We start from the raw sequence: 56,379 nt of genomic DNA, 5'->3' as shown, positions 1-56,379 counted from the left end.
GATACACGAGGAGCGGCTGTCGTGTCCAACAACAACACCATTCAGGACCGGTATGCGACGCGTCTCGCAGAGGACCTGGACAACAACGCCAACGAGCAGGAAAAGGTCCGCGTGCAGTTGGCGGACCTCCAGAACCGGCTCGCGCAGCTCGAACAAGAGCGGGCATGGCTGACCCAGCTTCAGGAATCCGTGGCCGGTGCGCAAAGCGCGGCTACGCCCGAGCAATCGGCAAGTGAAGCGCCTTCTGGCAACAGGGCCGACGAGCCGAAGGTGACGTCTTCGGCCCAGCCAGTACCCCGTCCCCGCGGGCGGAAGAAGTCGGCCGGTGAGCCGGCCCGCAAGGCCGGGAAGAAGACCATGGCTTCCAAGGACGGCCGGAAGCCCAAGCCCGCTACCTCACGATCCAGCACCGAGCCGACACTGCGCAGCCTGGTCATCGGCACACTGGCCGCGAGCAGCGAACCGCGCATGGTCAGCGACTTCGTCGATGCCCTGGCCAAGCAGCACCCCGATCGCACCACGCCGAGCGCGCCCGTGGTGCGCAACGCCTTGGAGTCGCTGGTAGCCAAGGGCCTCGCCGAACGTACCCGCCAGCAAGGCAGCGTCTTCTACACCCCCATCACCCCTTCGGACGGCGACACCAGCAATGCGGCGGAAGCAGCAGAGTCCGTCCCGGCAACGGTCTGACCTCAAGCGCCTGTGGCAGGAAGCGGCAGGTCTCCTGCCACAGGCGTAGGCGCGACCATTCCGGAACAGCTGTCGAGGAGCAGTGCACCCGGTCCCGAGGCCGTCCACATCGCCATAGAGCCCTCGATACCTGGTCCGTCAGCGGGTGTCGTTTGTGGCCCAGGATCCGGCGCGAGAAGGCATCCGCGTACGATGCGACATAGACCGTCCCGGCCCAGGTAGCCGCGTAGGTGAAGTCCGCAACTCCCACAACCGGTTCAGCCGCTCGGCGTCGAAGGGACGATCGACCAGGTCACCTGCCCGGCACGCATCGTTGCCCGGGCCGGGGGTCCGTATCCGTCGTCCGCGGAGCAGTCATGGGTTCAGGATGGCTGGTCAGCCACTGCTGAAGTTCGCGGTGCCGAAATTGGTAGGCAGGGCCGGCGTAGCGCAGCAGTCCCGCTTCAGACGCCCAGTCCAAGAACACCACCAGCCGAAACGGCAAGTGCCCTGTGGAACACAGCAAGAACGCCGTGTAACGACGCATCAGGAGACTCCCCACCCCCACCCCCGGCAACATCGTCAGCCCGATCACGGGGCCGCCTACCAGTCCTGCCAAGAGTCCGAACATCAACCCAAACAGCAGCCCGAACATCAGCCCGAGCGCTAGTCCGACCACCAGTTTCAGCACCAGGTCGTCTCGCAGGAGCGCCCACGGGCGCGCCTCCTTGGCCGGCGGTGCTACCGACCCCATGAACAACACATGGCTCAGCGCGAACACGAACCCGCCCAACAGCCCAAGCATCAGCCCGCGCGCCAGCCCGAACATCAGCCCGCCCCCCACCCCGAAAACCACCGCGCCAAGCAACGCGCCAAACAACGCGGTCGCCAAGACAGAGCCTGGGATGGCAGGTCTGGAGAACCCCAGCCGACCCGGTGACGTGTCACCCTCTCTCGCAAGATACGTCACAGCTAGGACGGCCGGCGGGAAGATCACTTCTACAGGTGCGGAACGGAAAAAGGTCGCCCAGGCCAGGAAGGCAACAAGGACCATTGCGCTGGCGGTAAGTGTGACTTCGACAATCCGGACGCGGGTGCGGCCGGCCAGCGGCCATAGCTCGTGCAGAACTAGGTCGGTTCGCACGCTGATCAGAACAGACGTACCGGTGAACCTTGCTGTGTGGGTGAGGGAGCGGGTGAGGTGGTGCAGCCATCGGTGGACCTGTTCGGGGCGGTAAGTCCGTTGCCAACCGAGCCTCGTACGGGGGTGGCGGTGGAGGCGGGTGGTCGCGGGGATGAAGCGGGCCAGCAAGTGCTGGTCGAGGTCTTGAGCGGTGGCGTGGGTGGTGAGTTCGTCGGGGTTGCCGTCGTCGTGGTAAACCGTGGCGGTCAGGCACAGCCGCCAGGGCGTGGACAGCAGCGTCGCCAGTTCGCCGCCGGGATGCGCATTCAAGTGATCGATCAGGGGCTGCCAGCGGGTCCGATCCTGGGCGCGAGTGGTCAGGTACCTCACAGCGTGGGCAGGACTGACAGGGGCGAGGGTGACCTGGACCGAGTCGCGCAGGGGCCCACGGGCGGTCAGGGCCTGCAGATGGGCGGTGCGGCAGGTCAGCACCAACGGCCCAGGCTCGCCCCGCACCCGGTAGCCGTCCAGCTTCTCCAGTACCGCCCGGGCACGAGGCGCGTCTGGGTCAGGGTTCCCGTCGAACAGGGTCGGGTCCATCTCGTCCAAGCCGTCCAGCACTGGCAGAACCATGCCGTGCTCCACCAGAGCCGCCGCCTGCGCCTTCGGCCAGCCGTAAGCCTCGATCAGGCGCTGGGTCAGGAAGGCTTCCAGAGGCGTGGTGCTGTCCCACAGTGAGACCGGGACCCGGACCGGGACCGGATCGGTGTCGGTGCGGTCCTTGAGCAACGCGAGGATCAGGGCGAGGGCGAAGACGGTCTTGCCGGCTCCGGCCGGCCCGGTGACCACCAAGCGTTGGGGCTGGACCTGACGCCAGTACGCGGCCACATCTGGCGTTCCTCCCGCCGGATGCGAGGGCGGAAGCACCAGTGATGAGGCAGGGGTAGGGGTGGACAGGAGACGGCCGTGCAAGGGTGCGGTGGCAGCGCGGCCGGGGACCGCCTGGAGGGTGTAGGCGAGGTCGATGGGAACAGTGTCGTCGCCCAGCAGCTGGTTGTAGATCCGGCCCTCACCTGAGACGACCAAGGCAGCAAGGGTAGCGGCCCATGTACGGACGAGGTCGGCGGTGTTGCCCTCCGACGGCTTGCGTAGGGCCAGGACAGCAACCAAGAGACCTGCGATGCCGAGGGGTGGTCCCCAGAGGCTGGCAGCGTCCTGCGGTTCAAAGTCCCCCCGAGACAACTGCCGCCAGGTAATGAGCACAAGCACCACCACCACGGCTCCGCCAACCCAGCCCACTGCCTGCCACACCCGCCGATGCCGACGGCCCTCGACCCTCATGCCTCCGATGATGGCCCGCCCCGCATCGCTCCGCACTCTCTTCCCGTACCTCCGCTCGCAGTGCCCAAGTCGGGCGCGCCCCCCGGCCCCGAGTGCGGCACCGAGAAGGTCCCGCTCCTCACCATCGCCTCCTGGGAATGGGTGGGCGGCAGCGAGACCCGGATCGCCGAGGAGGAACGGACGAACCCGGCCCCGCCTCCCCTGGGCGCCCAGGACGGCAACTTCACCTTGATCGACGTCATCGGCGACTACAGCCTCCAACTCCACGTCTGTCCGGCATCCCGGACCATCCGCACATCGAACTGCTCCCGTGAGCCCTGCGGAGGTCCTCCGCGCCGACGCATACGCCACTATCGGTGCCGCTATCGAGTCTCCAGTCAGCAGCCTTGGCCAACGATCAGATGATCCAAACGGCGGGCCCTAGGTGTGGCTCATTCGATCAGTGTTCTCAGCCTGCCAGCCAACTCCGCCCTCGACCGCGTCCGTAGTTTGCGGTAGACGCGTGTCAAATGCGCTTCCACGGTCTTCTGGGAGATAAACAAGCAGGCGGCCACCTCGGCATTGCTGAGACCACGGGCCACTGCGCGCGCGACCTGGAGTTCTTGACCTGTCAGGAGGCCTAACGCTTCGCTGGCCTGCCCTTCCGGCAGGTCCGGGCCGCGGTAACCGGCAGCCCTCAACTCCGCGCGGGTACGAGCTGCCCAGGGCTGCGCGCCCAGTGAGACGAACTTGGAAAGCGCCTCCAACAGCGGCTCCCTCGCTCGCACGGCCACGCGTTGCCTGCGGAGCGCCTCACCTCGACATAGGAGCGTGCGTGCCTCCTCGTAGGGGAGCCCTCGACGGGAGTGTGCCGCATGGGCGAGGAACCACCACTGGTCGACCTCTTTGGCGGACTGAGCGGCGAGCATCCTGCAGCGGGCATGCGCTGCCTGCATCCACGCCAGCCTGGTGGATTCCGCCGCTGCCTCCAGTCGCTCCAATAGGTAGGGAGCATCCACGGAGCCCGCACGTACATGCGCCTCGGCCAAGTCCGGAAGGTGTGGGGCGATCATGGGGTTACCGATCCCGGCGCGTTTTTCGTGCGCACTGGCCTGACTTAAGTGGTCGATCGCGCTGGCAAGTTCACCACTGGCTAGGCAGTCCAAGCCGAGCGCGGCGGCGAAGTGGGCCTCCAATGCCCACATGCCAGCCTCTCCTGCCAGTTGTCGCGCCTGCTCGATCCGCTGCGCGCAAGCGGCCCGGGAACCTCTCAGAGCGTCCAGCCTGGCGAGCGCACTCAAGGCGAACGCGGCAATGCCAGGCATCCCAAATTCGCGGGCCCAGCGCAGTGCCTCAAGTGCGTCCGCCGAGGCCACCGCCCACCGCCCCTCCCATATGTCCAGTTCGCTGTGGAGGGCAAGGGCATACGGCAGCACGGACAGCGATCCTGCTGTTCGCGCCGCTGCGATCACCGACTGCAGCAATCGCCGACCTTTCAGGGGACGGTCCAACCAGATGTATCCCTGGGAGACCAGGCAGAGCGACAGGCCGTCGCGCAGTGGATCGGACGCTTCGACCACGTCCTGATATTGCTCGAGTGCTCGCGCGCCTTCGATGACATGGCCGCGCAGCGCCAACACTGGGCCGAGGAGACTAGCCGTGGCGTCAACACGGCCGTCGTAGCCACTGGTTAGCCAGCTCTCAAGCGCTTCCAGCCCCTTCTCGGCGTTTCCGCTCATCACCATGGGCAGGATCGCTTCGCGCATCATGGTCTCCGCCACATCGGGCAGTTCTCGCCGGACAAGCGTCGCTGAACGGGTCAGGACGCTGAAGGCGAGCTCTGGGCGGCCGATCCATGTATAAGCGCGCCCAAGGGCGAGCTGCGCTGCTGTCTTGGTCCCGGTGTCGCCGGGGAGGTCGAGGGCGTCCCTGGCGAGCCGGCTTGCCCAGGCAGGATCTCCCGAGAGCAGAGCTGCTTCAGCACCTCTTGTCAGCCGAGTCGTCCGTGTGGCTTCAGCCTCACCGCGCTGCGCGGCCGCTTGCCACGCGCACGCGGCACTGTGATAGGCCCCCCTGCGGGATGCGTCCTCGGCTGTCTCGGCCAGGAGCTGGGCCAATTCCTCGTCCTGGCTTACTGCACCCGCCTCCCTGTACCAGACGGCTCGCGAGATCGTGGAGACGTCTGCAAGTCGGACAAGTGCTCGTTGCCGCCGGCCCGGTTCCATGGCGTGCAGCACAACGGTGCGGATCAGGGGATGCCGGAACGTGAAGGTGTTCCCTTCGGGCGCCGCGGTCACCAGAGCCTGCCTCACCGCTGGCTCCCACGCCTCCCAGTTCACGCCTGCGGACGCCAATGCCTGAAGCGTGTCAGCCCCCGAAGAGCGGTCCAACGCCAGCATGGCCAGGGCCCACTGGGTATCGGCCGGTAGGCGACGCAGTACGGCAGCCCATGTGACCTGGAGGTGTTCACCAGGTGAGAGTCCTTCCGAGAAGGATTGCGTTGACGCGTCCGCCGCTCGTGCCCCGGCTTCCACTACCGCTAGGGGGTTGCCGTCACACCACCGGACCAATGCGGTTAGGTCCCCTGGCGCTAGTTCTATCCCCCTCTGAGCCAGGAGTGTGCCGCATTCCTCACGTCCCAGGCCGTGCAGATCCAGGACTGCGCTGCCGCCACCTGTGGTTGCGGCCGGTTCTCGGGTGGCGGACAGCAAGGCGACCGGCTCATGCCCTAGGCGGCGGGACAGGAAGCGCAGCACCTGTGTCGACGCAGGGTCTGCCCAGTGGAGATCGTCGACGACGAGCACCACTGGTTGGCCAGCGGAGGCTTCCGTGACCATGGCCAACGTTGCCGAGCACACCGACAGCGGGGTGGGGACTGCCCCTTTGCCGCCCTCCAGAGCTGCCTCAAGAACCTCTTGCTGGAACACTGTCAGTGCTTTCGCGTGTTGACGCAAGGGCCTGAGGAGATCAGCCAGCAGGACGAACGGCATATCCATTTCGGTCTCGGCGCCGGCTGCGCGAAGTACCCGAATCCCCCGCCGGATGGCGAGGAAACAGGCTTGATCCAGCAGAACTGTCTTGCCGATCCCGGGGTCCCCGTGCAGAAACAGCGCTCCCCCGCGCCGCTGCCCCGCCAGAGCGTCGATGACCTTCTTCAGGGCGGTTGTCTCTGTGTCCCGGCCGATCGGTGGCTGGCCGCGGTCTCGGTCTCGGGGAGAGCCACGCCTGGTCGCGCCCGACGATCGCATGACTCCCCCGGTTCTCCTCGGACCGAACCGTGCACGACGTAGCCGCGTTGCTGCTAGCGCGGCAACCAGACAAGAAGGAAGATTTTCGCAGATTACCTGCCTCAGAGGAAGGCGGCGACGATCTTCCACACGGTCCCGACCTCGGTGACGAAGGCCTGGACCTTCTTGCCGACAGCCTGGATGTTCTTCTCGTCGAACGGCTTCGGGTCCCACCACTGGATGATGCTCAGACGCCCCTGGTTCAGCAGCGCGGGGTCGATCTTGTTGTTCCAGTGTTCCACTCGTTTGCTTGCCGCCCCGAAGGGGACCATGGTGCCATCGACGCCGTACTGGTGCTTCTCGGCGTTGATGTTCGTCGGCCAGAGGATTTTGTCCTGGCTGTCCAGGATGACGGGCACCGCGGAGCCATGGAAGCCGTAGAGCTCCGCCGTACTCCAGATGGTGGTGGTGCCGGTAATCAGGCCGTCGGGCGACACCGAGGCAGTGGTGTTCATCCACCGCCCCTCGGCTAGGCGCCTGTTGCCGGTCTCGGCCTTCGTGGGGGACCAGTCCTGGACGGTGCCGGCGGCCCACAACGCGTGCGGGCCAGCGTAGACGACGAGGTTGCCGTCGTCCTGGAGCACGACGTGCGCTCCGGAGTTACCGTCGGTGTCGGAGGCCCACTGGGGCTTGCCCTGGTTGTCGTAGCCGACGAAGTTTCCGTCGGTCTGCATCTTGACGATCGTGACCTTGCCCGGGGTACGCCCGCTCCCGTTGGGCCATTTCAGACTCATCGTGGCCCACAAGGGCTTCCCCGTGTCCACCCGGTACAGAACGAGGTTGCCGTCCTCCTGCAGGACCAGCCGGACCCTGCCGTTGTCGGACCGCAGTTCGCCCCCAGCCGGCAGTTCCCCACCCGCGCTCAGTGTCGACGTCATGAAAGGCCCCCTCAGGGTGCGTGTCGGAAGTAACTGTGTGCACCTTCCTCCACGCCCCAGCAGCCAGGCATCGGGAGAACCCCTGCAACCTGACCGCCGAGGGTGCCCGCCACTGCCCGCTCGACCCTAACTTCAGCATCACCAAGCGCCTCTGTCAGCCCGCGCCTTTGGTGGCCGTCCAATGCCCCCTACACACCTGGGTCGTCCCGCCAGTTTCGCCCGGCGTGTCCGTGCAGGTCACTCCAGCCAGCCTGGCTTTCCGCTGGGAATCCGGGGGTCACCCCCGGGAAAGTACAGTCCCCGCTCTGCGCAAGAGGCACCCATCCGGACCGTGACCCCCACACGGCCTTAACCCGCCGGGTCCACCGTCAACCGTGGACCCGGCGGACACCACTCCTAACCGGAAACCCCCAACCTCTACCGCCAGAGTCGCTGCCGGCGCTCCCCAGCAACTGACGGGACCGCCTCCGTGCTGGAACTAGATTCAGCCCGAACTGCACGCCGCTCCCGCCCCTGGGCGCCGAAGTCCTCCCGCGGAAGCCACCGACCTCACAGCCATCGGACCAGGTCCGGCTGGGACTTCAGCCTGCAACAGCGCGGCCAGATCGCCGGTTGACCAGGCGTATGACGCCAGAGAATTTCCGTCGGGATGGTCGTGAACCCATTCCAGGCCGCCGAGGTCGAGGTGGGTACGCGCGCGGGTGACGGGACGTAGGCGAGGCGTGCATCGACATCGTCGATGCGGCCAGGCAGGGGGTTTCCGTGCCCGTCGGTCTCGTCGCCGTCCTTGGGTGGGTGGAAGTCGTCGGCGATCTCGATCTGGAACCATTCGCGGCCTAGCTCCTCCAGCTCCGCCAGTAGCGCGGCATCCCTCCCTGCTCGAACCGCTCCCGAACCACCAAGGCACTTGCTCGAGCACCTCACAGCAGCCGAAATCTTCGGCTCGGGCTCCTCTGACCGCGCGTACCGCAGAGCTTCCGTGTACCTCTCGCCCGTACCGGCCTGGCGACGACGGGCCATGTGTCGAAGCATCGGGGTTCAGGCAGTCCACCCCGGCGCCGCATAGGCCGACCCGTGCCAGACCCAGCGGGCAGCGATTCCGAAGTGGCAACACAGACGTATCAAGCCTGCTTTCGAAGCCCGCCTAGCACCACGGCGCGGACGCTGTGCCGTTGGTCCTTGCTGAGACGGTCCATAAGTTTTGTGATTGCCGGTTGGACGTCGGGCCCTGAGTGAGTGGTCACTGCTTCGGCCAGGGTGCGGCGCACTCGGAAGCTCGGGTCTGCGGCCAGACGCGCCAAGGTGTCGGCGAAGCGTTGAGGGTGCTGCATACACAGCACTGCGCTGAGCTGTCGGGCAGAGATATGGCTGTGGTCGGCCAGAGCACGGGGATCGATGTCCGCTGTGGCTTCGCGTGGGAGGCGGTTGAGTGCCAGGGCTGCTTCCTGGACGTCTATGGCCTCGTCGCTGCGCAGGAGTTCAACTGCCTGGTCTTTGACCCATTCCTGCTCGTCGGCTGTTGTCGCTGAGGCAGCGGCAAGGCGTAGGCCATGGCCGCGCAGCGATGCGGATCCCAGGTTGATCTTTAGTGTGCTGAGCGGGTGGGGTTGGCCCGTGAACTCGTCGTCGAGTCGGCTTCCGTCGAGCTCGCCCAGGGCGAAGGGCTGACTCGCACGGAAGGTGGTGCACTTGGCCTCTGGTTCCTGGTCGACGACGAGATTGTGGGCGCCGATCAAAGCGTCCTGCCGGTTGGACGCCAGCTCTCGTCTATCACTTGCCACTGTAAGAAGCTTTTCCAGGCAGGCGTGCCGTTCATCGGAGGCGAGGTGACAGACCATGGCCGAATCAGGAACCATCGCGCTGTCCAGGGACATAGATTTGGGATCCGGCTCGGGCCGGGCCAGGAGGCGGTCGCGTGCCGTCCTGGCTCGCTCCTGCACATCGGGATGGTCAGGGTTGACTGCAGCCTGGATCACGTTGGACAGGTAGTGTCCCTGCCTTGCCAGCTCGTCGGCCCGTGTGCGCAGGGTATTCTGCTCGTCACCGCTCAGCGGGCTGCAGGGGACGGTGCCGGCAGCCACCCTGTCACTCTGCGGCCAAGCACCCAGCAGACGCAGCGTCTGGTCCCTGACGAGAACGTTCAGAGCCTTGTCGGTGTGGACGTCGGCAAGATCGAACAACCTGGTCAGGGCGCGCATGGCGAGCTCGGGGTGTGCTATGGCGATGGCTACGCAGGCAGCCGCGTGCTCGTCGTCGGTGTGGCGGTACTGATTGGGTTCGCGGGGGACGTCCGGGCCGAGCAGGTCCAGCAGGGCTGTGGCCTGCTCATGTGTGCTGCGCGAGGCAAGCGCGCAGGCGCTCTTCGCAGCCTGAATGGCCAGGGACCTCGTAGGTGAATCGACGAGTTCGCCGACCCTGCCGCGTACGGCTAGGTCCAGCATCTCGTCGAACAGCTCGCGTGCTGCCGCATCCTCGCCCAGGTCGGACTGTGCCGCAATCAGGACCGCACGTGAGCGCAGGGTCCACCACGGCTGGCGCGCGCCGGGCACCAGGGGAAGCAGCGCATCTCCCATGTTCTTGGCGAGCTGTTCGAGCTTCTCGGTACTTCCGGCACGCTGGTAGTAGGTCGCCGCCAAATCGGGTTCGTTGTTGTCGCGGTAGAGGTCGCCGAGGAACGTCACGGCTTCGTTCTCGTCCGCCCAGCTCCCGGTAACCACGCTGTCGGTCAGCCAGCGGCGGGCCGCCAGGACCGCCTCGGTGGGCTTGTCCCGGACCAGTGCGGACATCGCTTGTGCTCTCGGGTCCCGGATGCGGTCCAGCAAGCGGCCGGAGCCTGTCGTGCGCAGCGCCTGCGCGAGGCGGTGTTCGTCGTCGATCTCTATCGTCCACGGTCCGTACTGCGCGTTGGCCGCGCGGATGGCGTAGAGCCAGTCGGCGGCATCTTCGGCAAGTCCCGCGTGGATGCCGTCCTGGACGGCGTCCCTCCAGTTCTCCAGGGCTTCCTCCGCCCGGCCTTCGAGGGCGCAGCGTCGTGCCTCGCGCGCGCTGACGAGCGCTGCGTGCCGACCCTTCATCCGGTGCCGTCTGGCCTCGCGGAGCAGGTCCTGCCGTGGTGCGCTGTCGTATTCGGCTCGCAACAGGCGCAGGCGCACCAGGATGTCCTGCATCTGCTCCGTTACCGGCTGTTCTTTGGCCTGTGCGAGGGCGACCTTGATGAGGCCGTCGAGTTCCACGAGCGTGTGGGGCTCGGTCGCGAGCCGGTACTCGGCGAGCATGAGCACCAAAAGCGGCCGATAGTCAGGGGCATCTGCTGCGCCCACCTTTTCCAGGGCGGGTGCCAGGTGGCTCATGACCAGAGGGTGGGCGATGTCCTGGGCAGCCGCGTTAAGGAGGGCTGCGTGACGTGCCGTGGCCGACGCCTGTGGTGTGCGGGAGCCGGCCGCGTCGCGAGCGAACTGTTCGAGCTGGTGGGCCAGGATCCTTGCCTGGTCGCTGTCTCCGTGGTGCAGTGCGGCTGCCGCGAGTTCGGCCGCCAAGTCGGCTGCCTCGTCGAACAAACCGCCCTCTTGGAGAGCCTCGAGCTGTTTCTTCCGCAAGACAGTGGCATGCCCGCGGAACCCGGCATCGTGCAGCCGGTTCGCCAGAGCGCCGTAGAGTGTGGCTGATTCGGCCGGTGCCTCGGCCCTCCTGTTGTCCGCGGTACGCAGCATCGGTGCCACGTCGTCGGTGTTGAGAGGCCCGACGAGGATCCTCTCGGCCTGCTCCTGCCGGTCGGGCGGCGGTGCCGGCACTCCTGGCAGCGGGGCGCCCGTGCAGAAGTCGGCCGCTGTCTCGCGCGTCCAGAACTGGGCGACGATGTCGCCGCAGTAGCGCAGGTGCTGGTTGATCTGCTCGGACCCCCACAGATCCACGTCGAGATCAGGATATTGGAGCTGGAGCGCGGCCAGCTCGTCGGCCAGTTGCGTGGCCTCAGTGGAGGCAGAGGTCGCCACGATCAGGCGGCCGGCGTCGAAGGGACGCCGGCCGACCGCGAACTTCGCGACCGCCTTGCGCAAGTCCCCGGCGGTGAACGCTGCGTAGTCCTTGCACTGGACGACGGTGAAGTCACCCGTCGACTCCCGACCGGCCAGGTCGATGCCGTGCTGTGCTTGCCCCTGAACCCCGTAGCGCCGAAAGCGGATGTCCCGCAGGCCCAGAACACGGCGTGACAGGGCGAGCATCAGCTTTTCGAAGCGATCCCAACCGAGATGCAAGTCCAGGTCCTCCCCCGGCGGCGTACGACCCGGGGAACCGCCAGGAGGAGGAGTACGCAGGTTCGGATCTCCCGCACACGGCGCCCAGACGTCCGCGGCCGGGCGGTCGCCGCCAGCCGTCTCCGGCTGACGCGGCATGTCGGATTCGGAAGGGTTCGGCTGTGTCACAGCTGCATCATCACACCCCGCACCGACAAAGCCGGAAGCGGCTGGAGGTGAAGTGGTCGGAGACCAGGTTGCGGGCGATGGTCACCAGCCAGGCGCCGAAGTCGCGGCCCTGCCAGGTGAAGGTCCCGATCCGGCGCAGCGCACACAGGAAGGTTTCGCTGGTGAGGTCCTCGGCGGTCGCCTTGCCTCCGACCCGGTAGTACACCTTGCGGTAGACGGTGTCGCCGTAGTGGTCGTAGAGCGCGGCGAAGGCTTCGCGTTCGCCGGCCTGGGCTCGTTCCACCAGATCCATGGTGCTGTTCGCCTCCCGACCGGAGCCGCCCCCTCCCCCGCGGTGCGCACCGGAGGGACGGTTCAGTGCCCGCAGAACACTCACGCGGCGATGACCTCGCCGCCAGGTGTCCAGGACCTCGCCGGCACCCCGACTTACAGCAGGCCGCGCCCCACCGGCGCCGCCTTCGCGTGGCCCTCCTCACCCGATCACCGGCGGAAAGGCAGCCGGGCCCCCTACCACCCTCGCCGCCTGGTCCCCGCGCGAGGCGCTCACGCTGACCGACGGTCTCTGGTGAGGCATCTACCAGCCGACCGAGCTCGAAGTGGTCCGTCCAAAGCCGTCGCCGCAGGCCATCGCTCCGCCGACCACCAGCAGCCCCGCCACCCGCGATGCACCATTCGGGTGGCTACCCGTCGTGCCCGGCCACACGGATGACCCCATGCGCTACGCAGGAGAGCATGGAGGAATGGCGTGACGTCACGGGTACGCGTGTACAGCACACTGCGCCGGTAAGACGCGCCGATTGCGGGGCCGTGTGTATGCGGCCCCGCAATCGGCACCTCGCCCCGTCCCACCCAGCCCTATCCAGCAACGGCCCTGCCCGATCTGTGCCAGCAAGGGTCGTCCGCTCCGGTCTGGCATCCCATCCACGTCCTCTCAACGCCACCCCTGCGGGCTCGGGACAGGCGGGCAGCGGGGCTGAACGCCTACAGTGTCTGGAGCAGTGCCCGCACCTCCTCAGCGTCGGCGGCTCCCACGTCGATCATGACTGCCAGCGCGTGTTCCCAGTGCTCCGCTGCGGCAGATGCGTCCTGCCCAGTCAGCGCTCTACCGAGAAGCACCTGGGTCCGGGCAGCCGCAAGCCGGAACCCACGCTCCTGGAACTCCGCGAGGACCCGTTCAGCGAGGGCAATGGTGTCGCTGAGGGGAGCGGCGACCAGGTGGGCATGCACGATGGAGATCAGTGCCTGTTCGTCACCGGTGCGGGCAACGCCGTCCCGAATGAGCTCAAGCGCCTGCAGCGCATGGCCCAGAGCCTCCGTCGGTCGGTCAAGCTGAATACAGGCGGCTGCGACTTTGGCGAGCGCGTCAGCTTCAGTCGCCCGGTTTCCAATGCTGCGTCCGGCGTTCAGAACTGCCGTGGCATGGAGGTGAGCGCTTTCTGGGCGGCCGAGCCGGGTTTCGATGGAGGAGAGCACCGTGAGCGCGCACCGGTACGCCTCGTGGTCACCGATGGCCTCCGCGCTGGCTGCGGCACGTTCCGCCCAGGACAAAGCTTCGGACAGCCGTCCTATGTCCCGGTTCACCAGAGCCAGGTTCACCTGGGTGATCGGGTCATCGGCAAGCTGCACCGAGAGGTGGAAATGCCTGGCAGCGTCCTTGAGCTGGCCGAACTTGAGGTGACAGTTTCCCATGTTGTTCTCTGCTACCGAGTGACCCTGGACGTCTCCCAGTTCCGCGTAGATGTGGGCAGCGAGGGTGTACTCCTCCAGAGCACTGCGGTCATCGTCGATCGCTCCCAGCGCCGTGCCCAGACAGAGATGCATCGCCGCCTGCTCAATGCTGCGGCCGTCGTCGTGGGCGGCAGCCAGCGTGGAGCGGACGGCAACCACCCAGTCCGCATCGCGGCGGTGCAGCGTGAAATAGCCGCGCAGTGCGTCGGCAAGGTGGCAGGCTCTGCGATGGTGCGGCTTGTGGGCGGCCGCGTGGTTCACGGCGGCGACCAGGTTCGGGAGTTCTGTGCTCAGCCACACCAACGCCTCACGTTCGTTGCGGAACTGGAACGAGGCCTTCTCCCTGACAGGTTCGGATGCTTGCATGGTGAGCCGACGAAATGTCGGGTAAGCGACATCGGCTGCTACGTTGATGCGACTCACGTACCAGGCAAGAACCCGCTCCAGGGCGCAGTCTCTGTCTTCTGGTGTCTCTTCGGCCTGTACTCGCTGGTGAGCGTAGAGACTGAGCAGGTCATGGCGCCGATACCGGCTGGGCTCGTGCTCTTCGAGCAGATGTGCCGATGCGAGGCCTTGCAGGATCCGTGACGCTTCAAGGACTGGGATTCCGGCGAGGACGGCGGCCGCCTCCCGACTGATGTCGGGGCCCGACACCAGGGCCAGCAGGCGAAACATGTGCCGGGCGGCGGATGAGAGCGCCATGTACGAAAGATCGAAGGCAGCAGCGACTGCCATCTCAGGGTCACCCTCGACCTCGAGACCGGACAGCAGGTCGGACTCCTTGAGCTCCGACACGTAGTGGGCAATATCCCTACTGGGATGATTCGCCAGGTTTGCTCCGACGATCCGCAGGGCCAGTGGAAGGTGTACGCACAGTCGGCCCAGTTCCGCCACGCTGTCCTCTTCGGCGTCCGCCCGTTCGGCTCCGATGAGGTTGCGCAGTAGCACTGTGGCTTCCTGGGGTTCCAGGACGTCCAGGATGCACCTGCGTGCTCCTTCTCGTGCCACCAGGCCGGTGAGGGCGTCACGGCTGGTGATGACCACGTGGCAGCCTGGGCTGCTCGGCAGAAGCGGCCTGGCTTGCGCGACGTCGACGGCGTTGTCGAGGAGTACCAGCATCCTGCGTCCGGCCAGCAGCGACCGGTACATGCCCGCTTGCAATTCAGGATCGACGGGAATGCGCTCCGGCGGAACTCCGAGCGACTGCAGGAGCAAGGAGAGCGCCTGCGTGGCAGTCAGGGCAGGGTCCATCGAGTGGCCCCGGAGATTGACGTACAACTGCCCGTCGGGAAAGCGCTTAGCCACGGCGTGGGCCCAGTGAACCGCCAGAGCAGTCTTTCCCACCCCGGCAGAGCCGGTGACGATCGCGATGGGAATCGCGCTGAGGGCGGTCTGGCCGGCGTCCCGGAGGGTGGCGTCCAGCGCGCTGAGGGCTGCCGTACGCCCGTAGAAGCCGTTGGCGTCCGGGGGCAGCTGCCTGGGCAGGTACCCGCCCGTTTCCGACCATGCGGTCAGCGCGCTGTTCCGGACGGGCTCTCCTTCTGCTTCGAGGCGCCGGCCGTCGGTCTGCCGCAGGCCTCTCCACGCCTTTTCCCATCGCTCGAGGTCGGCGCCGGCAGCGCCGCAGGCGCTAGCCACGGACCGCACGGTATCCAGGGGCGGCAGCCGCCTGCGGCCCGGGTTTAAGGCATCAGCCAACGTACTGGTCGGAATCTTCGTACGGCGCGACAGGACTTGCAGCGAGGGGTCCCCGGCCCATACTTTCAGTGCTTTGAGCGCTTGCACGAACTCCGCGGTTGTGGCGACGCTCAGGGGATCGGGACGCTCCTTGTCCTGCCCACTCTTGACCTGGCTGGTGCTGTTGTTGCCGTCCAACGCCCCGTCCTCCACTGCCCCCGCGAACATCCTGACGCTGCGTCACTGTAGGCCACAGCATCACCCCGCCAGATCCCTTCCAGCCGTCCGGATCCATCCGAGAGCGTCCGGGGGCATCCGAAGCCGTAGCCGGACGACGACCAGAACGGCTTCGCTGATCACGTCGCCACGACGCAAGGGACTCGCCACCCGTGTATGCCTCCCGCTGAAGCCGCAGCGTTCGACTTCGCTCCTTCGAGTCACGCCGGCCCCGCGTCACCGACAAGAAGAGATCACATCACACCAAGGAGGACTTCCTATGTGCCAGCGATGCCGCGGAAACGGCAAGTGCACCACCTGCGACGGTTCCGGCAACCGCGGCGTATGGAACTGCAGCAGCTGCAAGGGCACCGGCGACTGCAAGGCCTGCAACGGCAAGGGCTGAACATAGCCACGTGACGGGAGGGCAGAGGCACATGCCCCGCCCTCCCCCACCCCGCGGGGACGAATCCCGAATCCGCACCGCCACCTGTCCCGTGCCTGGGGTCGCCTCGCGATGAGCACCCTGAACCGCTCCGGGGTCCGGTGCAGAGTGCTGAACCTTGGGAAGGATGCGCTCATGCCGGCGCAGAACTTGCTGCGCTGGGGCTGAGTAACGGCACATCACGGCGGTGTCGTAGCGGACACCTCACGGTCGCATTCCAGGGATGAGGCCCCCGACACAGCGCGGTCGTAGAGGCGCTGGTGCCTCTCGTTGGCGTCCGGCCCCAACACGAGTGCCTTGAAGTCTCCTGGCTCCGGAGTGCTTCGGGCTCTACTGCCACGGCAGCAGCTCTCCCGTTTCCGATCAACTCTGGTCGATTGAGAGCAGAAATGGAAAACGGTCAAGCGTTCGACCGACATCAGCTGGAATTAGTCCTCGCGGCAAGATTCGAACTTTGCGCGATCAACGGTTTATATGGCGCGCGGCGTGACGAACGCACTACTGTCCGTTGTCGGCGGAGGAACCCCGGCCGGCTCGCTACCAACACGGGGCTCCTCGTCACCGGAACCAAGGAAGGACGGAAAGTACCTGTGCTTGATCCCTACTTCGCCGCCAAGGTCAGCCCGGCGGCAACACGCAACGACGCTAGCATTCCGCGTCGTTCCCGTACTGAAACCCGCATCGCAAGTGCCTGGACTGTCACCGTGCAGGTGAGCGTGTTCCTCGCCCTGCTGGTGCTGCCCGTGATCCTGATCCGCGGCTGGTGGGCGGCGCCTGCCACCACTGCGCTGATCGCCGGTCTGACGGTGGCGACGCGTCAGTCACGATGCCACTACCAGCGTCTTCGTCTGGGCTGAGTCGTCTTCGGGTTTGGCGGCGCACCTGTGGGTGCGCCGCTCCCCGTCCTGCCGTCGGCGGTCAGGACAGTTTTGTGAATTACTCGTTCCTCTTCTGGGTGCGCAAGAACTCACACATCTGGGAGAGAGAAACGACAGCAGCACGTGGGAGGAACGATGGCGGGTGCCAGTCGCAGATTCGGGATCTGCGGGCACTGCAAGGGCCGGTTTGTTCAATCGGGCGGCCCGGGCCGAAAGAGGGAGTACTGCGACAAGGTCTGCCGGAGCAAGGCGCAGCGTAGCCGGGACGGTCGGCATGGGCAGCAGCAGGCGCGCAGCACGCTTCCGCTCGGCCGGAGGATCGCGGAGGATCTTCAGGCGCTGTCAACGGCGTTGCTTGAGGCCGAGTGTGACGGGCGTCCGTTGAAGGATCTGCTGCGGTGTGCGAATGATGTGATGACAGAGGTTGAGTCGTACAAGGCTGCGGCAGTGCACGATGCCCGGAACCGGGGGACCAGTTGGGATCAGGTGGCCGACGCAGCTCACTTGAGCGCAGCCACGGTGCGTACGCGATGGTCGGAGAGCAAGGTGCGCGATCGCTTGCAACGGCGGGCCACGAACCGCGCCGTGGTACGGCAGCCTCCCGCCTCCGTGGTGGATGCTCCGGATGCCGCGGAGGGCAGCCCTCCGCAACTGGCGACTGAGCGGGCGTCGGCGAAGCTGGCGTCGGCTCTGTCCCATCTGCATCGCTCGACCAGCCTGACGATCCGGGAGGTGGCCGAGGAGACCTCGCTGTCGGCGTCGTATGTATCGCGGATCTTGTCAGGCGAACGGACACCGACCTGGCCGGTGGTGTGCGCACTGGCCGAATTGTTCAACGGTGATCCGGCAGAGCTGAGCGCGCTGTTCGAAGGCGCTCATGGGCTGGTGCCGCCGGCTCGGCATGCCCTCACCGATGCGGTGGCGCGTCTGCAAGCGGCTTTGCGCGGATTGCATCTGGCGGTGGGGCGCCCGGAGCCCGACACGCTGGACAGGGCATCAAATGAAGTGCTGACCGGTCAGACGATCAGCGACATTCTGGAAGGCGTTGTGATCCCTGGCTGGGAGCAGACGTCGGCCTTGGTGACTGCCCTGGGGGGCTCGCCTGCCGATGTACGGCCTCTGTGGGAGGACGTCCACTACGTGTTCTTGCTCTGTCTCGATCCTCCCGAAGAATCTCCGGGGCCTGCAGATCCGTCCGTGTCCGATTGATGTTTGCCGTGTGCTCGGAAGGGGGTGCCATGTTCGCAACGTTGCGTCGCTGCGGTAACCGGCCGGTGCTGGTGTGTCCTGAGGCCGTCATTGAGGAAGCAGCCGCGCCAGCCGTCGAGCCCGTCCTGCCTGTGGAGTACAGGGCCTTTTGTCTGCTGCACCAGGAGCGCTACATGCGATACACCCGGGAGCGGGTGCAGGACATGAGGATGAGCCGGCAGGTGGTGGGAGAGGCTCTGGGCAATCTCGCCATGATCTGGCCGGCGGTCATCAGCAGCCCGCGGCCGGCGGCGGTGGCGTGGCGGCTGCTGAATACTCTGATCTCATCCGAGGTGCGCCACCTCGAGTCACAGGTGGAGGAGCCGGTGGATGCGGTTCACCAGGTGCTGCCGTCGGCGCAGGCTGATGCGGTAATCCTGCGTTGTCGCCTGCAGTTGGATGATCGGCAGGCAGCAGAGTTGATGGGAGTTGAAGCGTCGGCGGTGGCTTCCCAGTTGCTCATGGCGGAGCGGACGATGCCAGGCGTGTTGACGGCACCACCCAGCCGGAGTTTGTGAGGCGGCGCATTTAGCCGTTGACCGCGCACGCCGGTAGCAGCATTGGCCTGGAGCCTGTCTAGCGCACTTCGGTCGGCAGGGAGTAGTTCTGTCGAGAACTACTCCCTGCCGGTTGCGGCATTCCTAGCATGGGGGTCTGCGGCATAAGGCGTGCCGCGAGGGCTCGACGACGGGCGGGGTGCCACAGTGGAGCGCGGGCAGATGCCGCGGCTGGACGTCATTGACGTCGCCTGGCCGAATCTTGCCCGAGTGAACAACTTCCTGCTCGGTGGCAAGGACAATTACCGTGCTGACCGGGAGGCGGGCGAGCGGCTTCTGCAGATCGCGCCTGAGGCGTCGCAGGTGGCCCAAGCAGCGCACCGCTTCCTGCTGCGGGTGACGAGTCATCTGGTGCAGGAGTATCGGATGCGTCAGTTCGTGGTGTTCGGCTGCGGGCTGCCCACTCCGGTGGGGGTGCATCAGGTCGCTCAGGCCAACACGGATCTCCGGGTCGTCTACGTCGATGATGATCCCTTGGTGCTCGTGCACGGCCGTGCACTGTGGGAAGACCGCCGGCACACCTTGGTCGTGCGTGGCGATGCGATGCAGGCGAGCTCACTGCTGCTTCGTTCCGATGTGCGTCAGATGATCGATCTCGCGTCGCCAGTTGCCGTGATGTTCGTGTCCGTGCTGCACACCGTGCCGGAACTCGCCGACGCTGCAAGGGTGCTTGAGCAGATGGCCGGGGTGCTCGCTCCCGGGAGCTTCATCGTGGCCAGCCACTTGGTCAGTGAGGACGCCGAGGTGCGGCAGCGGGCGAACGTGCTGCTGCAGGAGGTGGCAACCGCTGGCCACTGGGGACGCGTACGGTCACGCTCGGAGATCGAGCCGTTGTTCGTCCCGCTGCGCTTGGTGGCACCAGGACTGGTCGACGTCCATCAGTGGCGACCTGGCAGCGAAGCCTGCGCCGGAGACGGCAGCCGAAAGTGGGCCGAGTACGGCGCGGTCGCCATGGTGGGCTGACGTTCCAACCTGTCTCTTTGCCTCAGTCGAGAAGGTCGTTGAGGAAATCCACGCTTTCCTTCGGGGTCAGGGAGGCATGGGCCAGGCCGTCCAGCACTCTGCGGTAGCGCTGGGTCTCCTCCTGCTTGTCCAGGTAATCGGCGTCCTGGAGCTGTTCAAGGTAGACCACGTCAGGCAGCTCGAGGCCTTCATCGAAACGCAGGTGTGTGATCGGGAAGCCGGCCGCGATGCTTCCCGGCCGGTTGAACGGAGCGATCTGAATAGTGACGTGGTCCAGTTGTGCCATCGTCACCAGATGGCGCAACTGCTCCCTCAGGATCTGTTCGCCCCCCATGGGCCGGTGCAGAACAGCCTCGTCCAACAGCGCCCACAACCGGGGCGCCTCCTCGCGGGCAAGAACGTTCTGGCGGAGCTTGCGCAGCACGACCCGATCGTCGACCTCCTCCTGGGAGGCTTGCGGGTATGCCTGCCGCACCAGGGCCTCGGTGTAGGCAGGTGTCTGCAGCAGACCGGGTACCAGCTGGACCTCGTAGGTGCGGATGACGGAGGCGGCTTCTTGCAGGCCGATCAGCTTGCCGCACCAGTCCGGCAGGACGCCTTCGAAACGGTGCCACCAGCCGGGCTGGCGGGATATGCGGACCATTTCGGCGAAGTGACCGCGGACCTTGTCGTCGAAGACGCCGTAGAGGGTGAGCAGACTCATCACGTCGTCGTGCTTGCAGGCGACCTGTGCGCGCTCCACACGGGAGATCTTCGCTTCCGAGCCATCGATGTAACGGCCGGCCGCCTCCGCATCGATCCCTGCAGCCTTACGCAAGGTGCGCAGCAGGTTCCCGAGGACCAGGCGCAGCGCGACAGGGCTTCGTGCGGAGGCGGCTAGGTAGTACTCGAGAGTGGGGACATCGATCTGGTGGGCGGACGCGGGCATGGGGTCTCCTGTGATGGCCAGACGACGAGCGTCAGTCTTCCAGGATGCGGCCCGCAAAGAGTCCCCAATTGGGGTGTTCCTGGCTGGCGTCAGGTGGCGATCGGGTCGAACTCGCCGTCCTTCACCCCCGCGATGAAGGCCGCGACCTCCCCGCGCGTGTAGATGAGTGCAGGACCGTGGGGGTCCCGGGAGTTCCGCACGGCCACCTCACCGCCGCTCAGTAAGGCCACCTCGACACAGTTGCCGTCCGGTGTGCTGTGGCGGCTTTTGATCCACATGACGCTCCTCAGCGGATCGGCGAGTGCACCGTTCGGAATGTCGACCATGTTCACCCTCTTTCGATCGTGTCCGAATGCCTCTCATCTCTGACTCGGACTGCGTGCCCTGCTGTGGAGATGAGTTCCCGCCCGTTCACCTTCGGATGCAAGTCACGGATGCAATTGCATCCGTGACGAAGTCGCAGGGATACTGGCGAGGTCGGGCGAGGGCTTGCAGCCCGTACGACTGGACGTCTGCCGGGGGGATGAACAGTGACAGCGCACGCGACAACAACACTGAACCGTGGCGGAGAGATCGACAACCCGCTCCCCCACCAGAGTCCGCCGCCCATCTCCCACGGCACTCTGACCCCGCCGACCGCACCGGACTGGGGCCTTGCCCTCGGGATCAGTACGACCGACTTCACCGCCCGGGCCTTCACCAGCGACCCAAGGAGTCTGAAAGAAGTCAGGCTCTTCGTTCAAAAAACCATCCACGCCTGGGGGCTCGAGGCCTTCATCGACGACCTCATCCTCGTGGTCAACGAGCTCACCACCAATGCCGTCCGCCATGCTCTGACCTCCGACGACGAGACGCACGTCAACGCCTGGCTCGGGATGACGCGCACCGCAGGCTCCGTCGTCTGCGCTGTGACCGATCCCAGCTCCCTCCCTCCCAGGCCTCAGCCCCGCCAGGATCTGGCGCAAAAGGGCCGAGGCCTCCTCATCGTCGACGCCCTGACCAGCCAATGGGGCTACGCCCACACCCAGCCCGCGGGCAAGACCGTCTGGGCGCGCATCACGGCCAAGGGCCTCTGAGCCGACGCCCGCCCCTGAGACGCAGTCGCCGTATCGCGTGCGCGTCCATCCGATCGGGGACGGTGACGGCTGATCAGGTCAATCGTGGTGCGGTGAGAGCGTCGATGAGGACGCGCAAGGTCAGCAGAGTCCCGTCGGTGGCGGCCTTCGGATTACGGGCCAGAACCTGCACAGCGAGGTCCACCACAACGCAGAGCCGGCGCTCGGCCGCAGTTCGCGGAACCCCACGCAGGCAGGCCCGCAGGAAGTGCTCGCTCCAGCAGGTCCGCGCCAGATCATCGGCGATATCGCGCTCGCGCATCGTCGGGAACCACTTCCCGGCCCGGTAATCGTGCATCAGGACTGCGGTGCTGTGCCTCAGAGCAGTCACGGCGGTGGTCGACATGCACGGTGTAACGAGCGCCGCCCTTGTCAATGCACTCATCCAGGGGTCGGCGTCCCCGTTACGACAGCCCGCCTGCTAGGCGGATCACCAGGCCGGGGTTGTTGGTCCTGCGGGGCGGGCATGGCTTTACATCAGGCGACACGACGGATCTGAGGGGGCGCCGTGGCCCACAAGAAATCCTTGACCGCTCAGCTGGTACAGGCCTACCAGGAGGCAAAGAAGGCGAAGGCCGCCGAGCAGAAACGCCTGCAGCAGGAAGACGCCCGCCGCGCCCGCGCCGCAGAACAGGAGCAGCTGCAAAAGGAGCGGGCAGCGGCCAAGGAGGAACGGGAGCAGGCGCAGCGGTGGGCGACGGCGCAGCGGGAGAAAAGGCGGCAGGACGCGGAGCGCAAGCGGAAGGCGGAGCAGGTCGAGCGGGACCGGGTCTGTCCATCGAACGGCTCTGTCTCACATCAGGTGGTAACGGAGAGTCATACCAGCGGAGAGCGCCCTGAAGTGCTCTCTTGCAGGCCTACGAGATGCTCCCGGGGGCTCGGGTGACATCTTCCATGAGGTTGCTCGGTGCGGCGCATGGGCGTCTGCCGAGGCCCAACCTGCGGCTATTACTCCAAGCATTCGACGTCACCAGGCGTTACCACCGGATGTGAGACAGAGCCGTTCTTTGTACAGTCCCCCAGTAGGCGTCAGGGAGTGTTGGCAGCCAAGAAGAGGCCGACCCGTCCCGTTAGTACGGGCTGCAGGTCCCTCGTGGAGTCCTGACCTTCGGGAACCACTCTGAACCCACGGGGGAGGAGGCAAAAGCGTCCTCCCCCGACGGGGGATCCTCTACTTGCCTCGTACGTTGATGATCGGCATCTCGGCCTGATGCGCCGCCTCAACACCTTCATTGCTGTAGTCCACGACGAGGCACTGGGTCGGCAGTACAGCCATCCTCTCGGCGGCCTTGAGGAAGAGCTCGGGCGACGGCTTACCGCGGCTGACGTCTTCCCGCGTGACGACGACGGGGAACAGATCGTCAATCCCAGCCGCCTTCATGGTCGTGCGGATCATCGTCTCCGAGGAGCCCGATGCCACAGCGATCGGAAGGTGACCCTTCAACGACTCAGCGAACGCCACGACCCAGGAGATGGGCCTAACCTGATCGAGATTGCGCAGGTAGGCCTCGGTGCAGCGGCCGTCGATCTCCTGCACCGACACCGTCACCCTTATCTCCTGCTCCGCGGCAAGGAGTGCAACTGCCTCGTCAAGGGACGCGCCGGCATGGGCGTCGTACCAGGGACGGTCAAGGACCAGTCCGAGTCCACCGAACGCTTCACGACGTGCGAGGAAGTGGGCCTCATGCGAGTCGACCAGGGTGCCGTCAAAACCAAAAATTACGGCAGACAGAGTCATGCACTTCTCCATTCAGGGGCGAGGCTTGTATCAATGAGGGCTGCTGTTGAAGCGTCATACAGCCGAAGGCATAGCAGTCAGGAAGCCTGGACGGTATCGAGCCATTCCCGGTCTTCGAGCAGCGCTTTGACCGCGCGACCGAACATCACGGCATCCCGGCCGTTCACAATCCGGTGGTCGTAAGCGACTCCGAGATAGAAGAGGTCCCGGTCCACGGGTCCTGCTTGCACCCGCGGCAAGGGCGCTTGGCGGCCGCCGATCGACAGCATGCAGACCTGGCCAGGGAAGACAATCGGCTGAGCGAAGACCACGTCTTGGTCGTCGTTGAGAGACAGGGTGATGTTGCCACCAGCCAGATCCTCGCCCCGCAGGGTGCCGTCGAGTGCCTGGAGGCGCAACTCCATGAGGAGGTCGGCCACCTCTTGACCGGTGCGGCTGTGGGCGTCCTTGATGACGGGGATGGACAGGCCGGTTCCAACGTCGACAGTCACACCCACGTTGGGGGCTGGCGCAAGGATGACGCGAGCCCCGTCCGCGGGAGATGAGAAGAAAAGAGGATGGTCGGCGTGCTGTGCGGCCATCGCCTTCACCGCGAACTCTGCCAGTCCGAGTCCCGAGCCGGCGTCCCTCCCCTGGACCTCGTCGAAGGCATCCAATCCGACCCTCAACACGGTGAAGGCAGCAGGGATCGTCCGGTGCGATTCAGCGACCACTCGACCGACACCCTGCTGGGACTTTGGCAAGTTCATCACGGTCTCATTGGCGGGGGCAAGCAGGGCGGTCAGGTCGGATGCCTTGATGACCTTCTTCCCGAGACTTCGAACAGCCTCCGAGTCGATTGCATACTTGTCGATGAGCTCTTGTGCAGCTTTCGTCATCACCAACTCAGTGCTGGACAGTGTCCCGGCAGGAGCGGACTGCTGATGTGCAAGAAAGTTCCGGTACTCCTCGATGCTCTCGAAAAGGACGCCAATCCTTGAGCCGAACGCCGCCTCTGCCCCAGACTCAACAACGTGATGCAGGATCCCCGAAACTGGAGCTTCCAGCTCATTTACTGCCTTCGAGGTCTCCACCTCGACCAGGGGTTCCCCAGACGCCGTTTTAGCGCCTTCGCCCATGAGCCAACGGTTTACGACGGCAGCGCTATCTGTGTTGTTGAGCTTCGGAAGCACGATGTCACGCATGAAGAGCACTCCTGACACTCCGGTATATATCAGCCGTCTGGACGACTACGTCCTTTTCAAGATGGGCTGCGGTCGGAATGATCGAATTCTTGGAGTGCACCAGCTCGATACGCCCCGGAAGCTCATCCCACATCCTCTCGTAGAGCGCATGCGCCACTTCACTTCCCCAAGTTCCCCCGGCGGTGCTCTCTTCCACGACACACACCAGACCCGCTGTACTCAAGATGGGCACCAACGGATCCGGATCGATCGGAAAAATACGGGACGCCACGATGATCTGACAGCTGATCTCGTGCTCGATGAACAGATCACGCGCTGCCTGTAGACAGCGTTCGACCATCCCGCCCGCAGCGATGAGAACGACGTCGGATTTCTGGTACCCATCGATTGATATTCGGGCAAAATTTTGCTCTTCGTCTATGTAGTCGAACCCGAAGATGTCGTCGATTTGACCATCGCGGTACATGCGGCGGGTGTATAGAGTCTTGTCTTCGAAGAAAATGCAAGGTTCACCGCGGGTGAGCATTTTCTCCAGCACATCATGGTTGTCGTGCAACGGGGACAGTTCGAACAGCGACAGGTGCGGAATTCCGATAAAATGCTTGTGCAGGCTCTGACTGTGGGTCGGGCCGTAGCCGCGGCCTCCTCCGGACGGCGCTCGGAGAACCATGTGCATGGGAAGCCTAACCCCGTACATCGCCACGGATTTACTGGCGAAATTGAGGATGGAATCGAAGGCGAGAGCAGCGAAGTCGGCAAACATCATCTCGACGATCGCCTTACCGCCGGACAGTGCGATGCCGCCGGCGACACCAGTGATCGACGCTTCACTGAGCGGTGTCGAAAGTACACGCTCAGGGTAGGAGGAGGAAAGCCCTCTGGTTACCTTGAACGCGCCTCCGTAGGGGTCGCAGACGTCCTCTCCCAGGAGGTAGAGCTGCTTGTCTGCGCCAATCGCCGAGTGGAGGGCGCGGTTGAGGTTTTCGGAAACACGTTCATGGATGCTCACGAGTTGTCCCATCGGGAAGCGGGGCGGGACTCGACGGAGCGCACAACGGTGTCGATGAGCTCGCGCTGTCGTTCGTCGGCGGCCCGGAACTGTGCAGGATGCTGCCGTTCGTAAGCCGAGTACCAGTCGTGCTCCCTGACACGAGCGAGCTCCGTTGCGTCCCGGGTGTCGTCGCCCTTGCTGTGTGGGCCGATCCGATTCGTGTCGAACTCGATCACAACAGGGCCGGCCCCATTCCGCACCCCGGCAAAAACAGAATCGAGCTGTTCTCGGATCTGGTTAATGTCGTTCCCGCGTACCAGATGGTGGGCGATGTCGAACGCGGAGGCCCTACCGGCAATCGATCCGGCCATCTGCTTCTCCGTGGCCGTCGACTGGGCAATATGGTTGTTCTCCACCACCACGACCAGCGGCAGACACCAGAGCCTGGCCATGTTCAAGGTCTCATAGACAGTTCCCTCGCCCCACGTCCCATCGCCGATGTAGACGGCAGCCAGAGCGCCCTCACCCGCGCTCTTCATCGTCAGGGCCACACCCGCAGCGACTGGCAGGCTCTCTCCTTGGACACCAGTGGAAAGATAGCCCTCTCGGCGGATGTGTTGGCTCCCCCCGACACCCGAACAGACTGCGCCCTCTCGGCCCATAATCTCGGCAAGAAGACTTTCTGGGTCTCGGAAGCGGCTCAGATAGTGCCCGTGGCCGCGGTGATTGCTAAACACGAAGTCACCGCGACCAAAGAACGGCTCCAATGCGACGGGGATGTACTCCTGACCTAGACAGGTGTGGGTCGTACCGTGCAGCTTTCCCTCACCGAACAGCTCAAGTAGAGCTGACTCGAAATGCCGGATCAGCAGCAGTAGTTCCAAGTCGTCGTCAACGAGACGCGAAAGTGTCATTTCGGCACCGTGAGTGTTGGGACAGGCCGTCGTTGCGGGAGTCCGGCTGATCATCGAGTACGGACGAGGCGGTCGGTGACGCTCCATGCCTCATTTGTGAGCGTCGATTTCACTACGGTCGAAAAATCGCGTGAGACTGTTCTCCACCTGCCGGCCCAGCTCCGTGATTACGTCCACGTCGTACCTTTCCGTGCTGTAGAACCAGACGAGCTCCAGATGACCGTCTCGTACTTCGGCCCACACCTTGATGGGGTACTGTTGCTCACCCTCAGGCGAAATGTAGGCCCCGGTGTCACCCTTGACATCGGACAGCGGAGCCTCCCATGGCGGTTCGAGTCCGTCCGCTCCTCGATAATTGATGTACAGCTCGGGAGTGGGGAGGGCACGTATCGCGTCCACCACCTCGGAGCGCGGCGACGTATAGCGCAGAGCACCCCAGGTATGCTCCAGCTCGCGAATACTGCGGACCTGCTCGATGAGCTCAGACCGAGGTTCGACACGGGCTGCAACATCGACCTGGAGGACGTACGGGGCGACGGTAAACATCCATCCGATGGTCCGGGTCACTTCGTGGTGGGGTACAACTGGACGACGGCCGTGACGGCAAAGTTCGAAGTGCACGGTACTCGAACCGGAAACTGCGGCAATCGCTTCAGCCATGGCAACCAGCAGTGCCTCTTCGGCGGAGATCCCCTGTGCCTTGGGCGCATTCAGGAAAGCCTGAGTGGTCCGCTCATCCAACAGCTGCTTGACCGTCCGCACATAGCGCCGATTCAGGCTTCCCTCCGCGTCCCGTTCGGGCAGTCGGCCAGTGTTCTTCCAGGGCAGGGCCAGCCACTGATTGCCGGCGGCAAGGATGCTGGGGCTCTCCGCCATCCGCTGCACGGCGACTGCGTGTTCGGTGTATTGGGTGGCTGCCGGCAGCAACCCACTTGAGGTGGCTCCCACGGCGATGTCACGGTAGAGAACACTCAGTTCCTCCGCCAGTACGGCCGCCGAAAGGCCATCGCAGAACATGTGGTGGATGATCACCATGAGCTGATCTGCTTCCGTGCTTCTGAACACGGCCGCGGCGAGGATGGGACCCGCAGATAGGTCCATACCGCTCTGCAGGCGCTCTGCCACCTCTGAGCGCAGAGCCAGGCTCTCCTTCGAGGAAAGGTCCCTCAGATCGTGCCACTCCAAGGGAAAAATATCTTCGGCTGCGGGTGCCAGAGTCTGGACGAACTCGCCGTTGCAGCGTGAGATGCGACACCGCAGGGCATCGTGGCGTGCCACGAGAGCCGACAAAGCGGCGCCCATGGAGTTTCGGTCGAGAGGCTCCTGCGACTGCGCCAACAGGGCCAGGTTGTAGTGGTTGTGGTCGCCCATAGGCCATTCCAGGAACCTGTGCTGGATCGGCAAAAGGGGGTACGTGCGATCGACGGCGGGGGTGTCTGCCGACTGCGCGGGCGGTTGCTCAGCGCGAACAGCGGACTGCCTGCCCTCGGCCGCCTGAGCCTGGCCGGCGATGGTCCGGTGGGTGCGCATGTCAGCAGGACTGAGCTTCAGTCCGTGCTTTCGTGCCGCAGAGAGCAGGCGCATTGTTCCGAGGCTGTCCCCACCGAGACCAAAGAAGTCGTCGTGAATTCCGATCCGGTCAACTTTGAGGATGGTGCTCCAGATGTCCCGGAGGATCTCCTGCGTGCCGGTCACCGGCTGACCGGTTTCATTGCTCATTCAGTGTTCGCCGTTTCGTAACGATTGATGGAATGGTCACAGGCCAGGGGCCTCCCTGACGGCGGAGGTCTGCCTTCAGTAAGATGCAAGGCGGTCCAGTTCAGCGAGGATCCGCGCGGCAAGAGCGCTTGCGAACTCGGCGGGTACCCAGCTGGGCTGATAGGCGATGGTCAGGTACGGACCGTTGACACGGTTCTCCCACACTTCGGTGAGCAGTTCGGTTGGTAGCCCGAAGGGAACGGGACGGAAGAACTCACTCCGCGCGCCTCGCAGATCCAGAGTTGGCGGAGGGGTGTTCTGCAGAGCAAACATATTCTGAAACAACGGAGGGCGTTCGTCGCGTGGCGGGTTCACCAGTCGTACGACCTCGTTCACGGCAATATCCCGTGAGGCAAAGGCACCGCGGACGATGGCCGAGACGTGTTGCAGATCATCGCTGAATGCAGCACCCACCACGCGCAGCCGCATGCAAAGGACGTCGATGAGACATGACACCGCTGTGTCCAGGAGGCTGTCGCCGCGCTGGGCAACTGGGGTGCCCACACCGAAGTCACGCTGACCGGAGACCTCCGCCAAAGCTCGACCGTAAGCCGTCAGAAGAACGATGTACGGGGTGACTCCGTGGGCTTCGGCATACCGTCCGACCTTGTCGAGAGTTCCGGTGGAAAGGTGATACTCCAGTACCTGCGGGCCTGACTTCGGGGGGATGCAGGGGGAGTTCGGATAGATCAGCTGCGGAATGCCGGCGAGCTCGACTTTCCAGTGAACCCGTTGGGCCTCCAACTCGGAAGCGTCCGTGCAGGTGCTGCGCGACCGAGCCACCTGATGTAGGGACGGCGCGGGTATCCCGGTTGGGGCAACGTCGACCAAGTGGGCGTTGTATGCCTGGCTGAGATCTTGGGAGAGGATTGCCTCGGACCATCCATCGACCGCGATGTGGTGTGCAGCAAGGCCGACGAGATGAAGCCCCTCTCCAGATACGGAGACCGTGACGAGCCGCCAGACTTCTGCTTTCTCGAGGCGAAAGGGTGCGGCTAGTGCGTCGCCGAGGAGGGTGTAGGCCTGTGCGATGGTACTCGCGGACAGTGGTGTCACGTGCGGTGCAGCAACTTCGACCACTTCCGCAAGGGGTTCCGCCTCAAGCCTGTACGAGGCGCGAAGCGACTCGTGGCGTTGATGGATGTACCGGACTGCACGCTCTAGAGCCAAGGGGTTCAGCTCACCTTCAACCTTCCAACTCATCGCGCAGTGCTGGCTGAGGTCATCAGGATCGAAGAGGTGCTGCAGGAGCATGTCCGTTTGGAGTGCCCCCAAAGGTACCGGCCCCTTCTCCGAGAGGTCGATAGGGGTCGTCGGAAGTTCCGTGTTCTCCTGCTCCAGCCAGTGGGCGAGTGCTCTTACCGTGGGCGTTCGGTGAATCACCGAAAGCGGCAGCCTCCGCTGTTGAGGCCCGCCAAACACATCACGGACTCGGGATGCCAGTTGCGTGGCCAGGAGGGAATGGCCACCGACGACGAAGAAATCGTCGTCGATACCGATCGGTCCGTAGCCGAGCACGTCGTTGAAGATCTTACAGAGGATGGTCTCGGTGGAGGAGCGGGGCTCGACCACCTCTTCTGCCAGGCGCTCAATGACGTTGGGCAGTGCCATTCTGTCGAGTTTTCCGTTGTTGGTGAGCGGCAGTGAATCCACTGTCCCGATTGCTGCGGGGACCATGTAGTGGGGAAGCACATCGACGAGGAATGCACGGATGCTTCGAGTGTCGAGTGTCGTTCCCGGCTCCGGGACAATGTGGGCAATCAGACTCGGCTCGGTGCAGGCGGAGGTCCGCACGGCGGCTGCCGCTTGGCGCACACCGGGGTACTTCATCAAGCCAGCTTCAACGTCACCGAGTTCGATCCGATATCCGCGGAGCTTCACCTGGCTGTCGGCGCGCCCCCTGTACTCTAGGCGTCCGCGGCTGTCCATCCTGGCGAGGTCGCCCGAAAGGTAGCCGCGTGTGGGGCGTCCATCGCGGTCGGCTAGCGTGACAAATCGTGCGGCAGTCAACTCAGGTTGTCCCAGGTAGCCCAGGCTCACACCGGGCCCCGTTACTACGATCTCCCCAGTCTCCCCGGACTTCACGTGATGGAGATCTGGGTCGACCACGAGCAGGTCTAGGTCAGGCAGCGGCCGGCCAATCAGGCTGATGTCGCCGTCGAGTTCCGTCTGGCTCACGCGGTGATATGAAGCATGCACGGTGGTCTCTGTGATGCCGTACATGTTGACGAGGGACGGTGAAGAGTCACCGTACTTCGCAGTCCAACCCTTAAGCTCGGAAAATCGCAGGGCTTCCCCGCCGAAGATGACATGCCTGAGCTGGAGTCGCTCGTGCGAACGCGCATCTTCGACGCTCAACTGGCTGAAGGCAGAGGGCGTCTGATTGAGGACGGTGACCCGTTCGCGGTGCAAGAGGTTCAGAAATTCCGCAGGATCCTTGGAGGTACTACCCGAGACAACAACAGCACAACCACCGAACAGGAGCGCCCCCCAGATCTCCCAGACCGAGAAATCGAACGCGAAGGAGTGGAACACCGTCCAGACGTCATCAGGTGAAAAGTTGAAGATAGATTCGGTTTCCGAAAATAGCCTCAGGACGTTCGAATGAGACACCTCGACGCCCTTGGGACGTCCAGTAGTTCCGGAGGTGAAGATGATGTAGGCGCAGTGCCCTGGGCCAGTCTTAGTCGGAATAAAGGATGAAGCCGAGTGTGCTTCCTGGTGGTTGTCCGCGATGACGCGCGTCATTCCCGGCGGAAGCTGCTCCGCCAACGCATGGGATGTCACAACGGAGGAAGGTGCGGCGTCCTCGAGGACCATTCTGTTCCTGACCGCAGGCGCCGCAGGGTCTAGTGGGACGTAGGGGGAGCCAGTCTTGAGGATGGCGACCATGGCCACCACCATCTCAGGGGACCGATCAAGAAGCACAGCCACGGGGCGACGGTCAGGCAGAGAGTGAGTGCGCAGCTCAGAAGCCATAAGAGAAGAGAGCCGGTCCAACTCACGGTAGGTGAGGGCCCTCCCTGCGTGCTTGACCGCGATCCGCTCCGGATGCTCGGCAACGACACTCGAAAAGGCCTCGACAAGTGACGTTGAGGCGTCCCAAGAGCGCAAGGTTCCCACTTCTCACTCGACTTCCATGAAGGAAAGGATGACCCACGTGGTGGGTGATAATAAACTAGATCCCTTGACGGAGCTGTGATTGCCTGCGTCGCATCAAGGGGGAAAGCACACTTCTAATTCCTGCTCTGGACGGGAGTCACGGACTCACGATGTAAGGCGTGACAAGTGGCGCATCGCGGCGCGCACGGAGTCACGCTTACGCAATGACGAGAACCGCGCTTTGCGCCAGCAAACACAAGACACCACGTGTACCCGAGGCTGATGGACTGGAAGGTTGCGTGCGACCCCTTCCAAAGCGGCCTGTACAGACCACCTGCGCCGGGCTTACAGGTAAGCAAGTACCCGGCCTGACCACTTAGCGGCCCAAAGCCAGCACAACGTATCAGCCTCCGCAGGGGTGTCAAGAAATCCTTTGGTGCCTTGGCGATAGCCAGCGTTGAGGTTTCCCAAACATCTACCGGACAGTAATTTTCGACTATCGGAAACCGATAAATGCGGAAATAATGGATATTAAGGTTGCCCCAAAATGAATATGCAGTGACATTTAGACCTCCCCGGATGTTTTGACATGTCTCTGACAACTTGTAGTGATCTTGCGGCCAACATTGGCGAGACAGGAACAATTCAGGCACCCCGCATCTTGCGCCTTGATCATGCGAGCAGGCAGACTGTCGGCGGCCGGTCACCGGTTCAAAATGCGACTTGCATTGCTGATTGCCGTTTTTTCTTGCAATCTATGGCTCAATTGGACGGTCTCTCAGGGGGGGGATTGCGTTCGGCCGGCTGGCGTTTCCGCGGTCTGTTCAAGAGCGTGCAGCAGAGGGGGCGGAGGGGGAGTCCGCCCAGCGGGTATCGCATACCTTTCGAGCCGTGCCGAGTCCGGAGCGCGCCCCAAATCAACTTGACGTGCACCGTGCCGGATCTGGCGACCCTCCCCCGCGTCTGGACCGACACGGTCCTTGAATTGCAACACTCAAGATTGGATACAATTCCATGCTCATCGACCGTCATGACCCGAGCAAGTACAAGCACGAGTACGACGTCCGCGTGAGGCGTCTCGCCGACTTCCTTTCGCACATGGCTCCTGTCAAGGAGGAGATGGGCTCCTCGCTGGTGGAGTTCGCCCCCGGTGAGAAGGTGCGAGAGCACGTCAACAGGGAGCGCGTGGAGGAGATCTTCCTCCTCCTTGACGGCACCGCCGAGTTCTATCTCAATGGAGAGACCGAGACGCTCTACGCCGGCGACTGCGCGTTCGCCCCGGTCGGCCAGCCGCACTCGTTTACCAACACGTCAGAGCACACCAGCCGACTGCTCTGTGTGTGGTGGAAGGTGCCTGTAGTCAGCCCAGAGCAGGTCTGACGGGGATGGCCGCCCCCCTGATCGTCGTTACGCCGCCACCCACCCCCAACGGCAGGCTGCACATAGGCCATGTGGCGGGTCCCTATCTGCGCGCGGACCTCTTCGTCCGCCTAGCTCGGTACCTCGGGCGAGAGTCTGTCGCCCACCTCTCCCACATCGATACCTACCAGAGCTACGTGCCCAGGAAGGCACGTCAGCTCGGACGCGACACACGTGAGTTCTTGGTAGAGACTAGGGAAGGCATCCGGAGCGACTTCGCCGCATTCGGCATCGTCCATGACCTGGTCGTGGACAACGAGTCTGCCAACTACCTGCGCTTCCTAGACTCGGCCATCTCCACGCTGACCCAGCAGATCGAGGTATCCGAGGGGACCAGCCGTGTCTGCGCGGACTGCAACTCGTCTCTGTTCGAGTCCAATGTCCGAGGTTTCTGCCCGCACTGCTTGCACGACGCGTACGAGAACGTCTGCGAGAACTGCTGCGCCCCGCAACTGTACGACAGCATGCTGTCCGCGTCGTGCGGGACCTGCGGAGCGAGGGGCCACGTCGACGAGAGCGACGGCCGCACACAACGACTTTCATTCGATGTCGGGGACATCGACGAGGTCTACCGCACCGTGGCGCGCGCCGTCGGTGGGAACCGCCGCATCAAGTCGATGTTCCAGAACCTCGGGGCACACAGCCTCGGTCTCAGCTACTCCACCGACTACGGCGTATTTCCCAAGGGGATCCCGGGGGCGCTCAACCCTTGGGTCGAGATCTACTTCAGTCACCTCTACGGGGTCCTGACCGCAGCCGGAATCGACACGAACCAGACATTCCCCGCGCTTGTCGAAGCTCTAACAGAGCTTCCCGAGCCCCCCGCTCTCGCCTACTTCTTCGGCGTGGACAACTCCTATTACTACTCCTTCCTGTTCCCCTACCTCTCCCTGCGCCTCGGTATCCCCAGCATGCTCCCAACGTCCCTCCAGGCGAGCTACTTCCTGCTGCTCAACAACTCCAAGGTCTCCTCCAGCCGTAACAATGCGACCTGGGCTGCCGACCTACGGGAGACCGGCCCGCTGCCCCGTCTTCGAACCGGACTCGCCTCAAGCTGCCCGGAGTACAGCAACCGGAACTACGACGTAGCTACCGAACTGGCTGCGACCGTCACCACAACGGCTAGCAACCAGAGCCAGGCAGCCCTCGCCCTGCAGTCCCGGCTCCTGGAGCTCACCACTCCGAGCCAGTTCAGTGTCGAGAGCATCCTCAACGTCTTTGCTAAGGGCCGCAATTATGCGGCGCACTCCCGCTCAGCCGGCAACGAACAAGAGGCAGACGCGATGGACAGCATGCTTTCGGAGCTGGCTGGACACCTCGTGCTCTCCTGACCACGCTGGGCGACCAAGCCCTGCTCGAATCGAAGGACTGACCAATGACATCTCCGCAGCTCACCGCACCCACCATGCCTCGACCCAAGCCGGGAACCGGCGCGGCCAAACTCCGGGCACTCTTCATGCGACCCGGGATCACCCGCATCGTGGGTGCGCACAACCCACTGGGTGCCCGACTGGCGGAGCGGGCGGGCTTCGACGGTGTGTGGTCCAGCGGGCTGGAGATCTCGGCGTCCCAGGGCCTACCCGACACCGACATCCTCACCATGACCGAACTTCACACCGTGGCGGCTTCACTGGCGGCAGCGGTCGACATCCCTGTAGTCGCCGATTGCGATGCTGGCTACGGCAATGCCTTTAACGTCATGCACATGATCCGCCGCTACGAAGCCTCTGGAATTGCGGCCGTATCCATCGAGGACAAGCTCTTCCCCAAGGTGAATAGTTTCATCCCTAGACGTCAGAAGCTCGCCTCGATCGAGGAGTTCTCTGGCAAACTGCGCGCTGCCAAGAGTGTCCAGGAAGACCCCGACTTCATGGTCATCGCCCGGATCGAAGCGCTCATTGCCGGCTGGGACATGGAGGAAGCGCTGCGTAGAGGAGAAGCCTATGCGGCTGCGGGTGCCGATGCCGTACTGATCCACGCCAAGGGGAGCGAAGCGGAGCCGGTACTCGAGTTCCTGAGCCGCTGGCAGCCGGACCTCCCGGTCGTTGTAGTTCCGACCACCTATCACACCGTCACCGCCGATGAGCTGTCAGCAGCTGGTGCCAAGATGGTGATCTACGCCAACCAAGGCCTGCGAGCCGGAATCAGCGCGGTCTCCGAAACATTCGACACCATTCTGCGTGACGGACGCACCACCGCTCTCGAGGACCGGATCGCGCCAATGAAGACGGTGTTCGACCTGCAGGGAATGCCGCAGGTAATGGCTGACGAAGCACGCTTCTTGCCGAACTCGGGCAAGACGGACGACCAGTGACGGCTCTGGATCCCGGAACCCTGGTTCGCGCCCTCCTGGACGCGGGCTACGGCCCGTTCACCGGTGTCCCCTGCTCATTCCTCGGACCGGTCATCAGCTGCCTCGAAGACGAACACCCGGACCTGTACTCGATCGTCAACAACGAGGGAGAGGCCGTCGCGCTCGCGGCCGGCGCACGCCTGGCCGGCCGACGACCAGTGGTCATAATGCAGAATTCCGGCCTGGGCAACGCCGTGAATCCACTCGCCACGCTGTGCCACACCCTGCGCCTGCCTGTCCTGCTGTTCGTGACCTGGCGAGGTGAGCCAGGTCGTCCAGACGAACCTCAGCACGAGCTGATGGGACGCATCACGCCTGGTCAACTCAGTGCGATGGAAATCCAGTATGCGACGCTTCCCCAAGAGGAGGAGGCGTTGCACCAGCAGCTCACAGCAGCCGGTCAGTACATGGATAGCACTGGGCTTCCGTTCGCCTTCGTAGTACCCAAGGGAGCCATTGCGCCGTACCGGGCAAGCACCACCACCGACGCCTCCGGATCGGTGGGCGAGTCGGGGCTCATGCTCAGAGCCGCCGCGATCGGCGCGATCGTCGGTGAGCTCGCTCCGCGGACCCTCCTGATCGCCACCACCGGGAAGACCGCCAGAGAACTTGAACGGGACTGGGATCGCCCTGAGAACCTATACGTAGTCGGCTCCATGGGCTGCGCTTCCAGCATCGCCCTCGGCGTCGCTCTGCACGCTCCGGACCGGGAAGTCGCTGTATTGGACGGCGACGGTGCTGCCCTGATGCGTCTAGAGGCGATGGCAACGATCGGCCGACTCTCACCGGCAAACCTCCTGCACTTCGTGCTCGACAACGCAGCCTATGAGTCCACGGGAAACCAGCCCACGGGATCGAGCCACCTGGACTTTCCCTCCCTCGCCAGCGCCTGCGGCTACCAGTTCACGACACAGGTGTCCGACGAACAGGGGTTGCACACAGCGGTGGCGGCCGCGCGCGCAGCCCACGGACCGTCCCTCATTCGCGTCCACATTGCGTCCGGGTCCGACCCGAACTTGGGCCGCCCCGCCCTGTCACCCCCCGTGTCCGCCCAGCGATTCCAGAAGGCTCTCGCCTCATGAGCTCCTCTCTCGATGTCACGGTTGCCGCAGACTTCAGCAGCCGACAGTTGATTCTCATGAACCCGGGTCCGGTCAACACCGACGATCGCGTCCGCGCTGCACTAGCGGGGCCTGATCTGTGCCACAGGGAGCCCGAGTTCAGTGACCTGATGACCCGGGTACGTCGCAAGGTCGTACAGATCTCTGGAGGCGGCCCCGAGTACACATCAGTGATCCTGACCGGTTCGGGCACCGCTGCGGTCGAGGCCATCGTGGCCTCGGCAGTCCCCGAGGCTGGCGGCCTCTTGATCCTCGACAACGGACACTACGGGGAGCGCTTCTGCGAGATAGCGGCGGGCTACAGCATCCGCTCCCACCGCTTGTCGTTCGGATGGGGCATTCCAATCGACCTGGAGCAGGTCGACGCGGCCCTGGCGGCCGACCCCGGCCTGACCCACGTGGCGGTGGTACACCATGAGACGAGCACCGGCATGCTCAACCCGGTCGCCCAGATCACCGCGATCGCGCACCGTCACCACCGCGAGGTGATCGTCGACGCCATCAGCAGCGTCGGTGCCGAGGACATCCTGATGGATCGAGACAACATCGACTGGCTTGCCGGGTCATCCAACAAGTGCATCGAAGGCCTGCCAGGGCTCGGATTCGTTTGTGCCAGGAAAACCTCCCTGGAGGCGCTCTCCTCTGGGCTCAGGCGCGGGTACTACCTGGACCTCCACCGCCACTACCGTGCGCAGGCCGGAGCCGCCGCACCCGCCTTCACTCCGGGGATCCCCGCCTACTACGCCTTCGACCAGGCCCTCGATCTGGCGCTTGAGGAGGGCACCGACCGACGCCACTCCCGCTACCGTGAACTCGCAGAACGGCTGCGGTCTGGACTGGCCTGCCTCGGCCTGCAATTCCTGCTGCCGGCCGAGCAGCGAGCGGTCGCGCTGACCGCGATACGCCTGCCTGCAGGAGTGCCCTACAACGACCTGCACGCCTGGCTCAAAGAGCAGGGGTTCGTCATCTACACCGCGCAAGAGCAGCTGGCACCTACATACTTCAGGCTCTCTACCATGGGCCGCATGACGGCTGACGACGTCGATCGCTTCCTCGCCGCGCTGGCCTCCTTCCTCGGCAAGAAAGCGCCGGAGCATCCGGGCAGCGCTTCATGAACCGGCCGTCCCACCGCACACACCGCCTAGCCATCATCGGTGGTGGGCCTCGCGCAACCTATGCCTTGGAACGCCTCTCCGCGACGATCGGGCGGCTGGAACCAGGTACCAAGCTGCACATCCAGGTCTATGAGCGGACCGGTGAGTTCGGGGCAGGCACCGCGCACAGTCCCTCACAGCCGAGGTCCAGCTACCTGAACCGGATTAGCTGCGAAGTGGGTTTCGCGGCCGACGAGAGCAGCATCGGGGCAGGACCGCTGCGCAATCCGGCGGATCGTCCAACCCTGTACGACTGGTGCCGGTCTCAGTTCGCCCTGACCGGCGAGACCGACTTTGACGTAAAGCCGAACAGCTGGCCCAAACGATACGTGCACGGGCTGGCACTCACCGACATGTGCGCCACCTACATCGCCGAGCTCCGTGCCCACCCCGACGTAGAGGTCAGCCTCGAGGCTCGTGACGTCGTAGGCATACGCGAGATCTCCGGTTCGGATGACGAACGACACGGGCCGCTCGAAGTGATCACCGCGGACGGCCAGAGTTCACAGGCCGACCACATCCTGATGATCACGGGCCACACCGCACACGACCCGCGCCGCTCGCCCGTACACGGACCCCTCTTCGACTCTGCCGCCCACAACGGCGGCACGTACATCCCGTACGTGTACCCGCTGGACAAGTCGCTCCCCCAAGCAACCACCGGCCCCGAAATGACGGTCGGCTGCGCCGGCACCGGTCTTACGGCCATTGACGCAATCCTGCATCTGACCGAGGGCCGCGGTGGCACATTCGTGACATCACCCATAGGGGACCTCGTCTACGAACCCAGCGGCGACGAACCCTCTTCAATCGTCGCGTTCAGCAACTCCGGATTGTTCACCTTCGCGCGACCCACGAACAACAAGGCCGTGGACCCTGCCCGCTTGGAACACCGCGGGGTCTTTCTCTCCCATGGGACCGTGGACGCACTGCGCACCATTCACGGGACACGGGGTGGCAGCTTGGGCGGTCCGGTCCGCCGACAGCTCGACTTCGAACGGCATCTGCTGCCCGTCATCGTCCTTGAGATGGCCTACCTGCACTATCGTGCACTGTTCGGGGCCGAGGCTGCCGAGTGGCTAGCCGGCCTCGCCATGCCTGACTTCCGACGTTTCCTGGCCGGGCACCACCACGGCGAAGGACCGGAAGCGCTGCTCGCACCCCTCCTGGCCGGTGCGGACCTGCTCGTCACAACTCTGGAAACGATGCTGGTACAGGGCCGAGCGGTGGATCACGTCGAGGCATCAATGCCCTCCCCGAAAGGCTTGGTGCGGCACTGGATCGGTGTGGTCTTCGGGCCGGAAGCCCAGGAGCAGGTCAGGCTGTTGGCCGAAAGCCCAGCAGCCCTGGTCAAGGCCTGTGCCTCATGGACATCACCCTGGGCACTCGACGAAACGCCGGCAGGAAACCGCTTCAGTTGGAAGCGTACCCTGACGCCACTCGGCATCAGCACCGCGATGAGTCCGGGCGACTATAGGGAAGCCGTCCTCGACATGATGCGACGCGACCATCTCTGGGCACTTCAAGGAAACATCGACAATCCGCACAAGGCCGCAGCCGACGGGGTCTGGCGGGACCTGCGCGAGGTCATCTGCTACGCGGTCGACGATGCCGGACTCACACCTCATGCACAGCGCACCTTCGCCGAGCGGTACGTGCGCCACCACAACCGGCTTGCCAATGGCGCCGGGCTAGAGGTGATGGAACGCATCCGCGCCTTGATACGACACGGACTGCTCGACATCTCGGTCGGTCCGGGAGCCACCGTACGAGGCGACGGCTCCGGCGGTTTCACGATCGAAGGCCCGCTCACTGGCACGAGCAGGCGGGTCGACGTCCTCGCCGACGCACGTCTACACACCTTCGATCCGTATCAAGATGCCTCACCGCTCTACCGGGACCTGCTTTCGGCAGGGATCTGCCGGCAATGGCGCAACGAAGATGCGGACGGCAACTACTACGTGCCAGGGGGACTGGAGCTGACGGCCGAGTTCCAGCCAGTACGCGCAGATGGAGGCTCAGAACCACGGATTACCGTGCTTGGCCCAGCAGCTAGAGGTCACAGGACCTTCTTGATGGACGCTCTCAAGCCAGGCCGCGATCACTACGTCATGCGTGACATCGGCACCTGGGCCCGAACTTTGTGGCATCACCTGGCTCACCCGCGCAAGCCGGATCAGCAGGGTTTGGACCGCATCGGGATTGGCGTCGGCTGAGCCCAGGGCGCGGTCCAGTCCGCACTCCTTACCCCCAACCGTGCCCTGTCACTCCGAGGGAATACCAGCCATGCCCCATACCCAGTCCACGTACCTTGCGATGCGCTATTCACGCGCCGTGGCCCTCCGTCACGAACGGCTCTACGGTCACGGGTACCAAGGCCCCTCGAGTGAGGAGACCTTCAACGACCTGACGGGCCGCCTCCGGCTCCGAGCGGATTTCAGAGTTCTCGACGTTGGCAGTGGCCTGGGCGGCGATGCCTTTCGCTTGGCTGTTCAATACGGAGTCTCCGTGCTCGGGCTGGACAGCTCGGCCGAGCTGACCGATGTGTGCCTGGAGCGGATCGAGGAGAGCGGGACCCTAGGTGTCACCTTTGCAACGGGCGACGTAAGGGATTCGGATCTGCTCACGGACGACTCCTTCGACATCGTGTGGAGCAGAGACTGCGTGGTCTTCGTCCCCCTTGCGGACAAGCTCGCACTCTGGCGACGGCTGCACAGAGTGCTCCGACCGGGTGGACAAGTCATGGTCACCGACTACTGTCTCGGACCACGCGGCGGCTCCTCGGAACACACCGCGCGGATGGCAGCCTGGGATCACTACATGATCTCTCCCGCCGCCTACCAAACGATGCTGACGGACGTGGGGTTCACCGAGGTCAAGATGGAAGACCTCAGCAGCCAGTTGAAGGCAAACATGCTCGAAGGGCATACACGACTGCTGTCCGAACGAGCGTGCTTCCTGGAGGAGATGGGGAAGGCTGAGTACGAGCGTCTCCTGAGCCGCTGGGAACGCAAGATCAATTCGTGTGACACGGGCGAAATCGTGTGGACAGTACTGACGGCCCGGCGCCCGGGTGAGGCGCGATGAGCCAGTTCCACGCAGGCGAGTCCTCCACGACTCGCCGATACGACCTCGCCGTGGTGGGGCTTGGGGTGATGGGCGCCATGGTCGCCTGGCGCGCGGCCGCCATGGGTGCCGACGTCATCGCCCTTGATCCCTACGTACCGGGGCATCGGCGGGGTGCATCCCACGGTGGATCCCGCATTTTCAGGACTCTCTGTCACGAGGGCGTCGACTACGGTGTATTTGCCCGCGCCTCACTGCAGATCTACCGGGAACTGGAGGCAGCGACCAGAACGGAGCTGCTGCTCCAATGCGGCGGTCTGACGATCGGTCCTCCCGGACATCCCTTGGTTTCGGCGGCCGCTGTCACAGCGGAAACCGTAGGCGTGGCCTATGAACGGCTCGACAGCGCTGAGCTCAGGGCAAGGTATCCCCAGCACGCTCCCATGGGGAAGGACATCGGACTCTTCGAGCCCACAGCCGGGGTCCTGCGACCGGAGGCCGCCGTGCGCGCGGCGGTTCAGGCTTCCCGAGCGGCAGGCGCATCCGTACTGAGTGGCGTGCGATGCCTTAAGCTCCGCCACGAAGCGGACGGACCAACCTTGTTCACCAATGCCGGCGTCATCCGTGCCCGCAAGACCGTTCTCGCGATCGGCGGCTGGACCAACGACCTGGTCCCCGACCTGGAGCTGCCCCTACAGGTGCGGCGCTCCGTCCTCTGCTGGTTTCGGGATGACACGGAGTGTCACGGTACTCAGAACTTCCCCGTCTTCATCCGTGTAGGGTCCGGGCTCGACGGTTGGGGGATCCCGGATGTCGACGGACGCGGGGTGAAGGTGGGCCTAGGCGGCCCGCACCCCTCCAAACGGCTGCTGTCCCATCCCGATGACAACTGGGGCATGCATCCCGTGTCCGTGGAGACGGCACCAGTCTCCGCCTACGTCACGAAGGCACTCCCCGGACTGCAGCCTATAACGGCCTCAGCAGAGGCATGCATGGACGTCCGGACCCCCGACGGACACTTCGTCCTTGGAAGTCACCCACGGTTGGCCGACGTCGTGCTATGCACCGGGTTTTCCGGACACGGATTCAAGCACGCTCCTGCGGTGGGTACAGCTGTCGCCCAGTATGCGCTGCACGGCCGAACTGATTTCCCAATCGACGCATTCGCCCCGGACCGCTTCGACCGATCGACCTAAGTGGCCGTCCCCATCACCAGGGAGTGACCTCCCCTCGACGGCCCAACTATCTGCGCATTACAGGAGACACAAGATGCAGACGCTTTCCACAACGACCCAGCCGCGGACCCTCGAGGCCCCGGCCGAAGCGTTCCACACGTTCTCGGACGCAGCCTGCGTGGAGATCCGTTCGTACGTGGCGGAGCTGGATCGGAGCCACGCCCAAGGCCGAGTCGACGACATCGATGTGGACCTTTCTCGCTGCCCGAATCTCTTGGCGGAAGTCGAAGCCACACGCGGGGTCATCGACAACACCGCACATTTCATCGTCTACGACAGCGTTGCCGGCATCGAGTCGCTCCGCGGCCAGGCTATTTACGCCTGGCTGCTGGGCACCGCACTGGGTACTCCCATGATCCAGAATACCGACGGTTGGAGAATGGTCGAGGTCTACGACCGAGGGTCCCGCCGGACGATCGAGGCAGGTGCCCGCTACCACCAGACCAAGCAGGGTGCCTACATGCACAACGACGCGGTCAACGACGTCGACTCAATCGACTATCTGCTGCTTTCCTGTGCTCAGCCTGCGTACATCGGGGGGGAAAGTATCCTGGTCGATGCGGATTCAGCGCACCAGATCCTGCTGCACCACCCCGAGGTCCTCGAGGTACTTATGGGGGAGTTTTGGTTCGAGAAGCGGGGGATGTCCAACACCGTAGAATTTTTCGCATCGCCGATCATCCGCTACTCCCACGACGGCAAGGCACTGGTCCGATACTTCCGCACCTACATTGAGGGAGCCCACGAGAAGATCGGCAAACCGCTGACGGGCCTACAGGTGGCGGCATTGGACTTCTTCGACGCCGTCCTCGATCAGTCCTCGGTACAGACCCGCGTCCTGCTCGGGCGTGGTCAGACACTCGTCTCGGCCGATGACCGGTTTCTACACACGCGCACCGCGTTCGTCGACCGCCACGCACCTCGGGAGATCGACATGGCGACAGACCGGCCGGACGAAGTGAATCGGTACATGCTGCGAATGTGGTCCCGCAAGCAAGGCTGTTGCTAGGCCGGGTATCAGGCATGAGCGTGCAGGTCACAGGAGATACCGAAGACATCGAGTGGGTGGTATACGGGGCGAGGGCGAGCTGCCGACGCACGTAAGGGAGGTCCAGGCCGGCGAAGCTCACCACGCCCCACCACGCGCGTATCGATGCAACCGTAAGCGCGTACTGTGGAGCGGAAGGCGACCCGCATGATTTGCCAGGATACTTTCCGGCACGCCTTCCGCAGGTCCAAGTGGTTGCGTTTAGCCGGGAAGGCATAGTGCGCGCCGAGCCACCAGCACCCTGGCGTGCTCGCACCTGGGTGTGCAACGCGTCCGCGACCACCACCGCGTCCTGAAGCTTAAGCACGGCCGACAGCGCAGTGAAACAGGTGATTTCGCCGCCCTTGTCCGCCATCTTCGACCATGCGAGACCAGCGCGCCGTCCTGCATCATCACCGCTTACATGACCGCGTTGACCACGCGGCGAATCGTGTCCGAGTTCGGCGTCTTCACCAAGCCCCAGACCCCGCGGCAGCGTAGTCCAGTCGTTCCAGCGTGGCCCAGGGACCTGCGACCGCCCACTGCCCCATCGCCAGGAAGGATCCAAAACAGCAGGCTGGCGCGTAAAACGCCCAGCGTTACTGCGCCGAGTTAGGCGCTGACACCCACGCGTCCCACGCAGGTCATGCAGGTTGTAGACCAGCGCGGACATCTCGACATCGAGGACACGCCTCAGCGCACCCCGGACGCCGTCAGGAGATGACAGACTCAGGAAATTCTTTGAGGGGCCCTGGATCGCAAAAGAACTTCGCCTGCCCCGGACATGGCCTGCTGACCAGCACGAACAAAACATCAACTAATCTTGTAACAGCCCTGGTCCCGCAAGTACGATTTCGGTGCTGGCGCCACGCCAGCACCCGACCACGCGGCTTGAAGGCCCATAAGGAAATGATTACCGATCAGGTACGGTCTCCAGTGATTAAAAAACCCGCTTCCAATAAATCTTACCCCGTCTACCATGATATCCCTCATGCCGCACTGGTCAGACTCACTCGGTCATTTACCAAAGCGGAACTTTACAGTGTCGACAATTATTTCCGAGAAGGACTGTGGACCTTCTCGGATGACCTAGACGATGTGCTGGGCGTAACCTTGGGCATCTTGAAACCCGAAGCTGCTCCAGGGCGGCGATATCACACGGCCCTGCAAGCGCTTATCGAGAACGGCTTCCTGCCGGTTGATGCCATGCGCTTCCGGCACGACCGTCTGACGATCAGGGAAACCTGGCGCTACCAGATGAACGTCGCCTCCCGCGAACGCATTGCGACGATGGATATCATGCTGCCGGCCGCCGACTCCATACTGATGGTGCTCAAGGACCTCCGATGGCGTCCCGGGCAGACTCCGGCTTCCGTTCGCCTCACCTCTCTCAAGGGCCCTTCGGATCCGGCACAGCGTGATGCGCACCACCTCAGACGCCGCTTGGGTGCGGTCAACAGGCAACTAAATTTCCTGCACACGTCTGACGAGCCGATCGACGTCATCCGTGAGCTCTCGGTGCTGTGCCCGGCGGAACGCAGGGAACTCGTGAAAGCCCGCATCCGGTCAGGGCATGATGCGAGCGCCGAGCTTCGGGAAACGTTCGCTGAGATCGAGCAGAGTGTCCCGGCCCACGACCTCGACCTCGAGAAGAGCTGGGAGCGGCTCGCGGAGTCTAAGGCACCCGCAGGTTTCTTGGCTCGAGAGCGATCACAGGGTCGGGACATCAAGGCAGAGGAAGTGATCACTGCGGCCCGGCACCCCTCGGCCGACCACCGCGACCTGTGGGATCTTATATCCATCATGACCCACACGGTGGAATGCAATACCCCCGGCGTGGGTCGAATCTTCCCCAATATCGAGCTCTCCGCATGGGAAAGCGGCCCGGCGGACGGAAACCCAGCGCTGACATGACCGAAGTAAATTCAGATGCTTTTCCCTCCGTCCCCCGCGAGCTGTCACAGAAAGATGAAAACGTGCTCCTCGGAGATGCACCGCCTGCCACTGCGTTGACCGATATCAGCCCCGACATCCTGCTTGATGTGACTTGGTCTACCCGGAAATCGGAGCTGTATGCGATTGACAGTTATTTCCGCGAGGGCTGCTGGATCTTTGCCGAAGACATACCAGGAATGCTCGGTGTGGCCCTCTGTATGCTCAAGCCCGAAGCGGTTGTGGGGCGGCGTCTTCGGCCGGCGCTTGACGCCCTCTCAGCGGCGGGGTTCAAGCCGCTGGACGTCATCCGTTTCAGGTATGATCGCCTGTCCATCAGGGAGGTCTACCGCTACCAGTTCAACAGAGCCTCACCGGATCTGATCGCTGCCATGGATTTGGTGCTCCCCTCGACCGACTCAGTGTGCCTGATTCTGAGGGACGAACACTGGGTTCCCGGGGCGCCTCCGGCATCGGTCCGGCTCAACTCGTTGAAGGGTCCATCCGACATGGCCTTGCGGCGCCCCCAGCACCTGAGGTATCAGCTTGGTGTCGTGAACGGCCTGCTCAATTTCATCCATGTCTCGGACGAGCTCATCGATGTCGTACGCGAGATCGCGGTGCTCTGCGATGTGGAGCGCCAGGTCTTGACGAGGGAACGAATCCGCAGTGACTTCGACGCGGTTTCCGAGACCCTTTCCGTGTTCGACGACCTCGAGCTGATGCATCCAGCGCATGACTTCGACCACGACGCGAGCTGGCTCCGGCTGGCTGGGACGGACGGACTAGTCGGCAGGCTGGCCAGACAACGGGCCGAGGGAATGCGCATCCCCCTAGGCCAGCTCATACCAGCCGCCCGGGAGGCTTCCCTTCAGGGGTCGCTAGACTGGGACCTGCTCACTGTCCTTACCTGTGCACTCGAAGTCATGACCATTCCGGGCATCACCCCCACGGTCCCCACCATCACCACTGACTGGGTGGACTCAGTCTGATGAGGTCCAGGCACGTCCAGAGCCGACCCCGGCCAGCTCGTCGATCTCGCCCGCAGCATCCTGCAGATCGCACTGACCGTGGTCAAACGCCAGCGACGACACACCCGGATTCACGGTGCTGCCCAAAGGTGGCTGACGGTGCGCACCGTTCGCATGGCTGATGCGCTCCCGCTGTCTGGCCCGGGATTACGAGACCCGCACCGACAGTTCGGAGGCGATGGTCTCTGGTCGATGAGCATGGTCAGTCATGAGCCGCCGTCTCGCGAAGTGGGACGCTGACCTTTCCGGGCTCTGTTCGGCCAACCAACCCGCGCAACCAGACGCTCGGCCTTCGCCGGTACCGGCTGGAGACCAGCGCCACCGCGAGCCGCCGGAAGTCCATCCCTCCACCACCCGGGTCGACCCATGCTCTCCACAGTCCGCCGCTAGGCCGGTGGACGCGCTACGGCCTCCAGGCCATCCCGCCACGCCAGCACCATCGAGCCGCACACTGCACCAGCCACCGTCACCGGCCGGTCACCGACCACCGCTACTGGCGTCTGTCGCCTCGGCCTCGCACAACTCCGCCTGCAGCACATACACCCGCTGCCGAGCAGCACAATCCCGCTCCTCCAACAGCCCCAACACCGACGGCATCCGGCGCCCCCACCGTAGACACGACACGACACGTCATCCCCGCTGACCAGCGGAAACACAGCCGGGGCAGGATGCGACAGCAGACGTGCACGGGGTCTCGACACGTATCACCCCGCCATCTGTGTCCTCGGCCACGAAATCGACGTCGGTGGCCGAAGGAAACAACCGCTCCTGCAGCCGGTACAGCACCTCGTTCACAGCCACCAAATCTCGGCCGTGGCACCCGAACCAAAGCGTCTTGCAGAAGACCGCGAACGGGACATTTCCCGTGTGCGTGTGAGGTGTTGAGGGCTGACCTGTTGCCGATGGAGACGTTCACGGGGCTGCGGATGAAGTACTTCGAGCGGTTGCTGAAGATGATGCGGGACCGGGTTGGCGACGGGCCGCACATCGGGCGGCCATAAAGTCTGGCGCTTACTGACCGGGCGCTGCTGGTGGCTGTCTACCACCGGACGGACCTCACCATGCGGCAGATGGCGCCGCTCTCCGGGGTCTCGCCGGCCGCGGCCAGCGGTTACTGCCTCTCCTCGCGCTGGAAACGGCCACACTTCCCGTCAATGCCGCGGACCGGATGTGGATCGTGGAGGGCACGCTGATCCCGGTCGGAGACCGCAAGGTCGGTGCCTCGAGAGCCGCAACTACCCGTTTTCCGCAAACGTGCAGGTCATCATCGATGGCGACACTCGCCTGGTCGTGACCGCCGCTCCCCCGGCGCCGGGCAACAGGGCCGGCGCCCACGTGTGGCGCGACTCCGGTATGCCGCAGCTGTGGAAGGGCGTTGCCGTGCTCGGCGACAGCGCCCCGACACCGGCCTGATCGCGTCCCGCACCGCAAACAACCCGGCCGATCCCTGCTGGCCAATGAGGAAGCCGATAACCATGTACAACCTCGCCCTGGCCGTGTGATCACAACAGCAATGACCGTGCCCTGACCTGCAAAATCACGGCCTTCTGCAACACGCTTTAGGGACGTTTCGAGGCGACCTCCGACCACCCGAAGGGAGCTCAACAACTACAACGCGTGGCTGGAGCACGGAACTTGTGCCAGACCCATTTCGGGTTCAGCCAAGATTTTCGTGAAGCGATGACGCTGCGTCATGCGAGGAGGACTCGTTTGCGGAGGAGCGGGAGGCTTGCGCGTCCATACATCTGTCGTTTGAGCATCTTGATCCGGTTCACGTGGCCTTCAACGGGGCCGCTGCTCCAGGGCAGGGTGAGGCCGGCCAGGACAGCGTCCCAGTCACGGTCGAGTCCGTCGGCGAAGGCGTGCAGCTGCGGTAGGTCGTCGGCGTGGACCGCGCGGATCCAGGCGGGGAGGTCGGTGCCGGTTCGGTCGCAGATCATGCGGGCGAAGGCATGAACGTGGGTGCTCAGTCTGGCCAGTTCGGGGCATCGGGACAGGACGTCTTCGAGTTGCTGTTCTTCTTCGGCTCGTAACCGTCCGGGGTGGCGGGTGATCCAGCGGGTGAGGTCCTGCGGTTTTGGCGGCGGTGCAGGTGCCGCCTTCGCAGTGTCACGCAAGGGACGCAGGAGGCGGCGCACGGCTTGCGGTGTGCGTCCTGGGTAGCCCTGGGCCTGGATCTCGCGGAAGAGGGCGGAGGCGTTGGTGCATCCCTGGTTCCAGCGGCTGATCAGGTAGGGCCGCCAGGTGTCCAGCCGGGTGGTGCGGATGGCCCGGTCGGCGAGGGCTTCGGGGTTCTCGCAGCGTGCGTAGCGGCGGGCGGTGTGGCGGGCCAGTCCGAGTTCGCGTCCGATGGCGCTGATCGTCCATCCCTGGGCAAGCAGGTCCTGGACGGCCCGGTATCGCTCTCGGGTGCGGGTGACCAGCCATTTCTCGGTGCCGGTGTCGGGGTTGAGAGCGGGGTCGGGAGGTTCCTTTGTGCGCGTGGGCTCGGATTGCGGGGGCGGCGGCGGTGTCAGACAGGAGCGATGGGTGATCACGGTGCGTTCGACCGTATGGGCCAGGTTGTCCCACAAGTGCCAGGCGTCGGCGACCTGACGGGCTTGGGGTGCTCCGACGTTTGCTGCCTCTGCGTAGGCTCCGGCTCGGTCCCGGCAGACCATTTCGATGCCGGGATGATCGGCCAGCCAGGAGACCAGGGGTGCTTTCCCGCGGCCAGGCAGGAGATCCACGACACGGTGCGAGTCCAGGTCCACGAGTACGGTCCCGTAGCGTCGGCCGCGACGGGTGGCGAAGTCATCGACGCCGAGTACCCGCAATGCGGGCCGGGGTGGATCGGGCATCGCCATCACCACATTGAGCAGGGTGGTCCGGCTGATCGGGATGTGCAGGACGTCCGCGAGCCGGGCGCCGGCTCGCCCGGCCAGTGCCAAGGCGATCGTTTGCACGATCTTGGTGAGGACGGCCGTGCGGCGGCCGTATCTCACAGTCAAACCTGCTGTCTGCTCGGCGAAGGTCCGGCGAGCGCAGTGAGCACTGTCGCAGAACAGGCGTCGGACGCGCAGGTCGATGACGACCCGGCGGCCGCCGAAGCCGGCGTCGGCCAGATGCCGCCGGTAGCGGCTGTGGACTCGCCAAGCCAGCCCACCGCAGTCAGGACAGGGCACGGCCGTGCCATCACGGGTCCGCGCGACGACCAGTACGGTTTCCTCTTCCACGCGCACCTGTTCCACCAGCACCGCGGACAGATGAGGGAAGAGCTGCTGCAGCATTACCTCACACGGTCACAGGGTCCCGTTGCCACGACCAGCGCGTCACCGGCGCAGCAAAGCACGAACCGTGCACACCCAACCCGGCATGACACTGCGTCATCGCTTCACGAAAATCTTGGCTGAACCTCTCGATGACGCCGCACACCGCCCGCACCTGGTCCCGCACAGGCGTCACCCCGGTGATCCAGGTCAACGGCGGCAGCAGACGTCACCTGTCAGCGGCCGCTCTGTGCTGCTACAAGCCCGGCGAGCGGCCGCGGTTGGTCTTCCGACACACCGGTGACCGGCGGCCCGACGGCCGCAAAGGATTCTCCTGGAAGGACTTACGAGACCTGCTCACCGCCGCCCACACCAAGCTCGGCGGACCGATCGTGCTGGTCTGGGACAACGTTGGCCTGCACCTCAGTCGTGCGATGCGCGCCTGGACCACGGCCCGGGACTGGCTCACCGTGTTTAGTTGCCAGCCTATGCACCCGACCTCAAACCCGTGGAAGGGATCTGGTCCAGCCTGCAACGCACCAGCCTGGCCAACATCGCCTTCACCGACTACACGCACCTGGTCACCGCAGTCCGCCGGGGCCACGCCAGATCCAGTACCGGCCCACCATCATCACCGGCTGCCTCATCGCCACCGGCCTCGCCACAAGCCCCGGCGACATCACGCATCAATCCTCAGTAAGGCGAAGGCGGCATCGGTCAGCTTCGTCCCGCCGTCAAGGTGGCACAGGATCGACAGTGCGGTCGGCTGATGTCTTAGGGCGACAAGTACCGCCGCCCCATCTGCCCATGCAGCACAAGGCCATTGATCGCGCGAGGAGGCTCCGGTCCGGCCAAACCTTGGCATCAACCCAATTGCCTAAGCAACGCAAGGCCGCTTTCGTCGAGCTGGTAGAAGACGCTCGCACCGATGCGCCGCTTCCACACGACTCCACTTCCAGACAGCACTGCCAAGTGCTGTGAGACAGTGCTCTTCGCCAAGCCCAGGGACTCCGCCACAGCAGTAGTCGTCATTGGCAGTTCCAGGGCTCGTACGACCTGTGCACGCCCCTTACCCAGCAGCAACGCGAGCCGGTCCTCGCTCCGCCCGCCATCGGCTCCGGCCGTCAATATCCGCAGGCGACCTGTGGCCCGCGCCTGGTACGACATGGCCACCCCGTCACGATCTTCGACTAGCAACCTCAGACCGCCGGAGAACACGGTGGGGACGAGGAGGAGCCGGGACCTCGTGATCGTCAGGTCCAGGTCTCGGTGGTAAGGAACGGTGAGACGGGGCCTGGTCCACAGCACCCGGCCACCCAGCTCTCCGAGCATCGCCTCGGGGCCCTCGACGGCGAGCGTGCGGCCTCGGAGCAAGATTTCCTCCTCCAGCGAGGAGCGGATCCGGTTCCAGTGGGGCGCAAGCGCAACATCCCAGTATCGCGCCAGCAATGAATAGAGGTGGCGCTCCTCCGGCGGGTTGCCCCTGATGCGGCGAAGGTGGTCGAATTCAGCCGCAAACGTGTTCCGCGCAGGGTCGGGCAGGGGCACGAACCCGGGAACGAGACGCGACAGGCCAGAGTCATGTAGCACCCCGGCCAAGTCCCGCGCCAGACCCACCGGCATTGTGAGACGCACCGCCCGCGCCCACTCCGTATACGGCGAAGGGGCCTCGCCCCGGTACCGTGCCAGGAGACCGATGCTGCCGAAGGTTTCCCACAGGGGGCTGAATGTCAAGCGGACGGTGCGGAGGGTGTCCTCGTCAACGTCAATCCTAATCACGACGCCGCGTACCGACCGCGAGTTCGTAGCGCCACTTCGTCATTCCCCTGTTCGTTACTCCGTAGAACATGTGCCCGGAACGCCGGCACCAGCCGCAGACCTCAGGAGACGTCCACCCGCATGGCGATGTCCTGACACAAGGCGAGCACCATCTTGATCCAGGGAAGAGGATCGGCATTGTCGTACGTCTGCAAAGTCTCAACCGCCCAGTACTCGTCGAAGGTGAGAACCCCAGGAGTAGCAGCCTTGAACCTGTTGGCACGCCATTTCGGCTGGTGACTGCCGAACTCCCCTTCGCCTTCGAGGAGGGCGTCGACGGCATGGCCGAAGGCCTGCCGGGCTGAGAGCACTGCGCTCTCCAAGTCACCCGCCTCCATCTGCCCCAGCGCGTCCTCGACGTACGTGTCTGCCGCCCCCAGGGAGCGAGCGATGGCGAACGAACGGAACGCCGTCCTGCCAAGCTGGCTACGTCGCTCTTCGACCCAGTCGGCGCCGATCAGGGGAAGGCAGTGCCCGAGACGGGCGAGCGTCAGTTCTTCGATGGATGCGAGGGCGTTCCCCGGAATGCTGCCTCGTTCGTACGCGTCCCAGGAGACCTTGGCCAGCATCTGGTCGATTTGCGAGTCACTCCAGTACTTCACCTCCCAGCGCTTCTCCTGCGCGTAGAAGACCTCGACAGTCACGAATGAGGGCTCCAGTGGCACCGGAATCGCCTCGCTCGTCTCGGCGGCGTAGAGCGAGTCTGAGACGACGTAGATGTCGTAGTCGCTGCGCGGGTTGTGCCAGCCGCGAGCGACAGAGCCGACGACGAACGCGGCTCTGATCCCTTCGGGAATCAGATGCCGCTCCCGCAGCGGAGCCAGCCAGTCTTCCGCGGTCCTATTCCCCATGCCGTACGCCTCTCTCCTGAACATGCCTCACCATTCGATGATCCCCTGGTCCGCCAGATCACCAAGGAACTCTACGACGTCCGCCAACGCCGTTCCCTCGTCGACCCCGTACTCCTGGGCTACGAGCTGTGCCACCTTAGTAGTGCTCCGGTGGCCGTCCAGCGAGGCGAAGATGAACGCGGCGATGTCCTCGATGAGTAGCGCCCGGTCCTCGTCCCCGATCAAGAAATCGTCCTTCATCCGGCGGATTCTGATCCCCAGAACCCGCCGGGGCACAGATTCGCTTCGATCGACGACGTGATTCATGGGGATTGATTTCTCCTTTTCGCAGTATTTCCACTAGGGTCCGACGTATGGGGTGTCAGACCCGCACCTCGCTCAGATCACGTAGCTTCCGCACGGTGCTCATCATGAGCACCGCCGGCGCCAGTAGGAAGCCCGCGCAGACCATCCACAGGGCCGTGCGCAGACCGAGCGAGTCAGCGAGTACACCGCTCAGGAAGGCCCCCACGGGAAGCGCTCCCCATGAGATGAACCGCACCGTTGCCATGACCCTCGATAGGAGCTCCGGCGGTGACTCTACCTGCCTGTGAGTCCTGGTGACGATGCTGCCGATCACCACGGCCATCGCGACTGTTGCGTTGCCGACAATGAAGTAGCCGATATTGCCAAGCGTGGTCGTCATCGGTATTACCAGCGCCGTGGCACCGCCGAGGGCCCCTGACACAATCATGGCGCGCGCTGTGCCGACCCATGCCGAGAGCCTGGTCGCCACCATCGAACCAATCAGTGATCCGGCTCCGTCGGCGGCGATCACGAGGCCCACCACGGTGGGCGAGGCCCCCACCTCCCGCACCAGGTAGAGCGGGGTCAGAGCCATCAGGGCCGCGGTGAAGAAGTTGCTCACCGTTGCCCAGATCACGCACGGCCTCATCACGGGATGCCGCATCACAAAAGCGCATCCCTCGCGTATGAGCGCCCGTACCGGCACCTGCGGCAGCGGTCTGGGCCTGCGCTCGGGAAGAGTCCATAGCGTTACGGCCGACATCAGGTAGCTGACACTGTCGATCACGAGAACGTCGACGGCTCCGACGATCTTGATGAGCAGTCCACTCACAGACGGCGCACCGGTCTGGGTGACCGCCTCAGTGGCCGAGATCAGGCTGTTGCGCGCAGTCAGTTCGTCCTTGGAGACCAACGCCGGTAGGAATGTGGAGTTGGCAATGTCGAAGAGCACAGTCGCCAGGCCCGTGATCAGGGCCGTCAGCAGCAAATGTCCAAACGTGAGTCGGTCCAGCCACCAGGCCACTGGTATGGATCCCATGGCCACCACGCGCACCAGGTCCATCGTTACCTGCAGGGCACGCAGCGGAACTTTCTGAACAATGACTCCGGCTGGCAGACCTAGCAGAAGCCAAGCGGCCTGGCTCGCAGCGGCCAGCAACGTCACCTGGAGAGTTGTGGCATGCAGGCTGCTCACTGCCACGAGCGGCAATGCCACCGCCGTTATATTCGATCCGGTGCGACTCACAGTGGAGGCAGACCAGAATCGCCAGAACGTCCGGGAGTCGGTGGCGGTGGCAGTGGCGGTTGGACTGTTCGTCATCCCACGAGCCTCTCGGGAACGTCGCCGGGCTCCTCGTGCCTCGAGCCCAGCAGCTTGGCCTCCTCGAATGCAACCAGGGTGCGCTTGTCCCGCAGTGCCCCGACCTCTCCGAGGTAGCGCGTCAGTTGTGAGGCCGCGGCGGCGACATCGCTCTGTACCTGGCCGGCGGGCCAGCTCTCCGTGATGGCCTGGTCGATCTGCTCAATGGTCAGGCCGACATCCCGCAGGTGACGCGCCGTCTGCGCATAGTCAGGCTCCAGGAAGGCGTAGACGACCCCGGGGAGAAGCGGACCGACAGCCTCCCGTTCGACCCGCGCGAGTGCCGGCCATAGGTGTGTGAGCAAGGACCTGAAGTAGACGTGGTGGCGGCCTTCGTCCTCCGCATGATCACGGATAATGTTGCGAACTGACATCGGCAATCTGTCATCGCGCGGAATTTGGGACAGCATCCCCGAGATCAGGGTCTCGCTCACTATGGCGAAGAGCAGGCCCTCAACGCCCCGCAGGTTCTGTGGCAGCCGTCCACGTATCTCATCGAGCCGCAGCAAGAAGGCGGGGGGGGTACGGGTTCCCCTCAACGTCCACGGCACGCTGGTTTCAGCCTCGATCTCACAGGTAAACTCGTGCGAGAACTGCGCGTGCCAGGTCTCGTCCGTGACGATCTTATACGCGTCCGACATCATGCGTTCGGGAAGGAAGAGCCCCGAACGCCCCCGGCTGATCTTCGTGGCAACAGGGATGACCGCAAGAGTCTCCAGCTCGGTCGTGAACTCCATGTAGTCATAGAGCCGTTGAAGGAGCAGCCGCCTCACGACTGCGCTCCCCTTCGCCGCGACCAAAGGATGCCTCACCACCGGGTACAGCTCGGGCGGAAAGTAGAGTTCCAGCTCTGCGGCAGCAAAGTGGCGACGAGGGCGGCGACGTACACTCGCCAGGTCGTCCCAGCGTTCGAAACGGCTAACATACTTCGGGCCGCGCGGGCGTTCGGTGGCGTCTCCGCGGAGCAGTTGCTCCTCGAATCGTTGGACATACATGCGCGCTCCCGTTATGCGACGAAGAGGACAAGCCGCTGGTCGACGAGCGCGTCCAGCTCCTCCTCCACGGCCTTGAGTTTGACGTCCGCCTCGCGGAGCACGGTGGCGAGGGTGGACGTCCCGTCGATCCGCTGCAGCACCCTGACGATCGGGCTCTCCGGTTCGAGCACAAACTCGATCTGCCCGTCGTTCGCGAGGTACCAGTCGCCGCTGGCATCGGACAGAAGTAGGAGTCCCTTGGCCGAGACGGGCACAGCCGTCAGGTCGTAGTTTCTTCCCGCTTCGAAGATTTTCTGGGTTTCGGCCAGCAGATCGCTGTGCACCCTGAGTTCTGTGCGTACCGTGCCTGTGTCCATCGATTCCAGCCGCGGCGCGGATGTCGCCATCTCGGCAAGGAGGCCCATGTTGACTATACGCATCAGCAATTCCACGGAGGGCGAGTCGCTCGTCCCTTCCCCGAAGTTGTTCAGCCCTTGCCGGATGCTGTCGGCGTCCAGGTAAGTGCTGGCGCCTGGGGCCGCCAGGGCGCGCTCGACCAGTTCGCGCCCATTGCTATTCATCAGCCGCACCAGCATGCCGTAGGCGTGGTGCGTGCCGTTCCCGTAAAAGAAGGGGACCTTGGGCCGTTCGGCTATGCGTCGCGGGACCCGCGATCCAACGGCCTCGCGGAGTATCCGCTTGTCCCACAAGAGTCGGGGACGGAGGTGTTCGGGAATGGATGAGGTGAGTTCCACAATCCGGTGGTCGAGGAACGGCACGCGAGCCTCGACACCGCTGCCGGCGGCAGTCCGGTCCTCGTGCCAGACGTTGTACTGCTGGACTTTACGGTACTCGGACAACACATACGATGCGTAGAGGTCAGTGTCTTGTTCGGCGCCCTGCGAGTTGAGGACGTTGTCGGACAGGAACGCCTCGCCCTCGCCCCACCAGTAGCGGAGCCCGGGCATCCCGTCAAGACGTGTCGTGCGGTTCATCCCACGCAGTCCGGAGAGGAAGCCCGCCCAGTCGTCACCCATGCCTTCGGAATAACCGCCGTTGAACTCGTCGCTGGCGGCGCCAAGCAGCATGCCACGTAGCTCCGGCCGCACCTGACGGGCGAACCGGTGAAGCTCGTGCTTGTAGTACACCTCCGGGCCGACCATGGGGCTCTCGGTGAGCCAAACCAGACGCAGCCACTGCTCGGGCGTGGGCGTAAGGCCAGGCTCGAAAAGCACCTGGTGGTTAGGGATCCCCCACTGGTCAGCCAGCCAACTGGAGTGCTCGGCGTCACCGTTGGCCCGTGTACCGCCGCTCAGGGCAGTGAACGTGTGGAGCTCCTCCACCTGCTTTCTTGCCAGGGCCAGGACGATCGACGAGTCGATCCCCCCGGACAGGAAGAGCCCCAGTTCGCTGTCGGCGGTCGCGCAGTCCCGGATCGACGACTCCAGCAAATCGCCGTACCGCTCGATGAAGCCCTCGGCGCTGGTCGACTCGTCAGCCGCGGTCGGCAGTTCCCAGTAGCGATGCTCCACCGTTTTGCCGTCACGCAGGTCCACGCGAAGCACCGAGGCGGCAGGCACGCTCTCCACGCCCTCGAACCAGGTGCACATCTGCTCCGCGCTGAACCGGGGGGCGGCGGCGACGGTGGGTACGGACAGGGCCCTCGCCCAGGCGAACCGACGAGGGGTCGCAGGGTCGGCGAAGAGACCCTTGATTTCGGATGACAGAACAATGCGCTGGTCGGTGCGGTGGTAGTACAGCGGCTTGATACCAAAACGGTCTCGCGCCAGAACGAGTTGTCCGCGGGCTCGGTCCCAAAGGATGATCGCGAACATGCCTCGCACGTCACGCAGGAAATCGAGGCCATGCTGGCGGTAAAGGTAGAGCAGAACCTCGCAGTCGGATCCGGTCTTCAACCGTACGTCCGAAGGAAGCCCGGCGGCCAGCTCCTTGTGGTTGTACACCTCGCCATTTGCAATCAGGACCAGATTGCCGTCGTCGCTGATGAGCGGCTGAGTGCCGTCCTGCGGGTTTACCAGAGACAGCCGGGTGAAGGCGAGACCCACCGGGCCGCTGCGCAGCAACTCGCGCTCGTCAGGGCCCCGGTGGTGCAGCAGTTCGGCGAAGTTGTTGAGGAGACCGTCGAACTCCGGCCCGAGGTCCTGTCCATCGAGCCGGGCATATCCTGCGAGTCCACACATGGGAAATCCTTCAGCGGCGCGTTAACCGTTTTTTCGAATTAGGGTGGTGAGTGCGCCCGATGAACAGGCGCGCTCACCGACGGCCATGATCAGGCCGTGCCACGCAGGACGGTGCCCTGGGTGACGGACTTGGCGGCGGGCTTCGCGTACTTACGCATGAAAGTGCC

At 64.3% G+C, this 56,379-nt stretch carries 42 protein-coding genes and 3 pseudogenes; 20 read left to right on the top strand and 25 right to left on the bottom strand.

Annotated features, from left to right (window positions below; translation table 11 throughout):
- Nucleotides 1-21: 21 nt before the first annotated feature.
- Nucleotides 22-687, top strand: a complete 666-nt coding sequence (locus CHF15_RS44615; protein WP_143681752.1) for a hypothetical protein — start codon at nucleotides 22-24, stop codon at nucleotides 685-687.
- Between the two features lie 157 nt (nucleotides 688-844).
- On the opposite strand, the pseudogene CHF15_RS46235 reads toward CHF15_RS44615, so the two are convergent.
- The 9 genes and pseudogenes from CHF15_RS46235 to CHF15_RS40785 form a co-directional block, all read right to left on the bottom strand.
- Nucleotides 845-996, bottom strand: a pseudogene (locus CHF15_RS46235) (IS3-like element ISMyma3 family transposase); the annotation flags it as partial.
- Nucleotides 980-3,130 carry an NACHT domain-containing protein gene (locus tag CHF15_RS40815; RefSeq protein ID WP_143681751.1) on the bottom strand — a complete coding sequence of 717 codons (2,151 nt, stop codon included), beginning with the start codon at nucleotides 3,128-3,130 and terminating at the stop codon, nucleotides 980-982. The gene CHF15_RS40815 and the pseudogene CHF15_RS46235, both read right to left, overlap by 17 nt.
- A 431-nt stretch (nucleotides 3,131-3,561) precedes the next feature.
- The gene (locus tag CHF15_RS40805) at nucleotides 3,562-5,421 is read right to left on the bottom strand and encodes a helix-turn-helix transcriptional regulator (protein WP_245939326.1); all 1,860 of its coding nucleotides are present in this window, start codon (nucleotides 5,419-5,421) and stop codon (nucleotides 3,562-3,564) included.
- Nucleotides 5,422-5,832: 411 nt separating this feature from the next.
- Nucleotides 5,833-6,357, bottom strand: a pseudogene (locus tag CHF15_RS46865) (ATP-binding protein); the annotation flags it as partial.
- Nucleotides 6,358-6,458: 101 nt separating this feature from the next.
- Nucleotides 6,459-7,274, bottom strand: a complete 816-nt coding sequence (locus CHF15_RS40800) for a hypothetical protein (protein ID WP_089229002.1) — start codon at nucleotides 7,272-7,274, stop codon at nucleotides 6,459-6,461.
- A gap of 549 nt (nucleotides 7,275-7,823) precedes the next feature.
- A complete protein-coding gene (locus tag CHF15_RS46860; protein ID WP_143681750.1) occupies nucleotides 7,824-8,294 on the bottom strand; it encodes a hypothetical protein in 471 nt (156 codons plus the stop codon).
- A 101-nt stretch (nucleotides 8,295-8,395) separates the two neighbouring features.
- Complete coding sequence (locus CHF15_RS46225; protein ID WP_245939325.1) at nucleotides 8,396-11,527, bottom strand: PDDEXK family nuclease; 3,132 nt, start codon at nucleotides 11,525-11,527, stop codon at nucleotides 8,396-8,398.
- A gap of 196 nt (nucleotides 11,528-11,723) precedes the next feature.
- Nucleotides 11,724-11,987: pseudogene (locus tag CHF15_RS40790) on the bottom strand (sigma factor); the annotation flags it as partial.
- Nucleotides 11,988-12,676: 689 nt separating this feature from the next.
- Complete coding sequence (locus CHF15_RS40785; RefSeq protein WP_179280208.1) at nucleotides 12,677-15,298, bottom strand: ATP-binding protein; 2,622 nt, start codon at nucleotides 15,296-15,298, stop codon at nucleotides 12,677-12,679.
- Nucleotides 15,299-15,596: 298 nt separating this feature from the next.
- On the opposite strand from CHF15_RS40785, the gene CHF15_RS46525 reads away from it, so the two are divergent.
- From CHF15_RS46525 to CHF15_RS40770, 5 genes are all read left to right on the top strand, one after another.
- Entirely contained in the window at nucleotides 15,597-15,722 is a 126-nt protein-coding gene (locus tag CHF15_RS46525) for a hypothetical protein (RefSeq protein WP_265737429.1), read from the top strand.
- A gap of 416 nt (nucleotides 15,723-16,138) precedes the next feature.
- Nucleotides 16,139-16,618: a hypothetical protein gene (locus CHF15_RS45555; RefSeq protein WP_220093398.1), complete on the top strand. Its 480-nt coding sequence runs from the start codon at nucleotides 16,139-16,141 to the stop codon at nucleotides 16,616-16,618.
- 402 nt (nucleotides 16,619-17,020) lie between these two features.
- Nucleotides 17,021-17,848 (top strand): helix-turn-helix domain-containing protein, encoded by an 828-nt coding sequence (locus CHF15_RS40780; RefSeq protein WP_245939324.1) that lies wholly within the window; start codon nucleotides 17,021-17,023, stop codon nucleotides 17,846-17,848.
- Nucleotides 17,849-17,877: 29 nt separating this feature from the next.
- Nucleotides 17,878-18,405 carry a hypothetical protein gene (locus CHF15_RS40775; protein ID WP_143681748.1) on the top strand — a complete coding sequence of 176 codons (528 nt, stop codon included), beginning with the start codon at nucleotides 17,878-17,880 and terminating at the stop codon, nucleotides 18,403-18,405.
- A 186-nt stretch (nucleotides 18,406-18,591) separates the two neighbouring features.
- Complete coding sequence (locus CHF15_RS40770) at nucleotides 18,592-19,407, top strand: SAM-dependent methyltransferase (protein ID WP_089228999.1); 816 nt, start codon at nucleotides 18,592-18,594, stop codon at nucleotides 19,405-19,407.
- A gap of 22 nt (nucleotides 19,408-19,429) precedes the next feature.
- Here CHF15_RS40770 and CHF15_RS40765 read toward each other — a convergent pair whose 3' ends face one another.
- Together CHF15_RS40765 and CHF15_RS40760 are read right to left on the bottom strand one after the other, a co-directional pair.
- Nucleotides 19,430-20,335: a helix-turn-helix domain-containing protein gene (locus CHF15_RS40765; RefSeq protein WP_089228998.1), complete on the bottom strand. Its 906-nt coding sequence runs from the start codon at nucleotides 20,333-20,335 to the stop codon at nucleotides 19,430-19,432.
- Nucleotides 20,336-20,424: 89 nt separating this feature from the next.
- A complete protein-coding gene (locus tag CHF15_RS40760) occupies nucleotides 20,425-20,661 on the bottom strand; it encodes a DUF397 domain-containing protein (protein WP_089228997.1) in 237 nt (78 codons plus the stop codon).
- Between the two features lie 204 nt (nucleotides 20,662-20,865).
- Between CHF15_RS40760 and CHF15_RS40755 the strand changes: the two genes are divergently transcribed.
- A complete protein-coding gene (locus CHF15_RS40755; protein WP_245939323.1) occupies nucleotides 20,866-21,411 on the top strand; it encodes an ATP-binding protein in 546 nt (181 codons plus the stop codon).
- Nucleotides 21,412-21,484: 73 nt separating this feature from the next.
- On the opposite strand, the gene CHF15_RS40750 is transcribed toward CHF15_RS40755, so the two are convergent.
- Entirely contained in the window at nucleotides 21,485-21,796 is a 312-nt protein-coding gene (locus tag CHF15_RS40750; RefSeq protein WP_089228996.1) for a hypothetical protein, read from the bottom strand.
- A gap of 162 nt (nucleotides 21,797-21,958) precedes the next feature.
- Between CHF15_RS40750 and CHF15_RS40745 the strand changes: the two genes are divergently transcribed.
- Nucleotides 21,959-22,336, top strand: a complete 378-nt coding sequence (locus CHF15_RS40745) for a hypothetical protein (RefSeq protein ID WP_089228995.1) — start codon at nucleotides 21,959-21,961, stop codon at nucleotides 22,334-22,336.
- A gap of 285 nt (nucleotides 22,337-22,621) precedes the next feature.
- Here the strand turns inward: CHF15_RS40745 and CHF15_RS40740 are convergent, their stop codons facing one another.
- The 6 genes from CHF15_RS40740 to CHF15_RS40715 all read right to left on the bottom strand — a co-directional run bounded on the left by CHF15_RS40740 (nucleotide 22,622) and on the right by CHF15_RS40715 (nucleotide 31,158).
- The gene (locus CHF15_RS40740; RefSeq protein ID WP_179280207.1) at nucleotides 22,622-23,188 is read right to left on the bottom strand and encodes an HAD family hydrolase; all 567 of its coding nucleotides are present in this window, start codon (nucleotides 23,186-23,188) and stop codon (nucleotides 22,622-22,624) included.
- Between the two features lie 77 nt (nucleotides 23,189-23,265).
- A complete protein-coding gene (locus CHF15_RS40735; protein WP_089228993.1) occupies nucleotides 23,266-24,372 on the bottom strand; it encodes a 2-oxo acid dehydrogenase subunit E2 in 1,107 nt (368 codons plus the stop codon).
- On the bottom strand, nucleotides 24,365-25,381 hold the full coding sequence (locus CHF15_RS40730; RefSeq protein WP_245939322.1) for an alpha-ketoacid dehydrogenase subunit beta: 1,017 nt from the start codon (nucleotides 25,379-25,381) through the stop codon (nucleotides 24,365-24,367). The genes CHF15_RS40735 and CHF15_RS40730 overlap by 8 nt, the downstream gene beginning before the upstream one ends.
- Entirely contained in the window at nucleotides 25,378-26,277 is a 900-nt protein-coding gene (locus CHF15_RS40725) for a thiamine pyrophosphate-dependent dehydrogenase E1 component subunit alpha (protein ID WP_220093397.1), read from the bottom strand. Before CHF15_RS40725 ends, CHF15_RS40730 begins: the two co-directional genes overlap by 4 nt.
- A gap of 90 nt (nucleotides 26,278-26,367) precedes the next feature.
- Nucleotides 26,368-27,996: a condensation domain-containing protein gene (locus CHF15_RS40720; protein WP_089228990.1), complete on the bottom strand. Its 1,629-nt coding sequence runs from the start codon at nucleotides 27,994-27,996 to the stop codon at nucleotides 26,368-26,370.
- Nucleotides 27,997-28,071: 75 nt separating this feature from the next.
- Nucleotides 28,072-31,158, bottom strand: a complete 3,087-nt coding sequence (locus CHF15_RS40715; protein WP_089228989.1) for an amino acid adenylation domain-containing protein — start codon at nucleotides 31,156-31,158, stop codon at nucleotides 28,072-28,074.
- Nucleotides 31,159-32,151: 993 nt separating this feature from the next.
- Between CHF15_RS40715 and CHF15_RS40710 the strand changes: the two genes are divergently transcribed.
- The 12 genes from CHF15_RS40710 (at nucleotide 32,152) to CHF15_RS46520 (ending at nucleotide 46,888) form a co-directional block, all read left to right on the top strand.
- The gene (locus CHF15_RS40710; protein WP_089228988.1) at nucleotides 32,152-32,517 is read left to right on the top strand and encodes a cupin domain-containing protein; all 366 of its coding nucleotides are present in this window, start codon (nucleotides 32,152-32,154) and stop codon (nucleotides 32,515-32,517) included.
- A gap of 5 nt (nucleotides 32,518-32,522) precedes the next feature.
- Nucleotides 32,523-33,887, top strand: coding sequence for a class I tRNA ligase family protein (locus CHF15_RS40705; protein ID WP_089228987.1), 1,365 nt, complete (start codon nucleotides 32,523-32,525; stop codon nucleotides 33,885-33,887).
- 44 nt (nucleotides 33,888-33,931) lie between these two features.
- Complete coding sequence (locus CHF15_RS40700; protein WP_245939321.1) at nucleotides 33,932-34,870, top strand: isocitrate lyase/phosphoenolpyruvate mutase family protein; 939 nt, start codon at nucleotides 33,932-33,934, stop codon at nucleotides 34,868-34,870.
- Nucleotides 34,867-35,991 (top strand): phosphonopyruvate decarboxylase, encoded by a 1,125-nt coding sequence (aepY, locus tag CHF15_RS40695; RefSeq protein ID WP_089228986.1) that lies wholly within the window; start codon nucleotides 34,867-34,869, stop codon nucleotides 35,989-35,991. The genes CHF15_RS40700 and aepY overlap by 4 nt, the downstream gene beginning before the upstream one ends.
- Nucleotides 35,988-37,145, top strand: a complete 1,158-nt coding sequence (locus CHF15_RS40690; protein WP_089228985.1) for a 2-aminoethylphosphonate aminotransferase — start codon at nucleotides 35,988-35,990, stop codon at nucleotides 37,143-37,145. The genes aepY and CHF15_RS40690 overlap by 4 nt, the downstream gene beginning before the upstream one ends.
- On the top strand, nucleotides 37,142-39,400 hold the full coding sequence (locus CHF15_RS40685) for an FAD/NAD(P)-binding protein (RefSeq protein WP_089228984.1): 2,259 nt from the start codon (nucleotides 37,142-37,144) through the stop codon (nucleotides 39,398-39,400). The genes CHF15_RS40690 and CHF15_RS40685 overlap by 4 nt, the downstream gene beginning before the upstream one ends.
- 118 nt (nucleotides 39,401-39,518) lie before the next feature.
- On the top strand, nucleotides 39,519-40,271 hold the full coding sequence (locus CHF15_RS40680) for a methyltransferase domain-containing protein (RefSeq protein ID WP_220093396.1): 753 nt from the start codon (nucleotides 39,519-39,521) through the stop codon (nucleotides 40,269-40,271).
- Entirely contained in the window at nucleotides 40,268-41,446 is a 1,179-nt protein-coding gene (gene solA, locus CHF15_RS40675) for an N-methyl-L-tryptophan oxidase (RefSeq protein WP_089228982.1), read from the top strand. Before CHF15_RS40680 ends, solA begins: the two co-directional genes overlap by 4 nt.
- Nucleotides 41,447-41,519: 73 nt before the next feature.
- On the top strand, nucleotides 41,520-42,494 hold the full coding sequence (locus tag CHF15_RS40670; protein WP_089228981.1) for a TauD/TfdA family dioxygenase: 975 nt from the start codon (nucleotides 41,520-41,522) through the stop codon (nucleotides 42,492-42,494).
- A gap of 927 nt (nucleotides 42,495-43,421) precedes the next feature.
- Nucleotides 43,422-44,426, top strand: coding sequence for a nucleoside-diphosphate kinase (locus CHF15_RS40665; protein ID WP_179280204.1), 1,005 nt, complete (start codon nucleotides 43,422-43,424; stop codon nucleotides 44,424-44,426).
- Nucleotides 44,423-45,436 (top strand): nucleoside-diphosphate kinase, encoded by a 1,014-nt coding sequence (locus CHF15_RS40660; protein ID WP_179280203.1) that lies wholly within the window; start codon nucleotides 44,423-44,425, stop codon nucleotides 45,434-45,436. The genes CHF15_RS40665 and CHF15_RS40660 overlap by 4 nt, the downstream gene beginning before the upstream one ends.
- 1,329 nt (nucleotides 45,437-46,765) lie before the next feature.
- Nucleotides 46,766-46,888, top strand: coding sequence for a hypothetical protein (locus CHF15_RS46520; protein WP_265737428.1), 123 nt, complete (start codon nucleotides 46,766-46,768; stop codon nucleotides 46,886-46,888).
- A gap of 278 nt (nucleotides 46,889-47,166) precedes the next feature.
- Here the strand turns inward: CHF15_RS46520 and CHF15_RS40655 are convergent, their stop codons facing one another.
- The 7 genes from CHF15_RS40655 to asnB all read right to left on the bottom strand — a co-directional run bounded on the left by CHF15_RS40655 (nucleotide 47,167) and on the right by asnB (nucleotide 56,212).
- Entirely contained in the window at nucleotides 47,167-48,744 is a 1,578-nt protein-coding gene (locus CHF15_RS40655; protein ID WP_220093395.1) for an ISL3 family transposase, read from the bottom strand.
- Nucleotides 48,745-49,587: 843 nt separating this feature from the next.
- Nucleotides 49,588-50,271, bottom strand: a complete 684-nt coding sequence (locus tag CHF15_RS40645; RefSeq protein WP_179280201.1) for an ArsR/SmtB family transcription factor — start codon at nucleotides 50,269-50,271, stop codon at nucleotides 49,588-49,590.
- Nucleotides 50,272-50,603: 332 nt separating this feature from the next.
- Nucleotides 50,604-51,416, bottom strand: a complete 813-nt coding sequence (locus CHF15_RS40640; protein WP_089228977.1) for a nucleotidyltransferase domain-containing protein — start codon at nucleotides 51,414-51,416, stop codon at nucleotides 50,604-50,606.
- A gap of 3 nt (nucleotides 51,417-51,419) precedes the next feature.
- Nucleotides 51,420-51,632, bottom strand: a complete 213-nt coding sequence (locus CHF15_RS40635; protein ID WP_179280200.1) for a PqqD family protein — start codon at nucleotides 51,630-51,632, stop codon at nucleotides 51,420-51,422.
- A 121-nt stretch (nucleotides 51,633-51,753) separates the two neighbouring features.
- A complete protein-coding gene (locus CHF15_RS40630; protein WP_089228975.1) occupies nucleotides 51,754-52,998 on the bottom strand; it encodes an MFS transporter in 1,245 nt (414 codons plus the stop codon).
- A complete protein-coding gene (locus CHF15_RS40625) occupies nucleotides 52,995-54,032 on the bottom strand; it encodes a diiron oxygenase (protein WP_089228974.1) in 1,038 nt (345 codons plus the stop codon). The genes CHF15_RS40630 and CHF15_RS40625 overlap by 4 nt, the downstream gene beginning before the upstream one ends.
- Before the next feature lie 11 nt (nucleotides 54,033-54,043).
- Nucleotides 54,044-56,212, bottom strand: a complete 2,169-nt coding sequence (gene asnB / locus CHF15_RS40620; RefSeq protein WP_089228973.1) for an asparagine synthase (glutamine-hydrolyzing) — start codon at nucleotides 56,210-56,212, stop codon at nucleotides 54,044-54,046.
- Between the last annotated feature and the right edge of the window lie 167 nt (nucleotides 56,213-56,379).

It is taken from the genome of Actinacidiphila glaucinigra, from assembly GCF_900188405.1.
Taxonomy (GTDB): Bacteria; Actinomycetota; Actinomycetes; order Streptomycetales; family Streptomycetaceae; genus Actinacidiphila; species Actinacidiphila glaucinigra.
The sequence above is the reverse complement of the archived record's forward strand: the minus strand, read 5'-3'. Positions and strand labels throughout refer to the sequence as shown.

Coding starts and splice junctions, on each gene's coding strand:
- CHF15_RS40720 (WP_089228990.1), bottom strand. CDS start 27,996: ATGAGCAATGAAACCGGTCAGCCGGTGACCGGCACGCAGGAGATCCTC.
- CHF15_RS40710 (WP_089228988.1), top strand. CDS start 32,152: ATGCTCATCGACCGTCATGACCCGAGCAAGTACAAGCACGAGTACGAC.
- CHF15_RS40800 (WP_089229002.1), bottom strand. CDS start 7,274: ATGACGTCGACACTGAGCGCGGGTGGGGAACTGCCGGCTGGGGGCGAA.
- CHF15_RS40725 (WP_220093397.1), bottom strand. CDS start 26,277: ATGACACTTTCGCGTCTCGTTGACGACGACTTGGAACTACTGCTGCTG.
- CHF15_RS40750 (WP_089228996.1), bottom strand. CDS start 21,796: ATGTCGACCACCGCCGTGACTGCTCTGAGGCACAGCACCGCAGTCCTG.
- CHF15_RS40630 (WP_089228975.1), bottom strand. CDS start 52,998: ATGACGAACAGTCCAACCGCCACTGCCACCGCCACCGACTCCCGGACG.
- CHF15_RS40760 (WP_089228997.1), bottom strand. CDS start 20,661: ATGGTCGACATTCCGAACGGTGCACTCGCCGATCCGCTGAGGAGCGTC.
- CHF15_RS46860 (WP_143681750.1), bottom strand. CDS start 8,294: ATGGCCCGTCGTCGCCAGGCCGGTACGGGCGAGAGGTACACGGAAGCT.
- CHF15_RS46525 (WP_265737429.1), top strand. CDS start 15,597: ATGTGCCAGCGATGCCGCGGAAACGGCAAGTGCACCACCTGCGACGGT.
- CHF15_RS40640 (WP_089228977.1), bottom strand. CDS start 51,416: ATGTTCAGGAGAGAGGCGTACGGCATGGGGAATAGGACCGCGGAAGAC.
- CHF15_RS40735 (WP_089228993.1), bottom strand. CDS start 24,372: ATGCGTGACATCGTGCTTCCGAAGCTCAACAACACAGATAGCGCTGCC.
- CHF15_RS40775 (WP_143681748.1), top strand. CDS start 17,878: ATGTTCGCAACGTTGCGTCGCTGCGGTAACCGGCCGGTGCTGGTGTGT.
- CHF15_RS40685 (WP_089228984.1), top strand. CDS start 37,142: ATGAACCGGCCGTCCCACCGCACACACCGCCTAGCCATCATCGGTGGT.
- solA (WP_089228982.1), top strand. CDS start 40,268: ATGAGCCAGTTCCACGCAGGCGAGTCCTCCACGACTCGCCGATACGAC.
- CHF15_RS40740 (WP_179280207.1), bottom strand. CDS start 23,188: ATGACTCTGTCTGCCGTAATTTTTGGTTTTGACGGCACCCTGGTCGAC.
- CHF15_RS40625 (WP_089228974.1), bottom strand. CDS start 54,032: ATGTATGTCCAACGATTCGAGGAGCAACTGCTCCGCGGAGACGCCACC.
- CHF15_RS40655 (WP_220093395.1), bottom strand. CDS start 48,744: ATGCTGCAGCAGCTCTTCCCTCATCTGTCCGCGGTGCTGGTGGAACAG.
- CHF15_RS40665 (WP_179280204.1), top strand. CDS start 43,422: ATGATTACCGATCAGGTACGGTCTCCAGTGATTAAAAAACCCGCTTCC.
- CHF15_RS40765 (WP_089228998.1), bottom strand. CDS start 20,335: ATGCCCGCGTCCGCCCACCAGATCGATGTCCCCACTCTCGAGTACTAC.
- CHF15_RS40635 (WP_179280200.1), bottom strand. CDS start 51,632: ATGAAGGACGATTTCTTGATCGGGGACGAGGACCGGGCGCTACTCATC.
- CHF15_RS40660 (WP_179280203.1), top strand. CDS start 44,423: ATGACCGAAGTAAATTCAGATGCTTTTCCCTCCGTCCCCCGCGAGCTG.
- CHF15_RS40670 (WP_089228981.1), top strand. CDS start 41,520: ATGCAGACGCTTTCCACAACGACCCAGCCGCGGACCCTCGAGGCCCCG.
- CHF15_RS40700 (WP_245939321.1), top strand. CDS start 33,932: ATGACATCTCCGCAGCTCACCGCACCCACCATGCCTCGACCCAAGCCG.
- CHF15_RS40705 (WP_089228987.1), top strand. CDS start 32,523: ATGGCCGCCCCCCTGATCGTCGTTACGCCGCCACCCACCCCCAACGGC.
- CHF15_RS40690 (WP_089228985.1), top strand. CDS start 35,988: ATGAGCTCCTCTCTCGATGTCACGGTTGCCGCAGACTTCAGCAGCCGA.
- asnB (WP_089228973.1), bottom strand. CDS start 56,212: ATGTGTGGACTCGCAGGATATGCCCGGCTCGATGGACAGGACCTCGGG.
- CHF15_RS40815 (WP_143681751.1), bottom strand. CDS start 3,130: ATGAGGGTCGAGGGCCGTCGGCATCGGCGGGTGTGGCAGGCAGTGGGC.